The following is a 53537-nucleotide window of genomic DNA, read 5'->3' as shown; positions in this document are numbered from 1 at the left end:
GCCAACCGAACTGCCTTCGATCGCCGTAGTCCCCCTCAGTCCGGCAGCTTCATACATGTAGAGAATCTGGGCGTACTGCATCAACATCGATATCACCAGTCTTCGAGCTTCCCGATTGTCGGCCAGTACTTTCTTCACCTTCGACCACATGAGTGCTTCTTCCGGCCCCCTGGCTGACAGTCGGCCCAAGAGCCGCCAAACCTGGGGATCGTGGGACGAAAGGTCCTCGGCCGGGCAGGCGTGAGCCCCTTGCCGGATCCTGGGCCTGAAGCCTTGAGCGAAGTGGAGAACGCGACGAGCGAACGCCGAGGGGTGATAGAGGCGTTCGCAGAGGTCACGCAGGCCTGCTATTAATTGGCGGCGGCTCATCTGCAAAGGGCTGATGTTGGTGCTCCAAGGTGATGCCGCCACCTCAGAGCCTCCGACCAAGCGGCCAGCCTCTTTCATGCGGGCGTGCAAAGGCGTGGCTTCGGGAGCCACTAAAGCTCCGAGACTGAAGATCGGAATGGGGGAGGCCATCGCGAACCGGTACTGAGTCTCGAAGATATCCAGGCCGTCGGAGTCAAAGCCGACGATCATTCCCCCGCTGACCGCGATTCCGTGCTCAAGGAAACGCCCGATTTCGTTGAGCAGTTCGATGTTCAGGTTCTGGCGTTTCCGACTTTCTCTGAGACTGTCTTCGTTGGGAGTTTCGATGCCGATGAAGACGCTTGTAAGTCCTGCTTCGGCGCACATTCGCAGCAGTTCCTCATCGCGGGCTGCGTCGATCGACACCTGGGTATACAAAGTGAGAGCCTTCCCTTTTCTTGTCTGCCAGTCCCTGATCGCCACCAACAACTCCTTGGCCCGGCTTCGATGAACTGTGAAATTGTCGTCTGCGAGAAAGATGTGACGGTACCCGTGCCCATAGACTTGATCTAATTCCGCCAGGACCTGGGCAACCGGCTTATGGCGCTGTTTCCGTCCCAGATACTGAATAACGTCGCAGAACTCGCATTCAAATGGACACCCGCGCGAGGTTTGGACCGCTCCTAACAAAGCCGCAGAGTTGGGATACAGGCCCCACGCAGGTCTTGGACATAAAGTGAGATCCGGACGCCCTCCCCGGTATTCGTCTTTCCAAGAATCCGCCATAAGATCGCCGAATAGCTCTTGCGAAATGCCCTCTATTTCTCCTCTTACCAGAATGTCGCAGTAGGGGCGCAGTTCCCTGGGGCTGAGGGAAGCGTATGGTCCTCCAATGAGCACGGTGCGTCCCCGATCGCGAAACTGCGAGGCGATCCGCTTCATGGAGGCCGATTGAGTGATCTTTCCTGTGATGGCGACAAAGTCGACATCAGCGTCGTATCGGATCGGCGATAGGTTCTCATCGCATAACTCGACTCTAAGCCCGTCTGGAACCAAGGCTGCCAAAGTCACGGTCGCCAAGTCGGCGATGAGGGTCCGATTGGGCAGGCCTGATGCCGCGAAGACCTCGGCCCCGTAGTAGGTCGGGAAGTCTGACCTCGGATTAATGATGTAGATTGACTTCACCGTCGATATCCTGGAATCGTCTTGAAGCTATGTTTACACTAGACTTTTCTTCGGCTGTTGCCAGAAACTAGACTGTTCACAAGATACCATAATTGAGTATCTTTTGGCAACCATCAAAATAGTTGAGAAAACAGAAGGTCGAGCGGTGGTGAGGGTCAAGGAGTATTCGAATCCCGTTCTTCAACGCGGGAGGCATTTACCATTGCTGCAGCGCTTGGGAGAAGATGCTCAGGAAGGAGTTGGCTTGGAAGCCGTCTAGGGCGCGGTGGTCGATGGTCAGTGTCACATAGGCCATGGGGCGGATGAAGAGGGCGTCGCCGTGTTGGGTTTCTTTGACGACGGGGCGCTTTTCGATCTTTCCAACGCCCAGGATGGCGCTTTGGGGCTGGTTGATGATGGGGGTGGCGATGAGGCTGCCGCTGACGCCGTGGTTGGTGATGGTGAAGGTGCCGTAGCGCATTTCCTCTTCGGTCAGTTTGCCCTTGCGGGCGCGCTCGGTCAGGTCTTGCAGCTTCTGGGCCATGCCGAAGAGGCTGCGCGATTGAGCCTGGCGGATGACGGGGACGACTAATCCGCCCTTGACGGCGGCCGCGATGCCGATATTGCAGTCGGCGAAGATCTCCAGTCCGTCGTCGTGCCAGCGCGAGTTGATCTCGGGGACGGCCTGCAAGGCCTGGACGGCGGCGTCCACGAAATAGGCCGTATAGGTGAGCTTGGCGCCGCGTTTGAGGAAGTCGTCGCGGTTGGCGGCCATGTGCTCGGCCACCCGGGTCAGGTCGGCCTCGAAGACGGCCGTGACGTGGGGGGCCGTCTCTAGCATGCTCTGCACCATGTGGGAGGCGATCTTGCGGCGCATGGTGGTGTGGGGGACGAAGCGGTGCCCCACGCCTTCGTCAGAACGCGAGACCACCACCGGTTCGTCGCCGTCGCCGGCCACGCGTCCGGGCTGCTCGGCGGCGCTGCGGGCTGAAGCGCCTTGCAGATAGCTTTGGGCGTCGGCGAAGGTAACCCGCCCTCCGCGTCCGCTGCCGGGGATGCGGCTGACGTCGAGTCCGTGCTCCTTAACCAGGCGGCGTACGGCGGGACTGAGGCGTTCTTCCTTACTCAGCCTTTGCCGGGCCTCCTCTGCTTGTCCTGCCGAAAAGCCCGCCTCCGGCGTGGAGTCTTGAAGTCCCCAGTGACCTTGCGGCTTTCGCGGCTTAGCGGCGGCGCCATCGCCGGCCTCGGCCTCAGCCTCCAGCGAGATGCGGCCCAGCACCTGGCCGGGCTCGACCGACTCGCCGGCCTTGGCCAGGATCTCCTCCAGGCGTCCCGATTGAGGGGCGGCGACTTCGATGTTGACCTTGTCGGTGCTCAGCTCCAACAGGGGCTCGTCTTTCTCGACTCGATCTCCAACTTCCTTCATCCAGGCCGAGACGGCGGTTTCGGTGCCTTCCTGGCTGTCCTCTGGAACGATGACGTTGACGTGTTGAGGCATAGGAGCATTCTACCGGAGGTTAAAATTCAACCAAATCCACGATCTTCTGGGCGATGGCGTCGACACCCGGGAGGATGGCGGTCATCAGTCCCACGTTGTGGGGGATGGGCAGGTCGGGGACGGCCATGCGTTCAATGGGTGCGTCGAGGCGGAAAAAGGCCTCCTTGGTGAGGACGGCGGCGATTTCGGCTCCGAAACCGGCGGTCTGTCCGTCCTCGTGGACGATGAGGCAGCGCATGGTGCGGCGCACCGATTCCACCACCGCCTCCTGGTCCCAGGGAGAGATGGTGCGCAGGTCGATCAGGTGACAGTCCTTGCCCGACTGTTCCACCGCTTGCATGCAACGCTCCACCATGGCGCCCCAGGTCACGATGGTCAATTGATCTCCCTCGCTCAAATGGGCGGCCTGTCCGAAAGGCAGCAGATATTGGTCGCCGGGGTAGGGACGCCGGGCTACGGGGGCATCGAGCAGGTAGCGGTGCTCGAAGAAGATGGTGGGATTGGGCGAGCGCATGGCGGCCCGCAGCAGTCCCACCGCGTCCTCGGCATTCGAAGGCATGGCCACCTGCCATCCGGGGGCGTGGGCCCAGAGGACCTCGCCCGAGACGCTGTGCCAGGGGTCCCCGCACTTGAAGTAGCCTCCCGGCATTCGCACCACGATGGGCGCGGCGAAGCGGTTGTTGGTCCGCCAGCGCAAGGTGCCGCAGTTGTTGAGCTGCTCGGCGGCGGGATCGGCATACTTGCGGAACTGGATTTCGGCCACCGGCATGAGTCCGGCCAGGGCCATGCCCACCGAGCGTCCGATGATGCCTTCTTCGCTCAGGCTGGTGTCGAAGACGCGCTGGCAGCCGAAGGCCTCCTGCAAGCCCATGGTGGCGGCGTGGACGCCTCCCTTGGGCCCCACGTCCTCGCCGAAGACGAGCAGTTTGGGATTGCTTTCGAGTTCGGCTTGCAGCGTCTTGCGGATGGCGGTGAGCATGTTGATGCGGTTGCCCTCGGGCTGCGGCTCGCTGGAGGAATCTGGAAACTGGTGTCCCTCGGCCGCCAGTCCGCCTTGCTGCGAGGATTCGACGGACCCGTCAGGGGCCTCCTCGGCGAAGAGATAGCGCTTGACGCTCGAAGGTTCGGGTTGAGGACGCTCGAGCGCCTTCTCCAGAGCCTCTTCCACGGCTTCCTCGACCTCGGCTGTCAGCACCTTCCACTCGTCGTCGGAGAGCAGCGAGGGGATCAGCGCCTGCTTGAGCCGCTCCAGCGGGTCGCTCTCACGCTCTTTTTCGACTTCTTCGCTGCTCTTGTAGGCTTGGGTGTCCTGGCCCGAATGTCCGCTCAGGCGGGGGACGGTGAGGCGGATCAGGGCCGGTCCCTCCCCGCCGCGCACCTGTTCGACGGCCTGCTTGATCTTGCCGGCGCAGTCATAAGGGTCGGTGCCGTCGCCTTCCAGCACGGAGAGATTGCCGAAGGACTCCAGATTAGCGGCGATGTTTCCGCCGGGGGTCTGCAAATGGGCCGGAACCGAGATGGCGTAGCCGTTGTCTTCGATGAAGAAAAGCAGCGGCAGCTTGAGCGTCGTGGCCATGGTCAGGCTGGACCAGAAGCCGTTGGTGGCCACCGATCCTTCCCCGCCCAGCACTACCGTGACCGCTCCGTTCCATGCTTCGTCCTCAAGCACGTCGCGGCGGTAGAGGATGGATTGGGCCCATCCGGCGGCGGGCGTGTACTGCGAGCCCACGTCGCCCGACATGGGCAGGACTGTGACCCCCTGCCCGCCCGCGCTGGAGGGTTTGTTGCAGACCACCCCGATGTCGCGTCCGCCGCTGTAGCCTCCGCTGCGCATGAGCGGGCCCGCCATGGCGTCCTCCACTTCCACGCCCAGCGTCAGCAGCAGAGGACGCGAGCGGTAGTAGGCGCTGGCGGCATCGTGGGGATGATCGAGCAGGCTCCCCAGCAGCACCTGGATGAGTTCATGGCCGCGGGCCGAAAACTGGTAGAGCACCTTTTTCTCGGGCACCAGGCGGGTTTCCTCCACCTCGTCGATGCGTCGCGAGGTGAGGATCAGCCGGGCTGCCTGCTTCCAGTTGAAATCGGGGTGCAACTTGCTCATTCGTAGCCCCAGTATCCGTCCAGCATTTCGGTGCCCGTGTTCTTCTCCAGTCCCTCCGAGACCATGCGGAAGGCCTCCACCACGCCGGGGACCAGCAGGGCGCGTCCCGTCTCGTCGTAGACGAAGTGGACGCGGAAGCCGTTGGCCGTGCCCAGTTCGTAGTTGAGCTGGCGGGCCCAGCGGGCCAGTCCCTTGAGGCGCAGGAGCAGAGCCACCAGTCCGCTGCTAGTGAAGTAGGAATAAGGCTCCAGCTCATTGAGGGCCTGACGCAGCGAGTCCTCGTCGGGGTGAACGTGAACCTTGCCGCGCAGGTCTTCCTGATGGCTGAGGGCGGTCACCAAAGTGGCCTGAGGACGCAGGTCGACGAACCCGTTGGCGAAGTGAAACTCGCAAAAACGCTGGAAGTCCTCGTCGCTCGAGATCCCCCGGCCGCGGCCAAGCGCCGTCTCGGCCTTGCGATACTCCTCGCGCAAGTAGCTGATGAGCCCGTAGTCATGAGCCCACACCCTGTCGATAGGCGCCAGGAAGTATCCGGCGGCGATCATGGTCTTGTCCTCTTCCTGGTAAAGGATGGGCGAGCCCAACGAGGGGATGGCCCAAACCGCCCGCAGCACCGCCCTGAGGATGCGCCAGGCCGCCTCGCGCCTCTGATGATGGGGGAAATCGATGCTGCGCAGACCTTCCAGGTCGTGTTCGTCCCGGGCCGTCACCAGGATCTTCAGTTGTTGGGCCAGCTTCAGGGGATCCCAGTCGGCCACGCGGTCCAGCGTCAGCGGACGGCTGTGGGCTTCGAAATAGCCGTTGGGATCGAAATACTCCAGGTCGACGTGCTGCTCGATGGAGGAAAAATCGAGCGTCCTGAGGCGATGGAGCAAGATGAGCAGGCCCAGCAAATGCAATTCGGCCTGATGTTTGGGCGATCCCAGGTCCTGCAGGGCCTTGGCCTGGAGTCCGGTGGTTTGGTTCAAGCGCAGGGGCTGCTGTTGCAGCAAGTCGAAGACCTGGCGCGAGTTGTCGGTCTCTGTGTAGTAGCAGACGTTGTCGACGAAGCGGGGCGCCTGGGGATCGTCTCCGAAGACGGCTGTGCGGGCCAGGGTGAATCCCAACTCGCTGGCCGAGGCGACCCGCATCACCCGGTAGAGGGCGTCGGCGTTGGGGACGCTGAAATAGCCGTTCTCGCCGCTCTTGATCACGTAATCGCAAACCAGCGGCGCGCCCGCGCTGAAGGCCAGCTCACGGTGGCTGGGATTGGAGATTTCTACGTGCTCAGGCGGATAGACGTGGATGGTGCCCCCGTCGTAGTCGGCCTGGGGAATCACCTCGTGGCCGGCCCGCATGGCCTTGGCCAGCTTGCCCCGAGCTGCCGACTGGACGGGAGGCGACTTCTTGTGCAGGATGGCGTCGATTCCGATGGCGGCGGCGGTCACCAGCATGCGGATCCCCCGCTCGGCGTAAAGGTCGGTCAGTTTCTCGGCGAAAACCTGCTTGGTGCGCAGCATTTCCTGCGACCCGCTGTGTGCGAAGCCCAGGCGGATGGTCCGTACGCCCTCCGGGTCTTCGTCGTACATGCCTCCGATGCCGGTGGTGTGGGCCACCAGCACCTCCTCGGCCAGTTGGCGGGAAATGTGTCCCAGATCCTCGGGGAAGACCCGCAGGTAAACTTCCTTCAGATCCGAGAGCAGCTTGCCTTCGGGTATGCCCATGGCGGCGGCGAAGCTTTCCAGATCGCCGAGCTGATAGGTGGCAACGCTGGCCAGGGGAATGGAGACCACCACGCTCTGAAATCTCCGCCCCTCGCGGGGCAGCCCGCGGCGGCCCCGGAAATCCTGCAGGAAGCTGGTGAAGGGATGCGCGCTCTGCGCCTGCAGGGCCTCGGCCAGCACCTGAACGCGCTCTTCGATGGAGGCGTCCGGCTTGACCCCACGGCGCTCCTGGAAGGCCTTGGCGGCGGCCTCCACCTCTTCGGCGCGCTTGCGGGCCGCGTTCTTCATCTCCGGGATGGAGGGGTCGATTGACAGCGTTTCCAGTTCGATAACGGCTCCCGAAGCCATGCGGTAGCCCACTTCCGGTATGCGTTCGGGCTTGCACCCGTAGTCGCGTTCATGAATGCCGAAGAGGCTTTGGGTAAAGTCGCGTATCTCGCGGTGGGTATGTCCAGTCAGCACCAGGTGGGGTGCGGCCTCCTGTTTCCCGTGACGCAACGCTTCCCGATAAAAGTCGAGCACGCCCATAGCCATGGCTCCGCCCACGGCCCCGGTTCCGCCGAAGACGACGTGAACCTGCTCGAAGAAACGCGGGTCCGAGGCCGCCTCGCGCAGGCGCTTGCCGAAACGCACTTGTTTGAAGTGTTTCGTCATATTCGAAGTGGAAATGTATCGTACTCTGTGCTTGCGGGCCAAACTCTGCCGGCCCTGACGAGCGCCTTCAGTAGTATCCGCGACGATGGCGAACCGCCAGTTGAGGCCGTCCGGCCACCTTGACCTGGATGCGCTTGTAGGCCGCCGAGGGAGAGGAGGGAGGCTGGTAGGCCAGCGTGTAGAGGCTGCGCAGTTCCTCGGCTATCTCCTCATAGGCGGGGGAAAGCTGGCCGGCGTTGCTGGGCTGGTAGAGACGTCCTCCCGTCAGTTGAGCCAGCCGCCGCAGTTGACCGCGGGCTTCGCGATAGGCCATTTCGGCGATGACGTTGCCGTAAACCTCCAGAGCCGACCCGTAGAAATCCTGGGTGTCGAGGTGGATGGTGTAGAGAATCGAATCCGATTCCAGCGCCGCCTGGTAGGTTTCCAGGAAGGTGCGGTCGGGGGCGGACTCGAAATCGCCCAGCAGCGAGTCGTCCACTCCGTCGCTGAAAATCACCAGTGCCTTGCGTCCTTCGATCTGACCCAGCCTGCCCAAGGCCTGGTGGACCGCTTCATAGAGGGCGGTGGCTCCTTCGGGACGCAGGCGGCGGACGGCCCGCTTGAGCAGTTCGCGGTCTTGAGTGAATCCCGATATCCATCGCACCTGCTGGCTGAAGGTGGCCACCGCGATGCGGTCGCTGGGGCGCATCTGCTCGATGAACCTGACGGTGGCCTGGCGCAGCAGACGGATATAGTCGGCGGTGGAGCCGCTGACATCCAGCAGCAAGAGCAGGTGAAAGGGCTCCTGGCCGGACATGAAGTTGGTCAGGGGCTGCTCGACTCCGTCCTCCCACAGGCGGAAGTCTTCGGCCTTCAGCCCGGCTTGCAGGGCGCCCGTCTCCTGGTGCCGTACCACGGCGTTGAGCCTGACGCGGTCGACGTTGACGCGGAAAACCCCCTCCTCAGGAACGTCCTGCTGATCGCCCTCAGCACCTTGAGGAGCAGCTTCGGGCTGCGGCGGACGCAGGGCGGGCGGCTGGGAAGCCGGGACGGGCGGAGGCCGGTCCGTGGCAGCAGGGCCAGCTTCGTCGGCGCCGCCCTCGAGCAGGCGGGCTTCGTCACCCTGGCGGATGGAGACGTCGCCGGCGTGGCTGGCGATCTGCAGGGTGGAGGCCCGCTTGGCCCGGCCCAGGCTCCGTTCCAGCTTGCCGAAGGCTGAGGGGTATCCGTCCCAACTCACGGTGCCCCCTGTGGTAACGCTGAGTTGCAAGTCAAGCCCCGACGCCAGATCGCATTCGACCTCACCGTAATCGGTCGACAACTGCACCGTCTCCCCCGGCTGGACGCGGCTGATCAGGCGGATGGTCCCGCTCCTGGAATAGGCCCGCAGCACTTCGGCCTGCAGGTCTTCCAGGATGACCGGGCCGCGCAGCGTTTCCACCTTCACAAGCCCTTTCAGCTCCCGCACATGCACCTGGGCCGAGATGGAGTTGAGGCTGACCTCGAGATCGGCCGGAATGCGGACTTGCAGATCGGTCCAGGCTGCCGGATCTCCCAGGTTGTAGGTGTGCAGCATGATGCGGTGACGATGGCGCACCAGCAGGACTTGCAGGTCCCCCTCGGCCTCTCGAGCTGCATGTTTCAGGTAGCGGACCTCGACCCGGGAGCCGTTGCCCGGACTCACCTGCACCCGTCCCCGGTGGTTGCGGATGATCAGTTGGTCGCCCCGGTTGGCCTCTATGGAAACGCCTTCGTATGGGGCCGGCTCCTGCGCGCCCTGGGCGCTCAAGGGCAGCAGGGCGAGGAGGGCGAGGTATAGGATGGGGGGCAATGGCATGAGACTATTTTAGCGGTTTGTCCTTCTGCCAACGGGTCAGCCGGTCCTTAATCCTTTATGCCCTTTTGAACTTTGGTCTAGATCGCCGCACGGATGCGCCTCCCACCAGTCCTGCAACCGGGCAGACTTCTTGAACCTGGGGGGTGGCTGATTCTTTTCGCAGGTTCTGAGTACCCGGCGGGCTAAGTCGGGCTAAGTCGAGGGGTAGGGGTACCGGCAACCGCTATGAATGGTGGGAGGCGCATCCTTGCGGCGATCCTGAGAATGCTGCCGGTTCGCCGCTCCGCCTCCTACGGTTGCCGCCGTCACGGCCGCTACTCTTCCTTGCGTTGGGCGGCGGCGCCTTCCAGGTAGCGCCGGCCCTTGGTCATGAGACTGACGAACTGTCTCTCGTCTTTGGCCAGCACCGCCGAACGGATGCGTTCGACCGCGTAGAGCAGGGCCGCCAGCGACTCGGTACCGTAGTCGTTAAGCGACTGAATCTCGAAGTACATGTGGGGGTTGTCTTCGGAAACCCGCGAGGCCACCTCGAGTTGCGATTCGAAGGTCGTGCTGGACAGCTTGGCCAGGGTGGGCAGGGCTTCCTGCGACTCGGCCAGGGCGGTGGCGAAGGCGATGTTGAGGGCATGGGAGAGGCCCAGCACGTAAGCGATCAGGCGGTCATGCGATTCCAGGTCGGTGTCGACTTGCACGGCCATGGTCGATTCGAAAAGCCGCCGGGCTTCCCGGGTGGCGCGGGGGACGCCTACGTCCACGAATATCACGTGGCGCCGCGAGAGCAGTTCGGTGTCGGGTCCGAACATGGGGTGGATGGAGGTCACCCTGGCGCCCGCCGCCGCCAGCTTGCGCAGACTCTCCCTGAGCGGACTCTTGAGCGAGCCGATATCGAAGATCAGTCCACGGGGAGGATCTTCGGCCATTTTGGAGAGGATCTCGCTGCTGACCTTCATGGGTGCGGCCAGGACGATGATTTCGTGATCGAGGGGAGACGACGACCACTCCTCGACATGGGGGAAGCCGTCGGGCGATCCGGCCGGGTCGGCGACTTCCACCGAGTACCCCTGGGAGGCCAGGAAGCGGCACATCCAGCGTCCCATCTTGCCGGCTCCCCCCACCACCAGCGCTCTCTGCCCCAGGCCTTCTCCCGACAGGCTGACCCGCTCTTGTTCTTGAGCCGTCAGCGAAGCCTCGATAAGCAACAGGGAGAGCTTTTCGGCGGTCTGCTCCTGCAGGCCCATCTCCAGGGCGATTTGCTTGGCCCGATCCACCACCTCCTTCTCTTGCTTGTAGTCGCGGGTGGGAGCGCCCCGGTCCATTTTGCGCTTGCCGATTTCCAGCGCCAGCTTCTGGCGCTGGGCCACCAGCTTGAGAATGTCGCGGTCGATACGGCCCAGCCGTTCCCTCATTTCTTGCAGAGCATCCATGATGGCCGAAGTATCCGGGAATGGGCGGTCTCCGCGCAAGGCGGCGGCTTCGGCGAGCGGACGAATTCGATATACTTCGCTGCATGTCGGTACGACTCAGATTCGCGCCCAGTCCCACCGGGCATCTTCATGTCGGCAACGTGAGAACCGCGCTCTACAACTGGCTTTACGCACGCCAGAAAAATGGAGACTACATCGTCCGCATAGAGGACACTGACGCCGAAAGGTCGGAGAAGCGTTTTGAAGAGGCGCTGCTGGACGACCTGCAATGGCTGGGGCTGGATTGGGACGAAGGCATCGGCGCCGGAGGAGATGCCGGTCCCTACCGCCAGAGCGAGCGCTACGCCATCTATCAGGAAACGGCTCAGCGCCTCTTGCAGGAGGGACACGCCTACTACTGCTTCGCCACTCCCGAAGAGCTGGAGGAGGACCGGCGCCGCCAAGTCAAGGGCGAGCCGCCCCGCCACATCGGACGCGACCGCAGTCTCGATCCGGAGGAGGCTCGGCGGCGGCTCGAGGACGGTGAGCAGGCCACCGTGCGCTTCAAGGTCAGGGGCGGACGCGTGGGCTTCGTCGACCGCGTTTTCGGTCCCGTCGAAGTCGACTGCTCCACCATCGCCGATTTCGTGCTGCTGCGTTCCGACCGCTCTCCCCAATACAACTTTGCCGTGGTGGTGGACGACGCCCGCATGGGCATCACCCACGTGGTTCGGGGCGAGGGGCATCTGACCAATACCCACAAGCAGATCCTCCTCTACGAGGCCCTCGATCTGGATCCGCCCGAGTTCGCTCATCTGTCTACGATTTTAGGCACCGACGGACATAAGCTCTCCAAGCGTCATGGCGCCACTTCGGTGGACGAGTTTCGCCGCCGCGGCTACCTGCCCGAGGCGCTGGTCAACTACCTGGCGCTTTTAGGCTGGACCCCTCCCGGCGACGGCAACGAGATCCTGCTGCCCGAGGAACTGATCGCTCAGTTCGACCTGGGCAAGGTCCACAAGTCCCCGGCCACCTTCGATCCCGAGAAGCTCAACTGGGTCAACCGCAGCCACCTCAAGAAGCGTCCGCCGCTGGAGGTGGCCGAGCTGATGGCACCCTTTCTGCGCCAGCATGGATGGCTGGGAGAAGTCGAGGAGGGCAGCCGGCAACTGGAGTGGCTGGCCGAGTTGTGGGAGGCCATAGCCAAGTACGTGGACCGCCTCGATCAGGTCCCCGAGCACTGCCGGGTCGTCTTCGACTTCCATCCCAAGCGCGGCCTGGAGCGCCCTGAAGTCCGCGAGGCCTTGCAGGAAGAGGGCGCCTGGGAGGTCATCGAGGCCCTGAACCGGGAGCTGGAGGGGCAAGGCGATATCGACGCGGAGTCCTACAAGGCCGCCGTCAACGCCGTCAAATCCTGGACCGGGGCCAGGGGCAAGAGCCTGTTCCATCCCCTGCGTGTGGCGCTCACCTTGCGCACCTCGGGACTTGCCCTCGACCAGTTGGTGTCGCTGCTGGAAAAAGGAAAGCATCTCAAGCTGGCTCATCCGGTGGTGGGGGTGCGCCAGCGGGTCCGCGCCGTCCTCGAGGCCCGCTCATGATTCTCTGCGGCATCAACCCCGTCAGGGAAGCCTTGGCCTCCCAGGACCAGCGCCTGCAACGCATTCTCATGACCAAGGGCAAGCGCAACCCGCGCCTGGGCGAGATCGTCAAGATGGCCCGCAGCCAGGGAGTCCCCGTCCGTTTCGAGTCGGCCGCCGTCCTCAGGCGGCAGGCCCCCAAGGGAAATCACCAGGACGTGGTGGCCATCCTGGGCGAGGTTGCGCTGGCGGGGCTGGAAGAAATCCTTCAGTCGGACCCCTCTTTGCTGCTGGTGATCGACAACGTGGAGGACCCGCGCAACCTGGGAGCGGTGCTGCGCACGGCCGAAGCGGCGGGCGTCGAAGGAGTATTGCTTCCCGAGCGGCGCAGCTCCTCTCTCACCGCTACCGTAGTCAAAGCCAGCGCGGGGGCCGCCATGCACCTGAAGATCGCCCAGATCGGCAACGTCTCCCAAACGCTGCAGCGTCTCAAGGACGCCGGACTGTGGACGGTGGGGCTTGACGCCGACGGAGAGCACCGGATCGCAGAGGTGGACGCGAGCCTGCCTCTGGCCGTGGTAGTAGGCGGCGAGCATCGGGGCCTGCGTCCGCTGGTGCGCAGACATTGCGATTTGGTGGTCTCCTTGCCCATGAAGGGCCAGGTCAATTCGCTCAACCTGTCGGTGGCCGCCGCCGTGCTGCTTTATCACATCGTGATGGGTCGAGATTCGCGCTGATGCCCGGCTAGCCTCGACATCCCGGCCTCGAATCGACTATCATGACGCAGTGTCTTGGTTCCAGCGCAAGAAGACCCCCCTCAAACCCCCTGCCGAAGAAGACCGCCGTGTGCGCACCGAAGGACTGTTCACCAAGTGCGAGGGATGCCGGCAGGTCATCTGGAAGAAAGAACTGGAATCTTCCCTGCACACCTGTCCCAAGTGCGAACATCACTTCAAGATCGAAGCCCGCCTGCGCCTCGATTTCATGATGGATGACGGCGAATGGGAGGAGTTCGACTCTCATTTGCGTTCCGCCGATCCCCTCGACTTCAAAGACCGCAAAGACTACGAAGAGCGCCTGGAGGCGGCTCGCGAGGCCACCGGACACAATGAGGCGGTGGTCAACGCCGTGGGCGCCCTGGGAGGGCACGAGCTGGTCTGTTCGGTTATGGAGTACCGCTTTATCGGCGGCAGCATGGGTTCGGTGGTGGGAGAGAAGATCACCCGCGCCATCGAACGCGCCCTCAAGACCAAGAAGCCCCTCGTCATCGTCTCTTCCAGCGGCGGCGCCCGCATGATGGAAGGGGCCTTGTCGCTGATGCAGATGGCCAAGATTTCGTCTGCCTTGCAGCGCCTGCACGAAAAGCGCCTTCCCTACATCTCGCTCTTGACCGACCCCACCACCGGCGGTGTGACGGCCAGTTTTGCCATGCTGGGAGATCTCAATATCGCCGAACCCAAAGCGCTGATCGGATTCGCCGGCCCCAGGGTCATCGAGCAGACCATCCGCCAGAAGCTGCCGGAAGGATTTCAGCGCAGCGAATTTCTTCTTGAACACGGCATGCTCGACGCCATCGTCAAGCGTCCCCAGATCAACGACTTCATAGCCGACTGGCTTAAATTCATGAAATAGCTGCCGCCCCGACGGGCGCAGCCTCCAACCCAAGAGAATCGTGAACTACCGCCAATCCCTCGATTACCTGAGCCGCCTGGGCAACGAATTCCATGGCATGGAGTTCGGACTGGGATCGATCCGCTCGGTGATGGAGATCATGGGCAATCCTCACCGCCGCTATCCCAGCCTGCTGATCGCCGGCACCAACGGCAAGGGATCGGTGGCACACTTCCTGGACGCCATTCTGGTGGCGTCGGGAGTGCGCAGCGCTCTCTACACCTCGCCCCAGGTGATCGACCTGGAGGAGCGCTTTTCGCTGGGGGGACGCCGCATCAGCGGCGAGCAACTGGCCCGCAGCATGAGCGCCGTGGCCCAAGCGGTGGAAAAGGGGGCGGGACCCTTGACCCACTTCGAAACCCTGACCGCCCTGGCCTTCGATTTCTTCGCCCGCGGGCAGGCCCGCATCGCCGTCCTCGAAGTGGGGCTGGGCGGACGTCTGGACGCCACCAACATCGTCGACCCCCTGCTCAGCATCATCACCCCCATCGGCTACGACCACCAACGCTGGCTGGGCGAGACCCTCTCTCAGATCGCCGCCGAAAAAGCCGGGATCATGCGTCCGGGACAGCCGGTGCTGCTGGCTCCCCAGCAACCTGAAGCCGAGCAAACTCTGCTGGCAAAGGCCGGCCGATCAGGTTGTCCCGTTTCCCAGCTCGATCCGGGACTTTTCCGTGAAGTCAGCCAGCAGGAGGGATTTTACGCTTTCGACTACCGGGGCTTGAAGCTGAGTCCGGGTCTGCGCGGCGCTCACCAGATGGAAAACGCCGCCCTGGCCGCCGAAGCGGCGCTGCACTTGGCCGCCCAGGGCTATCCGGTGGAAGCCCGTCACATCGAGGAAGGCATCTCCTCGGTGCGCTTGCCGGGACGTATCCAAAAGGTGGGAGAGCGTCCGCCGGTTTATGTCGACGGGGCCCACAATCCCGAAGCTGCCCGTTCCCTGGCGGCCTTCATCGCCCGCCATACCAGCGAGCCCCGCACCCTGCTCTTCAGCATGTTCGCCGACAAGGACATCCACTCGGTGGCCGACATTTTCCGTCCCCTCTTTCAGCGGACCCTGCTCACCACCCTGCCCTCGCCCCGAGGAGCCCGCCTCGACGCCCTCCACAGCGCCTTTCCCACGGCCCTGCCCGTCACCGACCTGGGCCCGGCTCTCCAGGCCGCTTCCGAGCAAGCCTCCACGGTCGTGGTGGCCGGTTCCTTCGCCCTGGCCGGCCTGGCCCTCTCCCACTTGCGCTGAGGCAAGAGGTGCTGCTCATTCGATTTCGTAGAGGAGGGCCCCGCCTTCGACGCTTTGGCCTTCTTCTACCTTGCAGGTCTTGACCACGCCGTCTTTGGGGCTCTTCAGTTCGTTCTGCATCTTCATGGCTTCGATGATGACCAGCCCGTCGCCGGTTTTGACCGAATCGCCCTGTTTTTTGAGCACCTTGACGACCTTGCCGGGCATCTGGCTCTTGAGGATGCCGGCGCCCCGCCCACCCAGGGCCGCGCTTTGCCGGGCCAGGCGGCGGCGCAAGTCGAAGACCTGCACGCTGTAGCTGCGGCCGCGCCAGTCGATGACGACGTCCTGGCCGCGCCGCTGCACCAGCACGTCCTCGATGCGGCTGCCGATCTGCAAGGTCCAGCGCCCGCCGCTTCGCGAAATCAGGCGCACCCTGCGCTCTTTTCCCTCTTGGCCCAAAGTGATGGAGAAGAGGGAATCTTCCTCTTCCGATCGAATCTCGATATCGAGGGGGTCCTGTCCTTGCAGTTGTGCTTGAGCTTTCATGTTCGACGTCTACCAGCGGTTGTTGAAACGGCCGTAATCTCTCCAGGCTCGTGAAGGGGCGGAAGAAGGCGACGCGCCGATCTTGGCGGAGCGGTCGGCGCTGTGCAGGTAGAACTCGATGGCGGCCGCCAGCAAGGGGAGGTCCTGCTCTTCCTGCTCTTCCTTGAGCTCCTCCATCAAGCCGTGGCGGTCGATGAAGTCGGTGCTCAGGTCGCCCTTCAAGAAGTCGGGATGCCGCAGCAGCACCTCGAAGAAGGGCAGATTGGTGCGCAGCCCCCCGATTCGATATTCCTGCAAGGCCCGCACCATGCGCCGGATGGCCTGCTGGCGGTCGGCTCCGTAAGCCACCAGCTTGGAAATCATGGGATCGTACTGGATGGGGATCTCGAAGCCCTCGTAGACTCCGCTGTCGTTGCGGATGCCTGGACCGGCCGGCTCATAGAGGGTGGCGATCTTTCCGGGAGAGGGAAAGAAGTTGTTGAAGGGATCCTCGGCATAGACCCGGCACTCGATGGCGGCGCCCCGCATCTGGATCTCCTGCTGGCTGAAGCGCAACCTCTCTCCCGCTGCCACCCTGATCTGCTCGCTGACCAGGTCGATGCCCGTCACCATCTCGGTGACCGGATGCTCGACTTGCAGGCGGGTATTCATCTCCAGGAAGTAAAAAGGCCTGTGTCCCTTTTCGTCGGGCTCGTCCACCAGCATCTCGACGGTTCCGGCGCTGTAGTAATCGACGGCCTGGGCGGCCCTGAGGGCGGTTTCACCCAGGCGGCGCCGGAAGTCCTCGTCGACGATGGGCGAAGGGCACTCTTCGACCACCTTCTGGTGGCGCCTCTGAATGGAACACTCCCTCTCGCCCAGGTGAATGCGGTTGCCGTGGGTGTCTCCCAAGACCTGGACCTCGATGTGGCGGGGATGGCGCAGGAATCTCTCCAGAAAAACCGTCGGATCGCTGAAGGACGCTTCGGCTTCGCTGCGGGCCTGATCGTAAGCGGAGCGCAATTGGCTGTCGTCCCCGCATACCCGCATGCCCTTGCCTCCGCCTCCTGCCGAGGCCTTGAGCATGACGGGATAACCGATGCCGCGGGCGGTGTCGAGGGCCTGCTCCAAGGTCTGCAGCGCGCCCTCGGTTCCGGGGACCACGGGAACGCCCGCCTCGATCATGGTCTTGCGGCTGGCGATCTTGTCGCCCATTACGCGAATGGAGTGGGCCGAGGGTCCGATGAAGACCACGCCGGCCTGGTCGCAGGCCTTGCGGAAGCGCTCGTTCTCGGAGAGGAATCCGTAGCCCGGATGAATGGCCTCCGCCTCCGATTCCCGCGCCGCCTCGAGAATCTTCTCCTTGACCAGATAGCTTTGAGAGGAGGGGCTGGGGCCGATGTGGAAGGCATGATCGGCCATCTTGACGTGCAGCGCCGAGCGGTCGGCATCGGAAAAGACCGCTACCGTCTCGATCCCCGCATCACGGCAGGCGCGGATGATGCGGACGGCGATCTCTCCTCGGTTGGCGATGAGAATGCGCTTGAACATGAGACTGCCTCAAAGGGGGATGTTGCCGTGCTTCTTGGGCGGATTGTTGTCGCGCTTGGAGGATGCCATCTCCAGGGCCTGAATCAGCTTGGGCCGCGTCTGGGCCGGTTCGATCACTTCATCGATGTAGCCTCTCTCGGCGGCCACGTAAGGGTTGGCGAACTTTTCCCGGTAGTCGTCGGCCAGTTGCTTGGCTTTGGCCTTGGGGTCGTCAGCCTCCTGCACCGTCTTGCGGAAGAGGATGCCCACGGCCCCTTCAGGCCCCATGACGGCGATTTCGGCGGTCGGGAAAGCGTAGTTGATATCGGCCCGCACGTGCTTTGAAGCCATCACGCAGTAGGCTCCGCCATAGGCTTTGCGGGTGATGACGGTCAGCTTGGGAACCGTGGCCTCGGCGAAGGCGTAAAGCAGCTTGGCCCCGTGTTTGATGATGCCTCCGTGCTCCTGGGCGACTCCGGGAAGAAACCCCGGAACGTCTTCGAAGGTGATCAGCGGTATGTTGAAAGCATCGCAGAAACGCACGAAGCGGGCCCCCTTGAGGGAGGAGGCGATGTCCAAGGTCCCGGCCAGCACCGCCGGCTGGTTGGCCACGATGCCCACGGGGCGGCCGCCCAGACGCCCGAATCCCACCACGAGATTGGCGGCGTAACCCGCCTGCACCTCGAAGAAGTAGCCGTCGTCCAGCACACCCCCGATCAGGTCTTTGATGTCGTAGGGCTTGTTGGGATCGTCGGGGATGAGCTTGTTGAGAGCCAGGTCGCCGCGATCGGGCGGGTCTTCGCTCTCTCGGAAGGGCGGATCCTCCATGTTGTTGGAGGGCAGGAAGGAATACAGCTCCCGGATCATGGCCAGGCATTCGCGGTCGTCGGCAGTGGCGAAGTGGGCCACACCGCTGGTTTCGGAATGGGTCGAGGCCCCTCCCAATTCGCTCTTGGTGACCTCTTCATGGGTGACCGTCTTGATCACGTCGGGCCCGGTGATGAACATATAGGAGCGCTTGCGCACCATGAAAATGAAGTCGGTGATGGCGGGAGAATAGACCGCGCCTCCGGCGCAGGGGCCCATGATAGCCGAGATTTGGGGCACCACTCCGCTGGCCAGGGTATTGCGCAAGAAAATGTCGGCATAGCCGGCCAGGCTGACGACGCCTTCTTGAATGCGCGCTCCTCCGCTGTCGTTGAGTCCGATCACCGGCGCGCCCATCTTCATGGCCAGGTCCATGATCTTGCAGATCTTGGCAGCGTAGGTCTCGGACAGGCTGCCTCCGAAGACGGTGAAATCCTGAGCGAAAACGTAAACCAGCCGGCCCTCGATCTTTCCGTAGCCGGTGATGACCCCGTCGCCCGGAATCTTGCGCTTGTCGGTGCCGAAGTCGGAGCAGCGGTGGACCACGAACTTGTCGAGCTCCTCGAAGCTGCCTTCATCGAGCAGAAAGTCGATGCGTTCGCGAGCGGTCAGCTTGCCCCCGGCATGCTGTTTCTCGATGCGCTCCTTACCGCCTCCCAATTCGGCTTCCTGATGGCGTCTACGCAGTTCCGCAAGCTTCTCTTCTCGGCTCATGAGCGACTAGTGTACCGGCTGGTTGGATTTGCGGTGGTCGGCCAGGAACTTCTCCTGTCCGATATCGGTCAGGGGGTGCTTGAGCAGTTGTTCCAGGATCTTGTAGGGGATGGTGGCGATGTCGGCTCCCAGGCGAGCCGCTTCCACCACGTGCCGCGTGTGGCGCACCGAGGCTACCAGCACTTCGGTCTCGAAGGCGTAGTTGTCGTAGATGGTGAGGATCTCGGCCACCGTCTGCATTCCGTCGCCGGATATGTCGTCGATGCGTCCCACGAAAGGACTCACGTAGGCGGCTCCGTTCTTGGCGGCCAGCAGGGCCTGGGAGGGCGAGAAGATGAGGGTGACGTTGACGGGAATGCCTTCCTGGGCCAGCACGCGCAGGGCCTTGACGCCTTCTCTGATCATGGGGACCTTGACCACCACGTTGGGATCGATGCGGGAAAGCTTGCGGCCTTCCTCGATCATGCCTTGAGCGTCGGTTGAGACGCATTCCAGGCTGATGGGTCCTTCCACCAGGTCGCAGATCTCTTCGGCTGCTTCTTCCAGGCTTGCGCCCTCCTTGGCCAGCAGGGAGGGATTGGTGGTCACGCCGTCCACCAGTCCCAGCGAAGCGCCTTCGCGGATTTCGTCGATGTTGGCAGTGTCGAGAAAAATCTTCATAACGGCTCCTTGGCGGCTTCAGGGCGTCCGCACGGTGTTGCTGAATGCGCTTCGGGCTCCCGAGGGATCCACGAAGCGGATACGATAATGACAAGGCTGAGCCCGGCTCCTCTCGGTCACGAAGGTGCGCAGTTGCGGGTCCTGGCGCGAAGGCACCAGGCGGGCTACCGGAACCGCGGCGGACAACCTGAAGTCATCCTCTGCGGGACCGTCCTGTCCGCAGGCCAGCCACACCTCCAAGGCCGAGACTTCGGCTCGGGGGAGCGGAAAAGTCAAGAGGACGCGCCTGGCGTCGGCTTCGATGCGCAAGTCCTGGACGGCCGGCAAAACCCGGGCCGGCGGGAGAGGATCCCCCACCTTGGCGCAGGCTGCCCACAACAGAAGCGCTACAAGCGGACCGCCCGGCCGCATCCACTTTGTCATTTCCATCTTGCGCGGCCTCGTCCGCATCGCCTGTAGCTTAGCAGTTTCCTTCCCTCAGCCAAACTCCCAGCCTTAAAGGATATAGCGCGAGAGGTCTTCGTCCCGAACGATTTCAGCCAACTGCTTGCGCACGTAGCGAGCGTCGATGGTCATTCTCTTGCGCGTCATCTCGGGGGCTTCGAAGGAGATTTCCTCCATCAGGGCCTCCATGATGGTGTAGAGGCGGCGGGCCCCGATGTCTTCGCTGTTTTGGTTGACCTGGTGGGCATAGCGGGCCACGGCCCGCACGGCGTCGTCGCTGAACCTCATGTCCAGACCCTCGGTCGCCATCATGGCCACGTACTGGGTGACCAGGGCGTTGCGGGGCTCGGTGAGGATGCGCACGAAATCTCCTTCGCCCAGGGAGTCCAATTCGACCCGGATGGGGAAGCGCCCCTGCAGTTCGGGGATCAGGTCGGAAGGCTTGGAGACATGAAAGGCTCCGGCGGCGATGAAGAGTATGTGGTCGGTGCGCACCATTCCGTAACGCGTGCTGACGGTAGTGCCTTCCACGATGGGCAAGATGTCGCGCTGCACGCCCTCCCGGCTCACCTCGGGTCCGTGGCCGCTCTCTCGTCCGGCCACCTTGTCGATCTCGTCCAGGAAGACGATGCCCGATTCTTCGGCCTGCTCCATGGCTTCGCGAGTGACCTGCTCCATGTCGATGAGCTTGTTTTCCTCTTCCACGATCAGGTAGTCGTAGGCCTCATCGACGGTCATCTTGCGGATGTGGCCGCGACCGCCGAAAAAACCGGGCAGCATGTCCCGCATGCTGGGGTCCATCTCTTCCCAGCCCTGCCCGGTAAAGATCTCCAGAGGCGGATAAACCCGGTCGAACGCCTCGATCTCGACCATGCGCTGGTCGAGCTTCCCCTCGCGGAGCCGCTTGCGAAGCTTTTCCCGCGTCCTCTCGAAGCGCTGCAATTCCTCTTTCTCGCGGACTTTGGCGATCTCGGCGGCCGCAGCAGAGTCTTCGGATGTCTCCTGGCCCTTGCGCCTGCCTCGCTTATTTGACCGGCCCTCTGTTTCCCTGCGCTTCTTCATGGGCGGCAGCAGCAGGTCGAGCAGCCGCTCCTCGGCGTTGGCTTCGGCCTTGTCTTCGATCTGTCGGGCCTTTTCGGAGCGCACTTTGTCGACGGCGATGTCGACCAGGTCGCGGATGATGGCCTCGACATCGCGTCCGACGTAGCCCACTTCGGTGAACTTGCTGGCCTCGATCTTGATGAAAGGCGAGTTGGCCAGACGGGCCAGGCGGCGGGCGATCTCGGTTTTGCCCACGCCCGTGGAGCCGATCATGATGATGTTGCGGGGCGCCACCTCCTCGGCCAACTCAGGGCTCAGCTTCTGGCGCCGGATGCGGTTGCGCAAGGCGACCGCCACGGCCCTTTTGGCCTTTCGTTGCCCCACCACGTGCTTGTCCAGTTCAGCCACGATTTCGCGCGGCGTCATATCGTTCAAATCGCGGACGGGCTCGATCTCGGGAGCCGTTATTTTGGTGGACATGGGTTTGACGTCCTCAGAGGACTTCGACGGTAATGTTGGAGTTGCTGAAAACGCAGATTTCAGCAGCGATGCTCAGGGCTTCGCGGGCGATGGTTTCGGCCTTCTTGCGGGTATGACGCATCAGGGCTCGGGCCGCCGCTGTTGCGTATGGTCCCCCCGATCCGATGGCCAACACGCCGTCGTCCGGCTCCACCACGTCGCCGTCGCCTGAGAGCAAGAAAGAATGCTTGCGGTCGGCAACCAGCATGAGCGCCTCCAACTGGCGCAGGACCTTGTCGGTGCGCCACTCCTTGGCCAGTTCCACCGAGGCTCTCTGCAAGTTGCCGTTGAACTCGTCCAACTTGGTCTCGAATCGTGTCAGGAGGGAGAAGGCGTCCGCGGTCGCCCCCGCGAACCCGGTCAAAACGGTGCCGTTGCGCAGACGGCGGATTTTGACCGCCGAGCGCTTGAGGACGGTGTCGCCGAAGCTGACCTGGCCGTCCCCGGCCATGGCCACCTGATCACCCCGCCTGACGACCACCACCGTGGTGGATCGTATTCCTAGCATCGTCAGAGTATAGTATAGAGCCGCCTATGTCGTACGTAAGCTGCCTGCAATGCTCGCGCTGCCAGGAGGAGTTCTCCCACCGGGAACTTCACAATCTCTGTCGCCGGTGCTCCTCCCCCCTGTTGGTGCGCTATCGACTGGACGAGGCCGCCCATGATGTCAGCAAGACGTCGCTGCTCGACCGTCCGCCCGACATGTGGCGTTACCTCGAAGTCCTGCCTGTCGACCATGACGAAGACATCGTCTCCTTGGGTGAAGGCATGACCCCCCTGCTGCCGCTGCGCCGCTTGGGCGCCGAGCTAGGGCTGAACAAGCTTTTCATGAAGGACGAAGGGGTCAATCCCACCGGATCGTTCAAGGCCCGCGGACTCTCCGCCGCCGTCACCATGGCTCGCAAGCTGGGGGCCGGAAAGCTGTGCATCCCGACGGCCGGAAACGCGGGCGGAGCTCTGGCGGCCTACGCGGCCCGGGCCGGCATCCCGGCCTTCATCTTCATGCCCGCCGACACGCCTTCCGCCAATGTGGTGGAGGCCCGAATGACCGGCGCACATGTGGAACACGTTGAGGGCGTCATCACCGATGCCGGAGCCGTCATCGCCCGGCGCAAGGACGAGGAAGGCTGGTTCGACGTTTCCACCCTCAAAGAGCCCTACCGCATCGAGGGCAAAAAGACCATGGGATACGAGTTGGCCGAGCAGTTCAATTGGAAGCTTCCCGACGTCATCTTCTATCCCACCGGCGGAGGCACCGGTCTGATCGGGATGTGGAAGGCTTTCGAGGAGATGGAACGCATGGGTTGGATCGATTCCCGTCGCCCCCGCATGGTGAGCGTTCAGGCCGAGGGCTGCGCCCCTATTGTCAAGGCCTTCCACGAGGGCGCTGAAGAGGCGCCGGCATGGCCCAACCCTCACACCATTTCCTCCGGACTGCGGGTGCCCAAGGCCATCGGAGACTTTCTGATGCTGCGGGCGCTGCGGGAAAGCAACGGCAACGCAGTGGCCGTTTCCGATGAAGACACCTACCGGGCGGTGCGGGAAGTGGGCCGTCTGGAGGGGGTTTTCCTGTGTCCCGAAGGAGCCGCCTGTTTCGTGGCTCTGCAACGGCTGGTGGAGCAGGAGTGGATGGGCACCGACGAGACGGTTGTGGTCTTCAATACCGGCAGCGGAACGAAATACGTCGACACTTTTATGCAATTCGAGAAGGAACATCGCCCCGCCGGTTGAGGACAAAAGTAACTTTTGTGAAATGACGGCATCTTTAGAAAAGACAGGCAGAAGCTGGACGGCAGCTAAGACTCTCTCCTCCTTAAGAGTCCATAACGGACCCTGAAGAGCCGTCCAGCTTCTTTTTTTGTCTCAGGCTGAGACAAAAAACCCTCCATAGCTTCAGCGAAGGAGGGTCGCTGCACCTCTTTCTCTCTGCCAACACGAAAAACGGGTGAAACAAGCCCCAGGCGCTCAAGCCGACTTCTTGCCGGGCGGCGGGGGCGCGGGGATCATGCGGGCGCTCACGATACGCCGGTAATTGTCAAAACAGCGAGGACACTTGAAGAGGTGATCGATGGTATCGATCACGTCCAGATCGGGGAGCTGTTTATGAGCCAGCGCACGCAGCTTCATCAAGGGCACATGCCTCACTGCCCGCCGAGGCGGGTAGGTAATCGTGAAGAGCATCTTGCTGACAACCGGCAAGCTCATCGCCGAAGCATCATAGCAGAGACTCCCCTTGAAAGTCCAAGGGCCGGAGCCTTTTCCGGGCCGGGGCGGAGCTCCTCTGCTTCATCTTTTCATTACCCGCCGGCAAGGCTCTTTGCCGCCGCGTCCCCGCTGGATGCTAAGATGCCCCGGTGGGCGACAAAAAGCACAGCGACGCGCAGGCCAAAAGAGAAATCGACGACCTTCGTTACAAGATCGAACGCCACAACTACCGCTATTACGTCCTCAACGATCCCGAGATCTCGGACCTGGAGTTCGATAAGCTGTTTCGCCGTTTGCAGGAGCTTGAAGAGCAGTATCCTCAGTTCGACTCTCCCCAGTCGCCGACCAAGCGCGTGGGAGGCGAACCCCAGGAAGGCTTCAGCAAGGTCGAACATCGGGTGCCCATGCTGTCCTTGGGCAACGCTTTCGACGCCCGCGAACTGGAGGACTTCCATCGCCGCGTGTGCAAGGGACTGGAGCGCGACGACGTCGAATACGTGAGCGAGTTGAAGATCGACGGGGTGGCGGTCTCTCTCAGCTATGAGCAGGGCCGGCTGGCCTACGGGGCCACGCGGGGAAACGGCCAGGTGGGCGAAGACATCACCGCCAACCTGCGCACCATCAAGACCATTCCCCTGCGCCTCAGGGAGGAGGATCTGGCGGCGCCCTCGCTGGTGGAAGTTCGGGGCGAAGTGTACTTGCCGCTTTCAGCTTTCGAAGAGATCAACCGCAGGCGGGCCGAAGAGGAACAGAACCTCTTCGCCAATCCCCGCAACATGGCGGCTGGTTCGCTGCGTCAACTCGATCCCAGGATTACGGCTTCGCGGCCCTTGGCCTTCTTCCCCTACTCGGTGGGCTACAGTCAGGGCATCGAGTTCGAGACCCAGTGGGAAGTTCTCAGCGACTTCGGAAAGTGGGGATTCAACGTCAATCCCAACATCGCCCTGCAGACAGGCATCGAGGAGGTGGTCGATTACTACCGGCGGTGGCTGGAGAAACGCAATTCGCTCGACTACGAAATCGACGGCATCGTCGTCAAGGTCAACCGCCTGGACTTCCAGGACCAGCTCGGCAAGGTCTCGCGCGAGCCCCGCTGGGCCATCGCCGGCAAGTTCCCGGGACAGGAGGCCACCACCAAGCTGCTCAAGATCGAGATCAACGTGGGACGCACCGGCACCCTCAACCCCTATGCGCTGCTTGAACCTGTTCAGGTGGGCGGCGTAACCATCCGCCAAGCCACCCTGCATAACGAAGAGGACATCCGCCGCAAAGACATCAGGGAAGGCGACACCGTCATCATCAAGCGGGCGGGAGACGTCATCCCCCAGGTGGTCAAGCCGGTTGAAGGCAAACGCAGCGGCCAGGAAAAAGAGTTTTCCTATCCCACTCATTGTCCGGCCTGCGGGTCTGAGGTGGTGCGCGAAGGCCCCATGGCCTATTGCACCAACCGGCAGTGTCCGGCCCAACGGCTGGAATCGCTTAAGCACTTCGTCAGCCGGGGAGCCATGGACATCCGCGGCCTGGGCGGGAAGACTATCGAGAAGTTTGTTCAGGAAGGCCTGGTCAAGTCCCCTGCCGATCTCTACCGGCTGAAGGACAAAGATGAGCAGATCCTGGCTCTGGAGGGCTTTAAGGACAAGTCGGTGGAGAACCTCCTGCAGAGCCTGGAGCAGAGCAAGCAGCGCCCTTTCTTTCGCGTCCTCTTTGCCTTGGGAATACGGCATGTGGGGGAGACCGTGGCCGAGCAACTGGCCCAGTCCTTCGGAGACCTGGACAGTTTGATGGGGGCCTCCCAGGAAGAGATCGAAGAGGTGGAGGGCATCGGCCCCGAGATCGCCAAGAGCGTCCACAGCTACTTTCAGGTGGAGGAGAACCGCCAACTGGTCGAAGAGCTGCGCCGCGCCGGACTGAGCATGGAGGCCGAAAAGCTGCAGCGGGGCAACGCGCTGGAAGGCATGAAGTTCGTTCTCACAGGGACCCTCCCCACCTTGACCCGCAAAGAAGCCGGCGACCTCATCAAAAAGCACGGAGGCAAGGTCACCTCTTCAGTGTCTTCCAAGACCGACTACCTGCTGGCGGGGGCAGACCCCGGCTCCAAGTACGATAAAGCCCGCCAACTCGAGATCGCCATCCTCTCCGAAGATGACCTGCGCGCCCTGCTGGACTAGGGCCGCCAGGCGGCCAGCAAGTTCACACACGCGTCAAGTTTCAGCGACCGCGGTGAAGGCCTAATTGCTCTCGGCGGTATGAGGCTGCTCGCAATCACCAGCCGTCAGGCTCAGCCAACGAGCAGTCGCCAGACCTGGGCTACCAGGAAGGTGACCACCAGCCCCATGGCCACCGGCAGCAGGGAAGCTATGGCCGTCCATTTGGCGCTGCCGGTTTCTTTGTAGATGGTGTAGATGGTGGTACTGCAAGGGTTGTGGATAAGGCTGAAGAGCATCAGGTTGATGGCCGTCAGCAGCGTCCAGCCTCCGCTTTCGAGGATGGCCCTGGTGTCGGCCGGGTCGCCCTCGAACATCACTCCCGCCCCCTCTCCGTAGCTGCTCAGGTCGCCCGTGGAGAGCACCGTCAGCATGAGCAAGGTGGGTATCACGATTTCATTGGCGGGGATGGCCACTACGTAGGCCAGCAGGATGACGCCGTTGAGCCCCAGCAGCATGCCCATGGGAGAAAGATATTCGATGAGGTGAGCGGCCACGCTCTGGGAACCGATGTTGATGTTGGAGGTCAGCCAGATGGCGGCTCCGGCGGGCAAGGCGAAGACGATGGCCCTCCAGAGGACGAAGATGGTGCGGTCGATGAGGGAGGTGTAGATGGTCTGCAAGATGCGTGGCGGACGGTAGGGCGGCAGTTCCAGATTGAAGGTCGACACCTCGCCCTTGAGCACGGTGCGCGAGAGGCCCCAGGAGACGGCGAAGCTGAGGAAGATTCCCAGCAGAGCGACGGCCACCACCGCCAGCGCCGAAACCAGTCCGGCGTAGACGGCCGGCACCAGCGATCCGATGAAGAGGGTGGCGATGAGGATCTGGGTGGGCCAGCGTCCGTTGCAGAGGGAAAAATTGTTGGTGATGATGGCGATCAGGCGTTCCCGCGGACTGTCGATGATGCGGGTGGAAATGACCCCGGCAGCGTTGCAGCCGAATCCCATGGCCGTGCTCAGAGCCTGTTTTCCGTGGGCTCCCGCCTTGCGGTAGAAGTTATCGAGGTTGAAGGCCACCCGCGGCAGGTAGCCCAAGTCCTCCAGCAGGGTAAAGAGAGGAAAGAAGATGGCCATGGGAGGCAGCATCACGGCGATCACCCAGGCGGTTCCCAGGTACATTCCGTCGATCAGCAGTCCGTCCAGAAACCAGGGCAGTCCGACGGCCTGGGAGAGGCTCTTGAGCCAGGCGTGGCCATTGTCCACCAGCAGTGTGGCCAGCATGCCGGAGGGCACGTTGGCGCCTGCGATGGTCAGCCAGAAGACCACCACCAGCATCAGCAGCATGAGCGGAAATCCCCAAATGCGGCTGGTGACCAGATCGTCTACGGTGCGCTCCCAATCGAAGCGGGGCTTTTCATGAGGCGCCGTCACGGCCCGGTCGGCGATGTTGGCGGCATCGGTGTAGATGGCCTCCATCAGGTTGTCCTGAAACTGAGCTCCCACTTTCCAACGCAAGCTCTCAGCGCGCTTGAGAAGCTGGGCAGCCTTTGGGTTGCTCATTGTGCCGCCTCCAAACGCAGGCCTGTTCCGCCGGCCGGTTGGGGAGCCTCCTGCTGGCTGGCCACCAGGCTTTCCAGTTCGCCGTTTTCTACCGCTTCAATGATGCGCTCGTCGCCGTCCAGCAGGCGCAGGGCGATCCAACGGGAGTTGGGGATGCCCGGAAACTGCTCCTCGATCTGCTGCGACAGTTCGGCGATGGCCTGGCGCAGTTCGCCCGCTCCGCTCTCGATGCGGTGGGGCTTGCAGATCACTTCCCCGGTGGCGACTTGGGAGATGGCCTGCAGCAACTCCGGCAGCCCTTCCTTGTAGCGGGCCGCCGTAGGTACCACGGGCACGCCCAGGTCGCGGGCCAGGCGGCGCTCGTCGATCTCGAGCTTGAGGCGGCGGGCCTCGTCCATCAGGTTCAAGCAGACGACGGCGCGGTTGGTGATCTCCAGCACCTGCAACACCAGATTGAGGTTGCGCTCCAGGCGGGTGGCGTCGACCACGATGACGGTGACGTCGGGTTGCCCGAAGAGGATGAAGTCGCGGGCGATCTCTTCATCGTAGCTGGTGGAGAGCAGCGAATAGGTGCCCGGCAGATCGACCATCTTATAGCGGTGGCCGCCGCTTTCAAAGCCGCCCTCGGCGCGGGTCACCGTCTTTCCGGGCCAGTTCCCGGTGTGCTGGCGCAGTCCGGTCAAGGCATTGAACACGGTGCTCTTTCCGGTGTTGGGATTGCCGGCCAAGGCCACAACGAAGTCCCAGTCCTCCATGTCGACGCCCAGCCTGCGCAGATTGCTCAGGTTGTGGGCGGGACAGGCCGCGCAGGCCGAAGAGGCGCTCTTGTCGACGGGCCGGAGGCGCTCGGGGGTCTGCTTATCGTTCATGACGCCTCCTTCTGGGCCTGCGGCTCTTCGACTTGCCCCACATGAATGTAGCCGGCTTGGTGGCGGCGCAGCGCAATGGTCGCTCCGCGTACCCGGTAGGCCGTGGGGTCGCCGGAGGGGCTGCGGCGCTCGACTTCAATCAGGGTGCCGGGCAGAATGCCCAAGTCCATGAAACGGCGCCTCTCCAACCCGCGGCAAGAGGGCGATACGCTGACCACGCGGGCCCGTTGGCCCGGTTGGAGTTCGCTCAGCCGTCCGCTGGCCTCTTCCGGCTGGGCCGACTCGTCCTGAGGCGCCGCCACCACCGAGATGTTCTCGGCCAGAATGGGAGCCAATACGTGCTCTTCGCCGTCGGCGCGAAAACGGATGCGCCGGTCGTCGCGGTCCAGCAACCGCACGGTCATGCCCGGATGAAGCCCTTCGGCCACCAGTTGGGCATAGACGGTGGCCGGCTCGTCCTCGAGGTGGACGATGCGCACCGGCCGCTCGCTCTCGATTGCCGTCAGCGGACGTCCGCCATGCGACACCATGGGACCTTCGGCGCTGGGAATGGGATCGCCGTGGGGGTCGTGAGTAGGGTTGCCCAATTGCCTGAAGAGGCGGTCGGTCTGCTGGCGTGAAAGGCGATGCTCTTCGACCTCGGCCCTCTGATGCCACTCGGCCTCTTGATAGCCCGTCCTGTCCGCCAAATAGCGCTCCCAAAGACGGTGAGTGCGGATGACGTGAAGGGCGATCTGGCGTCCTCGGCGGGTCAGGCCGTAGTCGCCTCCCTGCACGGCCAAAAGGCCCTGCTCCTTCATTTCGCTCAAGACCTCTCCGGCCTCGTCGAGAGAAATCTGGGCCGCTCCCGCCACGCTCTCCAGGGTGGCCTTGAGACCTTGATTCTCGTACTTTTGGATGTGCTTGAGGACGTCCTCGATGCGGATGCGGCGACGCGCCTCCTGCGAGTCGCGCAGGCGGAAGTAGAGCCCTTTGCCGGGCCAGAACAGAAAAGCGGCCAATAGCGCCAGCGAAGCCGCAGTAAACAGTGCCGTCAGTGGATCGGTCATGATGCGCAACACCCCAAGGCGAGACAGGACACAAAGGTAATTGTAGCATCGCGGCGGGGCAGTTGTCGAGCTTCCTAATTAGATTTTTAGCCTAGACTAAAAACGCTCATTGGTGGCGGGACAGTCCCTTGGCGCCGATATCGCGACGGCAGTACATGTTCTCGAAGCGGATCTTGTTGACGCCTTCGTAGGCCCGCAGGATAGCCGATTCCAGGTCATGGCCCAGAGCCGTGACTCCCAACACGCGTCCGCCGCTGCTGACGACGTCTCCGTCCTGGTTGCGTCTTGTGCCGGCGTGGAAGACCAGGGTATGGCGACTCTCGGCGGCCATATCCAGTCCGCTGATCTTCATTCCCTTGGGGTAGCTTCCGGGATATCCCTTGGCGGCCAGCACCACGCATACGCAGGCTTTCCGGTCCCATTCCAGCGTGAGGCCCGAGAGGTCACCCTGGGCAACGGCCTGGTAGATTTCCAGCAGGTCGCTCTTGAGGCGGGGCAGCACGGCCTGGGTCTCAGGGTCGCCGAAGCGTACGTTGAACTCAAGCACCTTGGGTCCCGTGGGCGTCAGCATCAGTCCGGCGTAGAGGACTCCCTGGAAGGTGCGTCCCTCCATGGCCATGCCCAACACAGCGGGTTTCATAACGGTTTCCATAACCCGCTCTTTCAGTTCATCGCCGAGAATGCCGTCCTCGGAGTAAGCTCCCATGCCGCCGGTGTTGGGACCCTTGTCATGATCATAGGCGGCTTTATGGTCCTGCGAAGGCACCATGGGCAGCAGATGGCGGCCGTCGGTAAAGACCATGAAAGAGGCCTCCTCCCCGGCCAGGAACTCTTCGATGACGACCTGGTCGCCGGCGGCCCCGAAAGCCCTTTGGCGCATGATGAACTCTACGGCCTCCAAGGCTTCGTCCCGGCCGGCACAAATAATGACGCCCTTGCCGGCGGCGAGTCCGCTGGCCTTGACCACCAGGGGAAACCCGAATTCCCCCGAGCGGACGGCTTGAGCGGCCGCTTCGGCCTCTTGGAAGAGCCGATAGCGGGCGGTCGGAATTCCGTGGCGTTGCATGAAGTCCTTGGCGAAGGCTTTGCTGCCTTCCAACTCGGCGGCCGCCGCGCCGGGGCCGGCAACATCCAGGCCGGCGTCGCGGAAGCGGTCGGCGATGCCCTCGACCAGCGGGGCCTCGGGCCCGACCACGGTGAGGTCGATGCGCTGCTGCTCGGCAAACTCCAGCAGGCCTTCCAAGTCGTCGGCCTGGAGGGAGACGTTCTCAGCCACGCCCGCCGTCCCGGGATTACCTGGCGCGCAGTAGAGCTTGCTCAAGCGCGGACTCTGCGACAGCTTCCAAGCCAGCGTATGTTCGCGTCCTCCCGATCCCACCACCAATACCTTCACGAGTCACCACCTCTTTCTGCCGCGGGCCAGTGCAGTGCGTCAGAAGTTTTGAGCCACCCTGTCGCGTTATCCCACGCTTTCAGCGTTCGGACCTTTGCCGTCTGAAACCCAGGGTGGCGCCGCCGTCTCGCTAGCGCTCGCCGCGGCTGACCCTGGGCTGGCGAATCGCTCGCCTTCAGCGAGCCCGGACTTGACTTCTAACACAGTCCCTTGGGCTGGCGAATCGCTCGCCTTCAGCGAGCCCGGACTTGACTTCTAACACAGTCGCTGGGCTGGCGTTTCTGTCCCTGTCAGGGACTAGAACGGAGGGTCATGCTGCATCCTAACTTCATTCGGATCAACCTCGGTACCCGGGGTTGCGCCCTGGGCTGGCGAATTGCACCCTTGCGCGGGATCCTTCGAACTTCGCATGTCGCACCTCGAACGTGGCGAGACTCTGGATCAAAGCTTTTTCACGCGCTGCGTTAGGAAGAGGACTTCTTGCTTTCCTTGGAAGCTTTGCCCTCGCCCTTGCTTTCCGTCTTGCTCTCGGTTTTGCCCTCGCTTTTTGACTTGGTGTCCTTTCCCTTCGAGTCTTTGTCCTTGGAGTCTTTATCTTCCTTCTTGGGCTCCTTGCCCTTGCTGGAGTAGTCGGTGATATACCAGCCCTCTCCCTTGAACCGAATCGCCGGGGCTGACAGCAACTTGGTCATGGTCCCTCCGCATTGGGGGCACTCCTGAGGGGGCGGGTCAGAGACTCTTTGAATGACTTCCAGCGTCTGATGACAATCCTTGCACTGAAATTCGTACAAAGGCATCGATATTCCTCCTATGACGACATCAGGCCGAGGCCCTGAAACCGTCCAATCTAAGCCGCTGCCGCTCCAATGTCAATCGCGCGCCCACTTTGTGTAGACTCTTGTCATGGCCTGCTTGCTCTATTCCTACGCTCATCCTGACGACGAAAGTTTCCTGGTGGCCGGAACCTCCTGCCGCTATGCTGCCGAAGGGGTCTCCATCGTGCTGGCCACGGCCACCCTGGGGCAGAAGGGGAAAGTGGGCGAACCCGCCATCTGCACCCGCCAAGAACTGCCCGAGGTACGGCGGGGCGAGTTGGAAGAGGCCTGCGCTTTACTCGACATCGGGCATTTGGAGGTCTTCGGCTACCAGGACAAGCACCTGAGCGAGGCGCCCGCCGAGGAGATGCGGGAGCGGCTCACCCGCCTGATCAGGCGTTGGCGGCCCGAGGTGGTCTGCACTTTCGATCCCCACGGACTCAACCAGCACCCCGATCACGTGGCCATCAGCCGCTTTACTTCCGATGCCGTTGCCGCCGCCGCCGATCTCCGTTACCGCATCGACCTGGGCGCCCCTCATCAGGTGCAGCGCTTGCTCTGGACCCCTTTCGAGGCCCCTTGGGACTTTCCCGCCCCCGAACCGCCATGGCCCCGACGCCCCGGCGCCGATTTCATCCTCGACATCCGTCCCCACTCCCAGCGTAAGGCGGCAGCCCTCAAGGCCCATCGCACCCAGTGGCCTTCCATCCAGCGCTGTTTCTTTCCCCAGGACGAAGATGGCACGCGTCTTCAGAGCGAGGTCTTCCGTCAAGCCTGGGGACCCGAGATCGGAGAGCGTCCCTGCGATGACCTCTTCGCCGGCATCCGTTAGCTCGCCTGAGGGCGCCGGCGGCGGGAAGCGGTACAATGAAAGGCTATGTCGGAGGCGGTGCAGACACGTAGATCTACCCTTGAGCCGCAGGAAACGGCTCAGCCAGAGCCTGAGGAATCGCGGATCAGCGCCATGGGCGAAGTGGCGCGGGAGATCTTCGGGGACGACCCGGCGGCCGTCCGCCGCTGGGTCGAGTACTGGTCACAAAGCCGCAAGCGCAATCAGGCGCTGCTCGACGCTTTTGCTCCTTTGGCCCTGCTCGACTTCCAGGGCAAGAGGGTGCTCGACATCGGGTGCGGTGCGGGGGGGATGGCCGAACTGATCGGCCCCCGATGCCGTCTCTATGCCGGCGGCGACTACCATCACCACGTGCTCAAGTTTTCGCCCCAGGTCGACAACAGCTCCTTCATGCAGTGCAGCGGACTGGATTTGCCTTTCGCTTGCGGCAGCTTCGACTTCATCTTCGCCTTCGACGTCATCGAGCACCTGCCGGGCGGTCCCCGCTGGCACCTGCGCTTCCTGCAGGAGATGCGGCGCGTACTCAGTCCCACCGGGATGCTGCTTTTGACCACGCCCAACCTGCTCTATCCGCGCGAGGGCCACACCGGACTCTATTTCCCGCAGTACCTGCCTTTGGCCTTGGCCGACCGCTACATCGCCTGGCGCAATCCCGCCTTTTTGAGGGAGCACCATTCCTTCGCCGAAATCCAACTGCTGACTCCCGGCCGCTTGCGCCGCTGCCTGAAGCAAAGCGGACTGGCCTTTCTGCACGACCTGCCCTGCGGACTGGACCGCAGCGATTACCGCAAGCTCTTTCCTTGGCGCGGGTGGCTCACCCGGCTGGGGCTGGGCTGGTATCCGCATGCCGAGTTCTGGGGACTGATCGTGCGCCGCGAGATGCGTGCCAAGCTGCGCACCAAGCTGCGTCATCAGTGGTACTACGAGCAGCACCAGCCTTCCGGCCAGGAGGAGCGCGATTTCGGTCCCATCATCGACTTCGAGCAAGGAGGGGGCTCGCGTCAGATCGGAGCGGGCTGGTATTGGCACGAACGCGACAAGAAAGGGTTCCGCTGGACTTCCAAGTCAGCCACCTGCTTTCTACAGAGCCCCGGCGGACTGCCCTATCTGCAAGTGCACGGTTACTCGCCCCGCAGCAACCGGCTGGAGGCTGTCGTCGACGGGACCCTGGTGGGAGTCCATCTCATCGATGAAGGCGAAGAGTTCCGGCTTCAATACCTGATGCCCGAGGAAGAGGCGCAGCTCAGAGAAGTCGAGATCCGCTGCAGCCGCACCTTCCGGTCCCAGGACGATCAGGACGACCGCGATTTGGGCGTCATGATCTTCTCTCTCGGCATGGCCGGGCAGTTGCAGTCCTAGCTGGAGACGGCCCTGCTCATAGCGAGCAGCCTCGAACCGCCGAGAGCAAACAGGCCCTCAGCGCGGTCGCTGAACCTTGATTCGTGTGTCAACTTGTTGGCCACCTAGTGGCCCGAGTCTGCAGCCGGGCTGTCCACGATGGTGAAGGTAGCCGACCGCTGGACCGTGGTGGCCGCGATGCGGTCGGTGATGGAAACGGTGAGGCGGTAGTGGCCCGCTTTCAGCGGCTGAGTGGAGAGCATCGATCCGGCGAAGAAGCGGTCGGAGTAGCGGTGCAAAAGGCGCTCCAGGTTGCTGAAAGGCAGCGGTATCTCCTCTCCTTCGCGCTCGACTTTCAGGTCCATCTGCAGCCAAGGCTCAAGCGTCTGCTGGTCGGCCGCGACGTTGTAAACCTCGAAGTAAAAACCCAGCGGCGCGCCTCGCCGGTAGGTGCCGTTGCGGCTGGGGTAGACCTTGACCGAAGAGAGTACGAAGGGATCGGAGATGAATTCCTGGTCGCCGGCCGGCCCCACATGATCAGCCAGGATGAGGGGAGACATTTCCAACTCGGGCTCGGATGGGGGCTGAGGAATGTGAATGCCGGTTTCCAGCAGTCCCACCTTCTCGCTGTTGATGTCCTTGACCACGGAGACCAGCTTGTAGCGGCCCGGCTTGAGGGGCAGGTTGCGCTGAAAGACCGAGTAGCCGCGCCGGGCGTCCTCGACCAGGTTGAGATTGACCACTTCGTCGAAGGCGTAGACGGTCCTCTGGTCGAGCCCTTCCACTCGCCCGTAAACATTGAGGCGGGCCCGTTCCAGGGCTCCTTCGACGCTGGACTTGGGAGCGAACTCCTGAGTCGGGAAGAAGTAGGTGGCCGGGGCCAGGTAGTCCTGCGAGGTGATGCGGATGCGGTCGATGCGCACCTGGAAATCGAGCTGGTTGTAGGAGACGCGGCTGTCCACCATGCGCTCCAGATCGGTGAAGCGGATGTCGGGCGCCGCCTGGATCATGGTGTATCGGCGCAGGCGTTCGAAGAGGTCGTCGTTGCGCGTGAAGATGCGCAGCGGATCGCCCGTGCGCCGGGCCGCCTCGTTGGCCATGGTGCGGGTGCCGATGCGCTCCGACTTGGTGCCGCCGCCCAGCCGTTCCGACTCGGTCAATCCCAGGCCGGGAATCCACAAGGTGGCGTCCTTGTCCATGGCGTCGCGGGCCAGTTCGTAGTGTCCGCTCATGGTGCGGTCGACGAACTCGATGGTCACCCCGTCGCCCACGCCGTCCAAGTTGCGGTAATACCAGGACTGCCAGGCATAGGTAGCCGTCACGCCTCCGCCTTCGCTGGCGGGACGGTAGTACTGCTCGCCCTGGTCATGGTGTTCGATGCTGTCGGGCTCGCCGTGGATGATGTAGACGCGTCCCCGGTCAGATTTCCATCCCGGGACTCCCACTGAAAAGTGATCGTTGGCGTAGGCGATGCGGCGGTAGTGCTCCTCCTTGAACTCGTTGAAGGCGGTGGCAGGATCGCTGTCGCGCCGCAACCAGAACTGTTCCACGAAACGCTCTTTTTCGTCCTCGGTAGTGAGATTCTCGAAGACGGCCCGTTCTTCGTCTGTGATGATGTAGGCCACGTCTTGCTCGAGCCACTTGCGGTAATAATCCTCGGCTTCTTCCCGGCGGCGCTCCTGGGCCGGCAAGGCCAAGCTGAAAAGGGTGATTAGAAGAAGAATTCTGGTCATCATTGGCGTCATATCGGTAGACCTTATTCTACGGTTTCCGGGGCGGAGGCTGTTGGAGATCCGCCGAGTCTTCCGCTTGCGGGCGCAGCACCTCGTCTTCGCGCTTGCGCTTTTCGCGGAAGAGTTGGATGTGACGGCGGGCCTCTTCGTCTTGTCCTAAGCGCGAATAGGCCCGGCTGAGCTGAAAGTTGACGTCGGCGCGCTGGGGCAGCAGGCGTTCCGCTTCACGCAGCGACTCGATGGCCGCCTGATAACGCCCCTCCCTGAGAAGCACCTTGCCCAGCCCCAGGTGAGAAGGTCCGTGGGTGGGTTTTTTGTCGAGGGCCGAGCGGAAGAACTTCTCCGCCGAAGGATAGGCCTCCCTCTCTAAGTCCAGCGCTCCCTGGTAATAGTCGGTTTCCCAGGAATCGGGCTCGATGAGGCGCGCCCGCTCGATGGTTTCCTGGGCCTCCCGGAAGCGGGTCAGCAGAATCTGTCCATAGGCCAGCGCCCGCAGTCCGGCCGGGTCTCGGGGGCGCAGCCGGGCGTGGTGCTGGAGGTGCTCCAGCGCCTCGGCCAGATCGGGAGTTTGCAGCAGAGCTTTTCCAAGTTGAAAGAGGACGCGCGGCTCCTCGGGATTCATGAGCAGCAGCAAGCGCAAGGTGTGGATGCCGTCGCCCGTCCGTCCGCACTCCAGCGAAACCAGGGCCGACTCGTAGAGGACGTCGGGGGAATGAGGCGCTCTCTGCAAAGCCTTCTCGATGGCATCGATGCCTTCGGGGCAGCGGCCCAGCTTGAGCTCGATAGCGGTCAGGGTGCGCAGGTAGCGCACCGAGTCGGGCCGCTTCTCCAGCGCCTGCAGGCACAGCGAGCGGGCCTCCTGCAGGCGTCCTGCATCGAGTTGGGCACGCAGGCGTCCCCACAGCGCCTCATCGGCCTGACCCTCCCCGGCCTGCCAGGTCGGCCCCGCCGTTGCCGCCGCGGCCGCAACGGGTGCAAGCCACAAGGACGACATCAAAAGTGCGGTCCATATCACCCGCGTCTTCATGGCTGTTCCTCGCTGTCGGGCGGCGGGTCCAACTGGCGGACGGATTGCAGGCGTGCCTCCTCTTCCAGCTTCTTGAGCTGCCGGTAACGCCTCAGTGCCTCCTGGGCCTCGTCCTTGCGTCCGGCCAGGGAATAGGCGCGGGAAAGCTGATAGTGGACGTAGGAGGCATCGGGACTGAGGCGCGAGGCCGTTTCGAGATTCATGGTGGCTTGCGGCAGCTTCCCCTCCTTGAGTTGCATCTTTCCCAGTTGGTAGTAGGGCTGGGCGTAGTCGGGATCGGCCGCAATGGCCTGCTCCAGCAGGGGCGGCGCTTCCGAGGCGCGTCCCAGGGCGTCGAGCAGGAAGGCCTTGTGGTAGAGGGCCTTGGCGTGCCGGGGAGTTTTCTCCAGTTGGCGGCTGAAAGCCTCCAGCGCTTCATCCATCTTGCTCTGACGCAGCAAGGCCATGCCTTCGAAGTAGTGGACCTCGGCGATCGAGGGATTGAGGCGGCGTGCCTGCAGAAAAGACTCCCGAGCCTCCTGAAAACGTCCCTCCACCGCCGACACCCGTCCCTTGAGCAAGTGCAGGTCGGCCACCTCGGGATGGAGTCCGATGAGAAAGCCGACCGCCTGGCTGGCGGCGGCGCTGTCCTTGGACTCCACCAGTTGCAGGGCCGCCTGGGCCAGCATTCCTTTGGCGGCATCGCGTTGCGGATTGCGCCTGAGGTCGGCGATCAAGGGCTCCACCGCGCATTCCGGCTGATCGGCCTTCATGCAGGCCAGTGCCCAGTTGAAGTAGAGATCGGCGTTGCCGTCGTCCCAGCCTGAGGCCAACTCCAGAAAGCGGGCGGCTTGAGCGAATTCCTGGCGCTGCGCGTAGAGGCGGGCCAGCAGTTGGTAGGCGCTTGAAGCGGCGCGTGCGTAGAAGGCGGCGGTTCGGTCCTGCTGCGGGTCGGACTCCACGGCTTGTGACTGCAAGTCGACCAGCATCAGGGAGGTTTCGCCGTGGGAGGCCAAGGCGGCCTGCAATTGGCGGGAGGGGTTATCGCCTTCCTCCGCCTCAGGTGGCGCCGCATCGGCAATTCGCTCGCCCGAAGAACCTTTCATCTGCTCTTCCACCGCTTCCGCCTCCCAGTCGAAACGCTCGCGTTTGAGGCGGCGCGAAGCCTCGATGTGGACTTGGGCTTCCTCCCGCTGTCCGCTGCGCAAGAGGGCCTGCCCCAGTGAAAAATGAGCGTTGGCGACACGGAAACGATCAGCCTCGGGATCGGGCGTGAGCCTGATGGCCTGACGCAGGTGATCGACGGCCTGCTCATAGCGGTTCAGCTTGAGCAGCGTCTGTCCCAGGAAAAGGTGCGGATCGGGACGCTGCGGCTCCAGCCGGCAAGCCCGCTCCAGCAGCGGCAGCGCCTCCTCATGGCGCTGATCGGAGGCCAGCACCACTCCGCTGAAAAAGATGGAGGGGTAATGGTCGGGCGAATGCTCCAGTTCAACCTGAAAGTGCCGCAGCGCCTCGCCGAAGGCCTCGCGGTGATGGCGCATGAGCAGGGTCAGTCCCAGATAGTAATGAGCGCGGGGGAAATTCCCATCCTGCTCGATGGCGCCGCGAAATTGGCGGATGGCCTCCTCCAAATAGCCTGTTTCGCGCAGGGCGCGTCCGCGCAAAACCTTGAAGCGGGGCGAGGAACCCACCCTCTCCTCCATCTCGGCGAAGACCTTCTGGGCCTCCTCGGGACGCTGCTGCTTGAGATAGGCCAGAGCCAGGGTGTAGGCCACGCTCATGTCGCCCGGACCCAGCGAATAGGCGTCGCGCAGTTCTGACGAGGCTCCCTGATAGTCTCCCTGCATGAAGAGGATCTTGCCCAGCAGGTGGTGAGGGTCGGGATTGAGGGGATTAAGGCGCAGCAACTGCCTGAGCGTCCGGCGTCCCTCCTCGTAGCGTCCGCTGCGCAAGTAGACGATGCCCAGGCCCATCAGCGACTCGGCGGCGAAGGCCGAGGCGCGGGCGGCCTCCAGATAAGCCTTCTCAGCCTTTTCCCAGCGGCGCTGGGACTGGTAAAGAGCGCCCAACTGGTCGAGCGAGGCGGAGACGATGAAGCGGGCGTCGCTTTCGGCCGCTTCGATTTCCCCCAGGCGCAGAGCCTCCTGAGCGCGACCAAAGACCTGCTCGATGACTTCCGACGGCTTTTGCTGGGCCGCAAGCAGGAGGACGAGATTGGCCAGGATGCACAAACCCGTCAGCGCCAGGCCCGGCCGGCGCGCTTTCCTGCGCCTGCGCGCTGTCTCGAAATGATCGACTCTGGTAGTCATGGCGTCAGCTTAAAGGCGGTCTTCAGTCCGCCCACCGAGAGGGTGAAGCTGCCCGGTTCCAGGTGCTTCTTGCCGCGGGCGTCGGGAAATGCCAGATCGCGCCCGGGCACGATGGTGAAGCGCAAGGTCCGCGACTGGCCGGGTTGGAGTTCGATTTTCTCAAAGTGCTTCAATTCCCGCACCGGACGCGTAATGCTGCCCACTTCATCGGTGACGAACCACAGCACGCTCTCCTGTCCCGTCCGCTCACCGGCGTTGCGCACCGTGACCCGGGCTTCGATCTCCTGCCCGGGGGAGTGGCTCTCCCCATCGATCTCCAGGCCGGAATACTCGAAGCGGGTGTAGCTGAGTCCGTGCCCGAAGGGAAAGAGCGCGCTGGACTTGTCGGTTGCCTTGTGATTATAGGGCACCGTGTGGGTGGGATAGGCGGGATAGGAGAGAGGCAGCCGGCCCGAAGGGTTGAAGCGGCCGGAAAGAACGTCGGCGATGGCCTCGGCCCCTTCGAATCCCGGCAGTCCGGCCATGAGCATGGCGGGAAGGCTCTGGGCGTAATGGGGCGGAACCACCCGCGGACGGCCTTGCACCAGCAGCAAAACGACCTTGCTTGAGGCGCCGGCGGCGGCGCCAACAAGCTCCAATTGCCCGGAATCGAGGGTGAGGTCGTTGATCTGTCCGGTCACTTCGGCATAAGGCTCTTCACCTACAGCCACGATGACGGCATCGGCCGAGGCGGCAGCCTCTTCGAACTTCCTGCGGGCTTGGCTGCCCGGCTCGCCGATGTCCTCCATCAGGGTGACCCGGGACGCGCCGAAGCGCCTGGCCAGCGCCTCATGGATGGTGAGCATGTCTCGGGGGTACTCTTCAGGCTTGCCGCCCGTCCAGCGCAGCGTCCAGCCTCCCCCGAGATTGCGCTTGGAGTTGGCGGCCGGTCCTGTGACCAGCAGATGGGCCGCGTCCTCGGCCAGCGGCAGCAACCCCTCGTTCTTGAGCAGGACGATCGACTCGCGGGCCGCCTGTAAGGCTTCACGGCGGTGTTGGGCGGCTCCGATCAAGTCGCCGCGCGGCTGAGCCGGGTAAGGATGCTCGAAGAGCCCTAGTTCAAACTTGAGACGCAGGACTCGCCGCACTGAGGTATCGACCCGCTCTTCCGATATGACGCCCTCGCGCACCAGTGCCTGCAGGTGATCGCTGAAGGCATAGGTGTAGGGGGTCATGGCCATGTCGATGCCCGCCTCCACCGCCATTTGGGTGGCTTGGCGTTCGTCTTCCGCCACCTTGTGGAAGTTGACCAGCTTGATGATGTCTTCCCAGTCGGTGAGCGCCACCCCTTCAAACCCCAGCTCCTGGCGCAGCAAACCGGTCAGGATGGGCTTGGAGGCATGTACGGGAATGCCGTTGATCTCGCCGCTGTTGATCATGACCGTGCGCACGCCCGCGTCGATGGCGGCCTTGAAGGGAGGCAGCAGGTATTCGCGGATGCTCTGCCAGGAGATGTCCACCGGAGTCCGGTCGTAACCCGAGTCGGGAACCGAATAGCCCAGGAAATGCTTGGCGCAGGCAGCCCTCAGATGGCCGTCGCCAGTCTCGCTCGAGGCCTCGCGCAGTCCTTCGATAAAGGCCGTTCCCATGCGGGAGGCCAGCAGCGCGTCTGCTCCGAATGTCTCGTAGACTCGCGGCCAGGCGGGTTGACGGGCCAGTCCCAGGACAGGTGCGAAGATCCAGTGGTGGCCCAGGCCCTGAGTTTCTACGACCGTGATCTTGGCCATCCGGCGGACCAGTTCGGTGTTGAAGGTGGCCGCCAGATTGAAGGGTTGGGGGAAGATGGTGGCTCCGCTGAGGTAATTGGCCCCGTGGATATGGTCCATCCCGTAAATGATGGGAATGCCCAAGCGCGACTCCCGCATGTTGATGCGCTGAAGCTGGTCGCTGTACTCATGCCATTGAGAGGCGGGCACCGCGATGCCGTTGAGGAACGATCCCACGTGGTAGCGGCGTATGGCCTGGCTGACCAGGTCGGGATCGATCTGTACCGCCTCCTGGCCGCTGCCGTTGATGGCGCTGAAGTTGATCTGAGTCATCTGGCCGACTTTTTCGGCCAGCGTCATGCGCCCCAAGAGGTCTTCCACCCTCTCCTCTGGAGGGGCCGAAGCGTCCTTGTAGAGAGGCTCTTGCGGGGGACTTGCCGGGACGGCTGTCGCCCATGCCGAAAAGAAGGCCAAGAGAAGAAAGGTCAAGCGGATTCTCATCATGTTTAACTCGCGGAATTGAGGATGCGGGTCGGCATCTGCCCGGGATCGAGCACGTAATGGTGCAGTTGGTCCCAGGCCAGCCTGAGAGAGGATTGAATGCAGCCCAGCAGGTAAACGTCCGAACCCAGGCTCGACAGGGCCAAGCGGGGCAGATTGGGGATCATCTCGGACATCACGCCCCGGACGGCATCGATGAAATGGTCGCCGGCTCCTACGATTCCACCGCCGAAGACCACCAGGGTGGGGTCGACGATGCTGCACAAGTTGGCCACCGAGGTGCCTATGTAAGCGGAGAGTTCCTGCACCAGGCGCTGAGCTTCGGGCCGTCCCGAGCGGGCCGCTTCGAAAACCGCGGCGGGATTGAGGTGTCCTTCGCTGCCTGCCTCGTCCACGGCTTGCAGGAGCAGGCGGGCGTCCTGCGATCGGGATTGGCGGCTGAGGCGCTCGCCCAGTTGATTGCGCAATCCCCGGTAGTGGTGATGATCGATGTTGAGGCGCCCGATTTCGCCGGCATGCCAGTGACCGCCGCGGTGCAGCTTGCCGTCGATGATGATGCCGGCCCCAACCTGGCAAGGATCGGAAAAGATGTTGGCCGAGATGAAGGCGAAGTCCGATTCGCCTTGAGCGCAGCCCTTCCAGTGTTCGCCCTGGACGGCCGAGTTGAGGTCGTTCTCGACAGCCACCGGCGCCTCCAGCTGTACGCTCAGGCGCTGGGCCAATTCGATGTCGCGCCAGCCCTCCAGATAGTTCATGGTCAGGTCGATGGCGCGTCCTTGTGTGGAATCGGTGATGCCGGGAGCCGCCACGGTGACGCCCATCAGCAACTCTAAAGGCAGTCCGGCCTCCTCCAGCAACTGCCTGACGCTGTCGGCTTGAGCTGCAATATGGGCATCGGGTCCGGCCGCCGGGTCAATGCCCACTCGGGAGCGGGCCAGGATTTTTCCGTTCAGGTCGGCCACGGCCAGACATAATTGAAAAGGTTGGAATTCCAGGCCCGCCACGCAGCCCAGCTCATCGTTGATTTCAAGCAGACGAGGTTTGCGGCCCGGCCCGCTGGCTCGAACCGGCTGACGGCGCTCGCGCAGCAAATGCAGTTCGCGAAGCGTGTCGACCAAGGCTGAAACCGTGGGCGGAGACAACTCCGAAATCTTGGCCAGTTCGGCCCGCGAAAGCGGTCCTTTGTCGCGAACGGCCTCCAGAATCTGCCAACTGTTCAGGGATCGCATCTTGGAAAGATCGATCTTGCTGGCATAGCGTCCGCGCTGCTTGGAGTACTTGCGTGATTGACTCGACATCAGATGTTTTTTCCCCCAACGGTCAGTTTCCAGTTGACAGACGATTATGGGCTGTGGTAATCCTTTGCGTCAAGTTATTTTTTAAGAGTCCTAATTAAAGGCGGCGCTAAGGGGCGCGGGGACCTTGCAGGCCCCTTGTCCTTTCCGGCGCCTTGCACTGGGGCAATAAATTAGGAGTCTTAACAATTGTTAGCAGCAAGAAAGCGCAATTGCTTCATGCAGTCAATTGCAGCAACACACGGGGGTAAACACATGCGTCCACAGCAAAGGGTTTTCTGCATCCCAGCCCTTTTGGCCACGCTTTTCCTCCTGTTCTCCGTATCGTTGCAGGCCCAGACAGCGGGTACTATCAGCGGCACGGTCAAGGACAGTTCGGACGCGGTCATTCCGGGAGCCGAGGTGAAAATCGTCAACCAGGACACGGGAACCTCCCGCACCGTGATTTCCGACGACACCGGCTTTTACACGTTTTTGCGGGTGGAGGTCGGCACCTACCGGCTGACGGCCACGCTGGAAGGTTTCAAGTCGTTCGTGGCCAAGAGTATCAAGGTCGACGTGCGCGCCAACCGGGTCGTCAACTGCCGTTTGGAGTTGGGCGAGATGAGCGAGGAGGTGACGGTCAGCAGTTCTCCCGCTCAAGTCGAGCTGCGCAGCGGCTCGGTGAGCAACCTCATCACGGGCGAGCAGGTCACCGAGCTTCCCCTCAACAACCGCAGTTTCGTGCAGTTGGCCACCCTGGTTCCGGGGGCGGCGGTGGGTCAGGGCGCGGCGGTCTCCAACACCGGACTGTTGGCGGGTGTCGACATCTCCTTCTCGGGCAGTCCGGGCAACGCCAACATGTGGCTGGTGGACGGAACCAACAACGTCGACATCGGCTCGGGACGCACCATCCTGACCTACCCCTCGGTCGACTCGATTGCCGAGTTCAAGATCCAGCGCAACAGCTACGAGGCCGACCTGGGCGCTTCTTCCGGAGCCCAGGTCAACGTGGTGACCAAGAGCGGTACCAATCAGTTCCATGGTTCCGCTTACTATTTTCACCGCAACGACAATCTCAACGCCACCGAACTATTTCTCAACTCGGCCGGCGCGGAGAAGCAAAGCCTGGTCTACAACAACTTCGGCTATTCGCTTGGCGGACCCATCGTCAAGGACCGCCTCTTCTTTTTCTGGTCGCAGGAGTGGCGCAAGGACCGCCGGGGCGTTCCTCGTCGAGCCCGCGTTCCCACTTTGGCGGAACGGCAGGGCGATTTCTCCGGTCCCAGCAGCCGTGACCCGTTGCCCATCAATCCCTTCACCGGTCAGTTCTTCCCCAACCACCAGATCCCCCAGGAATTGCTGAGTCCGGCGGGACAGGCGTTGCTGGCGCTCTACCCGGCGCCCACGCTGTCAACCGACGACCCCCGCTTCAACGGCGCCAACTGGGTGGCCGCACCCAGTTCGCCCATCGACACCCGGCAAGAGCAGGTGCGCCTCGACTTCACTCTCAACAGCACGCACAGCTTTATGGGCCGCTTCACCAAAGACAGTTGGACCAACTCCTCCCCCAGCTTTCAGGAAGGCGGACTGTGGGGCGACGACCCCTTCCCTGCGGTCGACTCCCAGTGGGACCAGCCGGCCCGCAGCCTGACCACCCAGTGGACTTCAACTTTCGGAGCCGCCACGGTCAACCAGATGAGCTTCTCCTGGTCGGGCAACGAGATCGACATCGTCAGGGGCAGCGGCGACTCCATCAACGCAGCCATCAACTCGGCCATTCCCGAGGTTTTTCCCGGACCCGAAAACCATGCTCACACGACGGTTTGGGGTGGAGTCCTGGGCAACGACCTGTGGCATCAGGCGCCCTGGACCAACCGTCAGGACCTGCTGGTCTGGAAAGACGACTTCTCCAAGGTCGTCGGCGACCACAGCATGCGTTTCGGCGTCTTGGTTTCCTATAACAAGAAGGAAGAAGACACCAACGCCAACGGCGCTTCCTTCGCTCCCCAGTTTTGGACCGACGGGGGGCGGGCTATTCCGGCCGCCTGGAACGGGATTGAAGGCTCAACCGACACCACCGGCAACGCCGTGGCCGACTTCATCCTGCGCGGCACCGTTTTCGGTCAAGGCATCGAGAATTCGGCCAACCCCCGCGCCAACATCCGCTGGCGCGATTACGAGTTCTACTTCGCCGACACCTGGCGCGTCCATCCCCGCTTCACTCTCAACTACGGGGTGCGCTACTCGATTCTGCCCAACGCCTTCGCCGACGATGACCGCATCGCCAATTTCATTCCCACTCTGGTGGATCCGGCCGAAGGAGCCACCTCCACCAACGGATTGATCTTTCCAGGCGACGTCCGCGGACTCGACGTCGACGAACGGGCGCTGGTTCAGAACCACTATCTGGACATCGCGCCGCGTGTAGGATTCGCCTGGGATCCCACCGGACAGGGCCGCTGGGCCATCCGTGCCGGAGCCGGCGTCTTCTTCAACCGCGAAGCCTTGGGCGACCTGCTCACGCTGGCCATCAATCCTCCCTTCAATACCTCGCGGGGCTTCAATACGGGTCGTCCCCTCGACTCGATTCCGGAGAATGCCGGGACCTTCGGCGGCGAGGGCGTGGCCCAGAACGGCAAAGACCCGCGCGCCAAGACTCCGGGCAGTTATCAGTGGAACCTGACCATCGAGCGCGAGTTATGGCGGGATACCAAGTTCGAGGTGGCCTACGTAGGCAACCGCGGACATAATATTCCCACCCGCATCTTCAGCAACCAGGTGCCGGTTGAGGACCGCACCGAATTCGCCGTTCAGACCTTGAACAACAACGCCGATGCGGCCAATCAACTGCGGCCCTTCAACTTTCTGGTGGGCGGCGGATCGGGCCCGGTCATCTTCGCCCGCTTCGCGGACAGTTGGTATCACAGCTTTCAGGCCTACCTGGTCAAGCGCTTCTCCGACAGCTTCTCCTACCAGCTCTCTTACACCTACTCCAAGCTGTTGGCCACCAGCTACAACCTCAACGAGGTGCGCAGCAACACGGTGTCCGACCTGACCAACATCGGCTATGACAAGGGACTGGCTCAGTTCGACCGTCCCCACCTCTTCACGGCCAACTTCATCTACCGGACTCCTTCTCTGAGCGGGTCCAACGGGTTCGTGCGCAACGTCCTGGGCGACTGGGAACTGGCCACCATCGTCACGGCCAACTCAGGACGGGCCGAGTCGGTCACGTGCTGCACCGACTTCACCGGAACCGAGTCCAACCGTCCCGACTTGGTGGGCAACCCCGAGGGTCCCAAGACCATCGAGCAGTACTTCAACACGTCCGCCTTCGCTCCGCCTTCCCGAGTGGGACGCCTGGGACTCTCGCCCCGCTCCCAATACCGGGGCCCCGGCATCCATAACTGGGACGTTTCCTTCATCAAAAACGTCTATGGGCTGCCCTGGTTCAACAACGAAGGCGCCCAGTTGCAGTTCCGGGCCGAGTTCTTCAACTTCTTCAACCACACTAACCCGCAATTCATCGACAACAACTTCAGCATCACCGACGAACAAATCGATGAAAACGGCAATCTGCTCAGTTTTGAGCAGTCCAATCCCAGCTTCGGGGAAGTCACCCGCGTAAGGCCTCCGCGCGAGATTCAGTTCGGTCTGAAGCTGATCTGGTAGCCGTCCCCGCGACGGCTGTCAACGGCAGGGTGGCCTCCCTGCCGCCTGAGCGGAACGCTCCCCGGCGCCATCGGACGCGACGCCGGGGAGGTTCCCTTTTCCGTGTCTAGAGCGTTAGAATAGGGGATACTTTGAGCACAGCCCCGTCTCTCCGAGTCTCCCTCTCCAATCTCATTGCAAAGATGACCTTGCGCGAGAAGGTCGGCCAGATGACCCAGGTTTCCCTGGAATCCCTGGCGTCCTCCCGTGAGCGTCAGGGCTCCCAGTTCCGCTTCGACCGCCAGGCTCTGCAGAGGGCCGTGGGCGAATACGCCGTGGGGTCGGTGCTCAACGTGGCCGACCAGGCTCTCTCAGCTTCCCGCTGGCGTGAAGTCATCGGCGAAATCCAGGAAACTGCCAGCCAGGGCACGCGCCTGGGCATCCCCGTGCTGTTCGGGATCGATTCGGTGCACGGAGCCAACTACACCCGGGAGGCCACTCTTTTTCCTCACAACCTGGGATTGGCGGCTTGCTGGAATCCTGATTTGGTGCGGCGCTGTTCTTCCATCGCCGCCCGCCAGACGCTGGCTTCGGGCATCCCTTGGAGCTTTGCTCCCGTACTCGACGTGGGACGTCAGCCGCTGTGGTCGCGCATGGTCGAGACTTACGGCGAAGACGTGCTCTTGGCGACGCGGCTGGGTGTGGCCGCCGTGGCCGGTTTGCAGTCGGGGGGACGCCTGGCGGGTTGTGCCAAGCACTTTGTCGGCTACAGCATGCCCGCCACCGGCAAGGACCGGACGCCCGCCTACATTCCCAAACATGTCTTACGCGAGTACTTCCTTCCCCCCTTTCAGGCCGCCATCGGGGCCGGCGTGGCCACCATCATGGTCAACAGCGGGGAGATCAGCGGCACGCCCGCCCACGCCTGCAAATGGCTGCTCAACGACCTGCTGCGCCATGAGATGGGCTTCAAGGGCGTGGTGGTGACCGACTGGATGGACGTGATGCGCCTGCACACCATCCATCGCGTGGCCCCTACTTTGAAGGAAGCCGTGCGGCTGGCGGTTGAAGCCGGAATCGACATCAGCATGACGCCTCATCGCCTCGATTTCTGCGATCTTCTCATCGAACTGGTGGAGGAGGAGGCCATCTCGCAGGAACGCATCGACCAGTCGGTGCGCCGCATCCTGATGCTCAAGCACGGTCTGGGACTGTTCGACAATTCCGTTGCCGGATCTCTGCAGGATCTGCACCAGGAGGGCGACCGCAAGACAGCCCTGGAGGCGGCCCGCGAGTCGGCCGTGCTGCTGCGCAATTGGGGCGTCCTGCCGCTGGACGCCGAGACCCGGGTGCTCCTGACCGGGCCGGGCGCCGATTCCCTGCCGGCCCTTTTCGGTCCCTGGTCCTACACCTGGCAAGGCCGGGAGGAGACCGCCTTTCCTGCCGGACTGAAGACCTTGCGCCAAGCCATGGCCGAGTCGATCGAAGAGCGCTTGATCTATCGTCCTGGCTGCGGATTCCGGGGCGCGCCTCAAATCGAGCAGGCCTTGCAGGGGCTTGAACAAGCCGACGTGGCCGTCTGCTGCCTGGCCGAACGGTCCGCTGTGGAAAAGCCGGGGGACATCGAAGACCTGTCGTTTCCGCGTCCCCAGTTGCAGTTGGCCGAGGCGCTGCTGAATAGCGGCAAGCCCGTCATCCTGCTGGTGACGGCGGGTCGTCCCCGCCTCTTTACCGAGGTCGCCGAGCGGGCCCAAGCCGTCCTTTGGGCCGGCTACCCCGGCTCAGCCGGCGCTCAAGCTCTGGTCGAGATACTGCTGGGCCAGGTCTCCCCCTCGGGACGCCTGCCCTTCACCTATCCGCGTTCCAGCGGCTCGCTCTTCACCTACGATCACAAGAACTCCGAGAAAGAAGACATCCATCTGGGGATGAAGGCCTTCAACCCGCTTTTTCAGTTCGGCCAAGGGCTGACCTATACCGATTTCGAGTACTCCAATCTGAGCCTCGACCGAGACAAGATGAAAAGCGGAGAAGAAGTGCGGGTCAGTGTCGATGTGAAGAACGTCGGCGGCCGCGCCGGAACCGAGGTGGTGCAACTCTACGTCAGCGATTTGTATGCCTCGCTGACGCCTCCCTGCATGCGGCTCAGGGACTTTCGCAAGCTCCCTTTGGATGCGGGAGAGCAAGAAACGCTGACCTTTCGCCTGACCCACGACGATTTGGCCTTCGTACACCGCGACGGCAACCGCCGCGCCGAGGCCGGCGACTTCGAAGTCCGAATCGGCCCCCTCTCGGAGCGCTTTCGGCTGATTTAACGAATTTGAAGTAAGAGGCGAGTCTCAATCGGCCCGGCCGTTTGGAGCCGGGTTGACGGGGTCTTGAAAAATGGTGGAGGCGGTGGGAATCGAACCCACGTCCGAAAGCCTTCGCCGGCAGAATCTACATGCTTGTCCGGTCTCGTTCATTACGTGCGGACGGCGTTTGAAACCGGCAAACGAACCTTCCGAACGCCCTCTCAGTAAAGTTCTCGACGGCTCCCTGAGAGAGAGCGAAACCGCCGAAAATCCCGCTAAGTGACGTCCTATCCCGACTCGCGGGCTAGCCGGGTAGGACGGCTGCGGTGGTTATTACGCAGCGAGAGCCATTTGATCGTTGGCAATTGTACGTTTTTCCGCTTTTGACGAGGTTGCGGAGCCTCGGCATGCATCTGACGCCTCAACTGCTTCCGTCGAAGCCAAGTCGCCCCCACTTTTCAAAGAACGCCCCCGGGCAGCGTTTCTCGCCCTGGGGTCGATCTACTAAGATGCACCATCTGCCCTGTTCGTTGCAAGCCAATAGCGAGTAAAGCGAGACGGTCATTCCTCGTTTTGCCAGCGGGGGATGAGGTCGAGGGCGGCTTCCGAGTCGAGGTCTCGGCAGAGGGACTCGAGGGGCTTGCGGCGGGCGCCTCGCCATTCGAGGTCGTGCAGCGATTCCTGTATGGGGGCGTCGTAGCGAAGGGTAGCCAGTCTCTTGTAAAGTAGCGCCTGAGGGCGGCGCTCGGCCAGGTTTTCGGCCAAGGAAGAGGCGCCGCGGACGGTCACTTCCCAGTCTTCGGCGCGCTCGGGGATATCCTCCAGGTGCAAGTAGCGGCTCAGCACCGCGGCCGCCGATTTGGCGCCCCAGCGGGGAATGCCGGGAATGCCGTCGGCGCTGTCCCCCACCAGCGCCAGGTAGTCGGGGATGCTCTCCGGGCCCACTCCGAACTTGTCGCGCACCCCCTCTTCGTCGATCAGCAGGCCGCGTCGCCGGTCAAGGCAGACGATACGGGTCCCCTCCACGCATTGAGCCAGGTCTTTGTCGGTGGAGCAGAGAAGAATCCGGTCCACCGCCTCTTCTTGGACGTAGCGCCGGGCCGCTGAGGCCATCAGGTCGTCGGCTTCCAACTCGACTCCTGGCCAAACCACCAGTCCCAGGGCGCGGCAGGCTTGCTCGGCCAGTTCGAACTGGCTCCTCAAGTCGGGGTCGATGCCCTCGCCGGTCTTGTAGCCCTCAAAGAGCTGGTTGCGGAAAGACTCGATCACGTGATCGAAGGCGCAGCCGACATGGGTGGCGCCTTCTTCGCGCAGCATCTTGGCCAGCGAGCGGATCAATCCCACCGTGGCCCCAACCTCGCGTCCTTGCGGGTCGCTGCGCTTGGGAGCGCCGTAGTAGTGGCGAAAGAGCTCATAGGTTGCGTCCACCAGGTGCACCTGCATGGCGGCCATTGTAGCCTGCCTGGCCGGGCGGCCTTCCAAAGCTGCCCGCAAGGCGCTAAGATCAGGCCTCATGACCCGCAAACTGAACCGCTACAGCTCCCGTCTTACTCAGCCCAAGTCCCAGGGCGGATCTCAGGCCATGCTCTACGGCACGGGATTGACGCCCCAAGACATGGACAAGCCTCAGGTCGGCATTGCCTCCATGTGGTACGAGGGCAACACCTGCAACATGCATCTCAACGACCTGGCCGCAGAGGTCAAGAAAGGCGTGGTCGAGGCCGGGATGGTGGGGATGCGCTTCAATACCATCGGCGTCAGCGACGGCATCTCCATGGGCACCGACGGCATGAGCTTCTCGCTGCAGTCGCGCGACTTGATCGCCGATTCCATCGAGACGGTCATGTCGGCCCATTGGTACGACGCCAACATCTCCATTCCGGGCTGCGACAAGAACATGCCGGGTTGCCTGATGGCCATGGCCCGGCTCAACCGTCCGGCGCTGATGATCTACGGGGGCACCATCAAGCCCGGCTGTCTGGACGATGAGGCTATCGACATCGTCTCGGCCTACCAGAGTTACGGAGAGTACCTGTCGGGGACAATGTCGGACGAGCAGCGCCGACGGGTGGTGGCAGAGGCTTGTCCGGGCGCCGGGGCCTGCGGAGGCATGTACACGGCCAACACCATGGCATCAGCCATCGAGGCTCTGGGGATGTCGTTGCCCTACAGTTCTTCCACGCCCGCCGAGGACGGGGGAAAGGTCAGGGAATGCCGCGAAGCCGGAAGCGCCCTGCGCCTCCTGCTTGAAGAGGACATCAAGCCCCGCGACATTCTCACCCGAGCGGCTTTCGAAAACGCCATCGCCGTGGTGGTGGCCTTGGGAGGGTCGACCAATGCCGTTCTCCATCTGCTCGCCATGGCGCAGGCCGCCCAGGTGGATCTGGAACTCGACGACTTCCAGCGCATCAGCGACCGCGTGCCCTTCCTGGCCGACCTCAAGCCCAGCGGACGCTATGTCATGGAAGACCTGCACAAGGCCGGGGGGACGCCGGGCCTCATGAAGTATCTGTTGGAGAAGGGGATGCTGGACGGCGATTGCCTCACCGTCACCGGCCGCACGGTGGCCGAGAACCTCGATCCGCTGCCCGGTCTCAGTCCGGGACAAAAAGTGGTTCGGGCGGTGGAAACGCCCTTGAAGGCAACCGGCCACATCCAGATTCTCTACGGCAACCTGGCGCCTCATGGCGCGGTGGCCAAGATCACCGGCAAGGAGGGCGAAGTCTTCGAAGGAGAGGCGGTCTGTTTCGACCGCGAAGAGGCCATGATCGAGGCCTTGGAAGAGAAGCGCATCAAGGCCGGACAAGTCATCGTCATCCGCTACGAAGGACCCAAAGGCGGTCCGGGGATGCCCGAGATGCTCAAGCCGACCGCGGCGCTGATGGGGGCGGGATTTGGCAAGGACGTGGCTCTGCTCACCGATGGCCGTTTCTCAGGCGGATCGCACGGGTTCATCGTGGGGCACATCACTCCCGAGGCCCAGGAAGGCGGTCCGCTGGCGTTGCTCAAGGACGGCGACCGCGTCCGCATCGACGCCAGACAGCGGACTCTGGAAGCGGCCCTCGAGGAGGCCCAATGGGAGCGCCGCCGCCAGGCCTGGACCATGCCTCCCTTCCGGGCCAGCCGCGGAACCCTGGCCAAGTACATCCGCCTGGTGCAGTCCGCCTCCCGAGGCTGCATCACAGACGAGTAGCTCTCAGGGTGATTTCCAGTCCAGCCCCGGAAATCGAGCGAAATCCCGGTCAAGAGTTATCCATTGGCGCCCGTGTTCAATGGCGAGAGCCGCATGCCCACGCATCCGGCACGAGATTTCCTTTGCCGTTCGCCTCCAGGCAAAGGCGACGGAAAATCTCCCAATGCTGCTGTCCAGGATGGAGAGCGATGCTGTGGGGCTGGCGGATGAGTGCTTCGCAGTATTCGAGAGCTTCCTGAGGAGCGCTGGGGTCGTTGAATATCCTTCCATGAGTAACGATCCGTACGACACCGCTAAGAACGTGAGAGGAAAGGCCGAAACGAGAATCTCCGCCGACGACGGCTTCCAGCCATTGCCTGCAAAGTTCGTGCTCAGGAGCGTCAGGACGAAATGCATTTGACGAGAACGCTGACGTCAGCTAGGACCATTCCTGGCTCTCCTCAAGCAGATCGAGCAGCGCCGCGTTGGAATGAAGATCCACTCCCGGCCGGAGACCTCCCTGACGTCTCGAAACGGGCAGCGGGGGGCGTTGCTCATCGTCGCTGGAGGGCTCGGCGAGGACCCCGGACCGGCTAACGGTATTCAACGACCGTCGCGGTATTGATTGCGGGGGACTCCAGGCGGGTGGTCTTGCCGTCGGGCCAGATGACCTCGAGCCACTCGGCGGAGTCGTTTTGGCCCAGGCCGAAGTGGACGCGCAGATCGTGCTGGGATAGGTAGCTGCCCCCTGAACGGACTTCCCTCAGTTGCACCTTGCCGCCGGCCTTGAGCCGGACCCGGGCGTTGAGTCCGTAGCGGTTGTAGTGCGGTCCCCGCAACTCGACCCTCAGCCAGTTGCCGGAGTTGCCTCCGTCATTGCGCAGCAGCATGGGGGGGCCGTCCAGGTCGTTGACCACGATGTCGAGGTCGCCGTCGTTGTCCAGATCGCCGTAAGCCGCTCCCCGGCTGGCGCGCTTGGCGGTCAGCACGGGCATCTCCCGGCTGACGTCCTGAAAGCGTCCATCCCCCTGGTTGAGGTAGAGCAGCTTGGGCTGAGCGTAATCGAGCCCGATGCCGGCGCTCTCGACCTGGGGATAGACATGCCCGTTGACGGCGAACAGGTCGAGGTCGCCGTCGTTGTCGAGATCGAAGAAAAAAGCGCCCCAGCCGACCAGGGGAAAGCTGGCCTCCGCCGTGCGGCTGGCGTAGGAGTAATCGGTGACCAGCCAGTCGCCGTCGTTGCGGTAGAGGACGTTGTATTCGTTGGAGAAATTGGTGGCGAAGAGGTCGAAGCGCTGGTCGCCGTTGAAGTCGCCGATGGCCACGCCCATGCAGGCTTGCTCGCTGCCGTCCTCGCCCACCGCGCTGCCCGAGAGGAAGCCATAGTCTTCGAAGGTGCCGTCGCCCCGGTTGCGGTAGAGGTAGTTGGGACGTCCGTCGTTGGCCACGAAGAGGTCCAGCTTGCCGTCCTGATCGAAATCGGTCCACGCCACGCCCAGGCCGTAGTATCCGTCGGCATCGTCCAGTCCGGCCTGCTTCGAAACCTCGCTGAAGGTGCCGTCCCCTTCGTTGCGGAAAAGCGAATCGCCTGCTCCCGGCAACCCGCGGGGACCGCACTGCACGGGGATTCCCTGATACTGGCAGAGAGCGCCTTTGCCGAATTCGGGCAGGCTATCGAGAGAGAAGTCGACGTAATTGGCCACGAAGAGGTCAAGATCGCCGTCGCCGTCATAGTCGCCGAAGGCGCATCCCGACGACCAGCGCTGGTCGTCGACCCTGGCCTGGCGGGTGACTTCCCTGAAGGTGCCGTCGCCCTGGTTGCGATAGAGCTTGTTTCCGCCCAGCGCGGTCACGTAGAGGTCCATGCGGCCGTCGCCGTCGTAGTCGCCGGCACAGCCTCCCATCCCCCATCCGGGATGATCGACGCCCGCCGAGGCGGGAACCTTCTCGAACTTCAGACCTCCCAGATTGCGGTAGAGATGGCTGGGAGCCGAGGTCGGATCGACATTGTCGACGGTCAGCGAGTTGACGAAGTAGAGGTCCTGCAGTCCATCGCCGTCGAAGTCGAAGACCACCACCCCTCCGCTCATCGATTCCACGATGTATTTTTTCTCGGGCGCCGAAACGTGCTCGAAAGTAATGCCGCTCTGCCCTGTCACGTCCACCAGCCGTA

General features: G+C 62.9%; 36 protein-coding genes, 1 other RNA gene and 1 pseudogene. 12 read left to right on the top strand and 26 right to left on the bottom strand.

The genetic code is table 11. The features are described from left to right. From VLU25_03690 to VLU25_03665, 6 genes are all read right to left on the bottom strand, one after another. Positions 1–1533 (bottom strand): radical SAM protein (locus tag VLU25_03690; protein ID HSR67021.1); only part of this gene is annotated, 1533 nt, incomplete at its 3' end. A gap of 196 nt (positions 1534–1729) precedes the next feature. Next, positions 1730–3010, bottom strand: a complete 1281-nt coding sequence (locus VLU25_03685; GenBank protein ID HSR67020.1) for a 2-oxo acid dehydrogenase subunit E2 — start codon at positions 3008–3010, stop codon at positions 1730–1732. A 19-nt stretch (positions 3011–3029) separates the two neighbouring features. Further along, positions 3030–5111, bottom strand: a complete 2082-nt coding sequence (locus tag VLU25_03680; GenBank protein ID HSR67019.1) for a thiamine pyrophosphate-dependent enzyme — start codon at positions 5109–5111, stop codon at positions 3030–3032. Then, positions 5108–7468, bottom strand: coding sequence for a hypothetical protein (locus VLU25_03675; protein HSR67018.1), 2361 nt, complete (start codon positions 7466–7468; stop codon positions 5108–5110). The genes VLU25_03680 and VLU25_03675 overlap by 4 nt, the downstream gene beginning before the upstream one ends. A gap of 67 nt (positions 7469–7535) precedes the next feature. Continuing rightward, positions 7536–9284: a VWA domain-containing protein gene (locus VLU25_03670; protein ID HSR67017.1), complete on the bottom strand. Its 1749-nt coding sequence runs from the start codon at positions 9282–9284 to the stop codon at positions 7536–7538. A gap of 314 nt (positions 9285–9598) precedes the next feature. Further along, positions 9599–10708 carry a bifunctional chorismate mutase/prephenate dehydrogenase gene (locus VLU25_03665; protein HSR67016.1) on the bottom strand — a complete coding sequence of 370 codons (1110 nt, stop codon included), beginning with the start codon at positions 10706–10708 and terminating at the stop codon, positions 9599–9601. An 83-nt stretch (positions 10709–10791) separates the two neighbouring features. On the opposite strand from VLU25_03665, the gene gltX reads away from it, so the two are divergent. The 4 genes from gltX to VLU25_03645 are packed head-to-tail and all read left to right on the top strand — an operon-like array spanning position 10792 to position 15175. Next, positions 10792–12285 carry a glutamate--tRNA ligase gene (gene gltX, locus VLU25_03660; GenBank protein HSR67015.1) on the top strand — a complete coding sequence of 498 codons (1494 nt, stop codon included), beginning with the start codon at positions 10792–10794 and terminating at the stop codon, positions 12283–12285. Further along, the gene (rlmB, locus tag VLU25_03655; protein ID HSR67014.1) at positions 12282–13001 is read left to right on the top strand and encodes a 23S rRNA (guanosine(2251)-2'-O)-methyltransferase RlmB; all 720 of its coding nucleotides are present in this window, start codon (positions 12282–12284) and stop codon (positions 12999–13001) included. The genes gltX and rlmB overlap by 4 nt, the downstream gene beginning before the upstream one ends. Positions 13002–13050: 49 nt before the next feature. Next, entirely contained in the window at positions 13051–13896 is an 846-nt protein-coding gene (accD, locus tag VLU25_03650; GenBank protein ID HSR67013.1) for an acetyl-CoA carboxylase, carboxyltransferase subunit beta, read from the top strand. Positions 13897–13936: 40 nt separating this feature from the next. Continuing rightward, the gene (locus VLU25_03645) at positions 13937–15175 is read left to right on the top strand and encodes a folylpolyglutamate synthase/dihydrofolate synthase family protein (GenBank protein HSR67012.1); all 1239 of its coding nucleotides are present in this window, start codon (positions 13937–13939) and stop codon (positions 15173–15175) included. Between the two features lie 15 nt (positions 15176–15190). Here VLU25_03645 and VLU25_03640 read toward each other — a convergent pair whose 3' ends face one another. The 7 genes from VLU25_03640 to hslV form a co-directional block, all read right to left on the bottom strand. Further along, the gene (locus VLU25_03640; GenBank protein ID HSR67011.1) at positions 15191–15703 is read right to left on the bottom strand and encodes a biotin/lipoyl-containing protein; all 513 of its coding nucleotides are present in this window, start codon (positions 15701–15703) and stop codon (positions 15191–15193) included. A 9-nt stretch (positions 15704–15712) separates the two neighbouring features. Continuing rightward, a complete protein-coding gene (accC, locus tag VLU25_03635) occupies positions 15713–17233 on the bottom strand; it encodes an acetyl-CoA carboxylase biotin carboxylase subunit (GenBank protein ID HSR67010.1) in 1521 nt (506 codons plus the stop codon). 9 nt (positions 17234–17242) lie between these two features. Continuing rightward, positions 17243–18793: an acyl-CoA carboxylase subunit beta gene (locus VLU25_03630; GenBank protein ID HSR67009.1), complete on the bottom strand. Its 1551-nt coding sequence runs from the start codon at positions 18791–18793 to the stop codon at positions 17243–17245. 6 nt (positions 18794–18799) lie between these two features. Continuing rightward, entirely contained in the window at positions 18800–19453 is a 654-nt protein-coding gene (fsa, locus tag VLU25_03625; GenBank protein HSR67008.1) for a fructose-6-phosphate aldolase, read from the bottom strand. Positions 19454–19471: 18 nt separating this feature from the next. Continuing rightward, positions 19472–19882, bottom strand: a complete 411-nt coding sequence (locus VLU25_03620) for a hypothetical protein (GenBank protein ID HSR67007.1) — start codon at positions 19880–19882, stop codon at positions 19472–19474. Between the two features lie 66 nt (positions 19883–19948). Continuing rightward, complete coding sequence (gene hslU, locus VLU25_03615; GenBank protein HSR67006.1) at positions 19949–21418, bottom strand: ATP-dependent protease ATPase subunit HslU; 1470 nt, start codon at positions 21416–21418, stop codon at positions 19949–19951. Positions 21419–21431: 13 nt separating this feature from the next. Beyond that, the gene (hslV, locus tag VLU25_03610; GenBank protein ID HSR67005.1) at positions 21432–21965 is read right to left on the bottom strand and encodes an ATP-dependent protease subunit HslV; all 534 of its coding nucleotides are present in this window, start codon (positions 21963–21965) and stop codon (positions 21432–21434) included. Between the two features lie 26 nt (positions 21966–21991). Here hslV and VLU25_03605 point away from each other — a divergent pair, with 26 nt between their 5' ends. Continuing rightward, positions 21992–23188, top strand: coding sequence for a threonine synthase (locus VLU25_03605; GenBank protein ID HSR67004.1), 1197 nt, complete (start codon positions 21992–21994; stop codon positions 23186–23188). Positions 23189–23422: 234 nt separating this feature from the next. Here VLU25_03605 and VLU25_03600 read toward each other — a convergent pair whose 3' ends face one another. Further along, the gene (locus tag VLU25_03600; protein ID HSR67003.1) at positions 23423–23662 is read right to left on the bottom strand and encodes a hypothetical protein; all 240 of its coding nucleotides are present in this window, start codon (positions 23660–23662) and stop codon (positions 23423–23425) included. Positions 23663–23811: 149 nt separating this feature from the next. Here VLU25_03600 and ligA point away from each other — a divergent pair, with 149 nt between their 5' ends. Then, positions 23812–25830, top strand: a complete 2019-nt coding sequence (gene ligA, locus VLU25_03595) for an NAD-dependent DNA ligase LigA (protein HSR67002.1) — start codon at positions 23812–23814, stop codon at positions 25828–25830. A gap of 110 nt (positions 25831–25940) precedes the next feature. On the opposite strand, the pseudogene feoB reads toward ligA, so the two are convergent. The 4 genes and pseudogenes from feoB to VLU25_03575 form a co-directional block, all read right to left on the bottom strand. After that, positions 25941–28175, bottom strand: a pseudogene (feoB, locus tag VLU25_03590) (ferrous iron transport protein B). A gap of 55 nt (positions 28176–28230) precedes the next feature. Then, the gene (locus VLU25_03585; GenBank protein ID HSR67001.1) at positions 28231–29283 is read right to left on the bottom strand and encodes a metal-dependent transcriptional regulator; all 1053 of its coding nucleotides are present in this window, start codon (positions 29281–29283) and stop codon (positions 28231–28233) included. Between the two features lie 106 nt (positions 29284–29389). Continuing rightward, positions 29390–30676, bottom strand: a complete 1287-nt coding sequence (purD, locus tag VLU25_03580) for a phosphoribosylamine--glycine ligase (protein ID HSR67000.1) — start codon at positions 30674–30676, stop codon at positions 29390–29392. A 464-nt stretch (positions 30677–31140) separates the two neighbouring features. Then, positions 31141–31473, bottom strand: coding sequence for a zinc ribbon domain-containing protein (locus VLU25_03575; protein HSR66999.1), 333 nt, complete (start codon positions 31471–31473; stop codon positions 31141–31143). A 106-nt stretch (positions 31474–31579) separates the two neighbouring features. Between VLU25_03575 and VLU25_03570 the strand changes: the two genes are divergently transcribed. Together VLU25_03570 and VLU25_03565 are read left to right on the top strand one after the other, a co-directional pair. Continuing rightward, the gene (locus VLU25_03570) at positions 31580–32323 is read left to right on the top strand and encodes a PIG-L deacetylase family protein (GenBank protein HSR66998.1); all 744 of its coding nucleotides are present in this window, start codon (positions 31580–31582) and stop codon (positions 32321–32323) included. Positions 32324–32368: 45 nt separating this feature from the next. After that, positions 32369–33700 carry a class I SAM-dependent methyltransferase gene (locus VLU25_03565; GenBank protein ID HSR66997.1) on the top strand — a complete coding sequence of 444 codons (1332 nt, stop codon included), beginning with the start codon at positions 32369–32371 and terminating at the stop codon, positions 33698–33700. Between the two features lie 104 nt (positions 33701–33804). Here the strand turns inward: VLU25_03565 and VLU25_03560 are convergent, their stop codons facing one another. The 5 genes from VLU25_03560 to VLU25_03540 are packed head-to-tail and all read right to left on the bottom strand — an operon-like array spanning position 33805 to position 42271. After that, on the bottom strand, positions 33805–35415 hold the full coding sequence (locus tag VLU25_03560; protein ID HSR66996.1) for a GWxTD domain-containing protein: 1611 nt from the start codon (positions 35413–35415) through the stop codon (positions 33805–33807). A 25-nt stretch (positions 35416–35440) separates the two neighbouring features. After that, the gene (locus VLU25_03555) at positions 35441–36439 is read right to left on the bottom strand and encodes a tetratricopeptide repeat protein (GenBank protein HSR66995.1); all 999 of its coding nucleotides are present in this window, start codon (positions 36437–36439) and stop codon (positions 35441–35443) included. Further along, entirely contained in the window at positions 36436–38727 is a 2292-nt protein-coding gene (locus VLU25_03550; protein HSR66994.1) for a tetratricopeptide repeat protein, read from the bottom strand. Before VLU25_03550 ends, VLU25_03555 begins: the two co-directional genes overlap by 4 nt. Continuing rightward, positions 38724–40976 (bottom strand): glycoside hydrolase family 3 N-terminal domain-containing protein, encoded by a 2253-nt coding sequence (locus VLU25_03545; GenBank protein HSR66993.1) that lies wholly within the window; start codon positions 40974–40976, stop codon positions 38724–38726. Before VLU25_03545 ends, VLU25_03550 begins: the two co-directional genes overlap by 4 nt. 2 nt (positions 40977–40978) lie before the next feature. Beyond that, on the bottom strand, positions 40979–42271 hold the full coding sequence (locus VLU25_03540) for an ROK family transcriptional regulator (protein HSR66992.1): 1293 nt from the start codon (positions 42269–42271) through the stop codon (positions 40979–40981). Positions 42272–42523: 252 nt separating this feature from the next. Between VLU25_03540 and VLU25_03535 the strand changes: the two genes are divergently transcribed. Together VLU25_03535 and VLU25_03530 are read left to right on the top strand one after the other, a co-directional pair. Next, the gene (locus tag VLU25_03535) at positions 42524–45922 is read left to right on the top strand and encodes a carboxypeptidase-like regulatory domain-containing protein (protein ID HSR66991.1); all 3399 of its coding nucleotides are present in this window, start codon (positions 42524–42526) and stop codon (positions 45920–45922) included. A 182-nt stretch (positions 45923–46104) separates the two neighbouring features. Next, a complete protein-coding gene (locus VLU25_03530) occupies positions 46105–48213 on the top strand; it encodes a glycoside hydrolase family 3 N-terminal domain-containing protein (GenBank protein HSR66990.1) in 2109 nt (702 codons plus the stop codon). 71 nt (positions 48214–48284) lie between these two features. Here the strand turns inward: VLU25_03530 and ssrA are convergent. Next, positions 48285–48645, bottom strand: a transfer-messenger RNA (tmRNA) gene (gene ssrA / locus VLU25_03525). A 108-nt stretch (positions 48646–48753) separates the two neighbouring features. Continuing rightward, positions 48754–49635 carry a 5'-3' exonuclease H3TH domain-containing protein gene (locus VLU25_03520; GenBank protein HSR66989.1) on the bottom strand — a complete coding sequence of 294 codons (882 nt, stop codon included), beginning with the start codon at positions 49633–49635 and terminating at the stop codon, positions 48754–48756. A gap of 70 nt (positions 49636–49705) precedes the next feature. On the opposite strand from VLU25_03520, the gene ilvD reads away from it, so the two are divergent. Both ilvD and VLU25_03510 read left to right on the top strand, forming a co-directional pair. Beyond that, positions 49706–51385 carry a dihydroxy-acid dehydratase gene (ilvD, locus tag VLU25_03515; GenBank protein HSR66988.1) on the top strand — a complete coding sequence of 560 codons (1680 nt, stop codon included), beginning with the start codon at positions 49706–49708 and terminating at the stop codon, positions 51383–51385. Positions 51386–51548: 163 nt separating this feature from the next. Further along, a complete protein-coding gene (locus VLU25_03510) occupies positions 51549–51785 on the top strand; it encodes a hypothetical protein (protein HSR66987.1) in 237 nt (78 codons plus the stop codon). 172 nt (positions 51786–51957) lie between these two features. Here VLU25_03510 and VLU25_03505 read toward each other — a convergent pair. Then, on the bottom strand, positions 51958–53537 hold a 1580-nt coding region (locus tag VLU25_03505), incomplete at its 5' end, for a CRTAC1 family protein (protein HSR66986.1).

The organism is Acidobacteriota bacterium (genome assembly GCA_035471785.1).
Lineage (GTDB): Bacteria > Acidobacteriota > UBA6911 > RPQK01 > DATIPO01 > JANQFM01.
This window is presented reverse-complemented; position numbering and strand designations above follow the sequence as displayed.

What these genes read in the sequence shown, in the direction of transcription:
- VLU25_03555 (HSR66995.1), bottom strand. Translation starts at nt 36,439, where the DNA reads ATGAAGACGCGGGTGATATGGACCGCACTTTTGATGTCGTCCTTGTGG.
- VLU25_03685 (HSR67020.1), bottom strand. Translation starts at nt 3,010, where the DNA reads ATGCCTCAACACGTCAACGTCATCGTTCCAGAGGACAGCCAGGAAGGC.
- VLU25_03670 (HSR67017.1), bottom strand. Translation starts at nt 9,284, where the DNA reads ATGCCATTGCCCCCCATCCTATACCTCGCCCTCCTCGCCCTGCTGCCC.
- hslU (HSR67006.1), bottom strand. Translation starts at nt 21,418, where the DNA reads ATGTCCACCAAAATAACGGCTCCCGAGATCGAGCCCGTCCGCGATTTG.
- rlmB (HSR67014.1), top strand. Translation starts at nt 12,282, where the DNA reads ATGATTCTCTGCGGCATCAACCCCGTCAGGGAAGCCTTGGCCTCCCAG.
- VLU25_03585 (HSR67001.1), bottom strand. Translation starts at nt 29,283, where the DNA reads ATGACCGATCCACTGACGGCACTGTTTACTGCGGCTTCGCTGGCGCTA.
- gltX (HSR67015.1), top strand. Translation starts at nt 10,792, where the DNA reads ATGTCGGTACGACTCAGATTCGCGCCCAGTCCCACCGGGCATCTTCAT.
- VLU25_03640 (HSR67011.1), bottom strand. Translation starts at nt 15,703, where the DNA reads ATGAAAGCTCAAGCACAACTGCAAGGACAGGACCCCCTCGATATCGAG.
- VLU25_03535 (HSR66991.1), top strand. Translation starts at nt 42,524, where the DNA reads ATGCGTCCACAGCAAAGGGTTTTCTGCATCCCAGCCCTTTTGGCCACG.
- VLU25_03565 (HSR66997.1), top strand. Translation starts at nt 32,369, where the DNA reads ATGTCGGAGGCGGTGCAGACACGTAGATCTACCCTTGAGCCGCAGGAA.
- VLU25_03570 (HSR66998.1), top strand. Translation starts at nt 31,580, where the DNA reads ATGGCCTGCTTGCTCTATTCCTACGCTCATCCTGACGACGAAAGTTTC.
- fsa (HSR67008.1), bottom strand. Translation starts at nt 19,453, where the DNA reads ATGAAGATTTTTCTCGACACTGCCAACATCGACGAAATCCGCGAAGGC.
- VLU25_03575 (HSR66999.1), bottom strand. Translation starts at nt 31,473, where the DNA reads ATGCCTTTGTACGAATTTCAGTGCAAGGATTGTCATCAGACGCTGGAA.
- VLU25_03665 (HSR67016.1), bottom strand. Translation starts at nt 10,708, where the DNA reads ATGGATGCTCTGCAAGAAATGAGGGAACGGCTGGGCCGTATCGACCGC.
- hslV (HSR67005.1), bottom strand. Translation starts at nt 21,965, where the DNA reads ATGCTAGGAATACGATCCACCACGGTGGTGGTCGTCAGGCGGGGTGAT.
- VLU25_03600 (HSR67003.1), bottom strand. Translation starts at nt 23,662, where the DNA reads ATGAGCTTGCCGGTTGTCAGCAAGATGCTCTTCACGATTACCTACCCG.
- VLU25_03550 (HSR66994.1), bottom strand. Translation starts at nt 38,727, where the DNA reads ATGACTACCAGAGTCGATCATTTCGAGACAGCGCGCAGGCGCAGGAAA.
- VLU25_03560 (HSR66996.1), bottom strand. Translation starts at nt 35,415, where the DNA reads ATGATGACCAGAATTCTTCTTCTAATCACCCTTTTCAGCTTGGCCTTG.
- accC (HSR67010.1), bottom strand. Translation starts at nt 17,233, where the DNA reads ATGTTCAAGCGCATTCTCATCGCCAACCGAGGAGAGATCGCCGTCCGC.
- VLU25_03520 (HSR66989.1), bottom strand. Translation starts at nt 49,635, where the DNA reads ATGCAGGTGCACCTGGTGGACGCAACCTATGAGCTCTTTCGCCACTAC.
- VLU25_03620 (HSR67007.1), bottom strand. Translation starts at nt 19,882, where the DNA reads ATGGAAATGACAAAGTGGATGCGGCCGGGCGGTCCGCTTGTAGCGCTT.
- VLU25_03680 (HSR67019.1), bottom strand. Translation starts at nt 5,111, where the DNA reads ATGAGCAAGTTGCACCCCGATTTCAACTGGAAGCAGGCAGCCCGGCTG.
- VLU25_03540 (HSR66992.1), bottom strand. Translation starts at nt 42,271, where the DNA reads ATGTCGAGTCAATCACGCAAGTACTCCAAGCAGCGCGGACGCTATGCC.
- VLU25_03530 (HSR66990.1), top strand. Translation starts at nt 46,105, where the DNA reads ATGACCTTGCGCGAGAAGGTCGGCCAGATGACCCAGGTTTCCCTGGAA.
- VLU25_03675 (HSR67018.1), bottom strand. Translation starts at nt 7,468, where the DNA reads ATGACGAAACACTTCAAACAAGTGCGTTTCGGCAAGCGCCTGCGCGAG.
- VLU25_03605 (HSR67004.1), top strand. Translation starts at nt 21,992, where the DNA reads ATGTCGTACGTAAGCTGCCTGCAATGCTCGCGCTGCCAGGAGGAGTTC.
- ilvD (HSR66988.1), top strand. Translation starts at nt 49,706, where the DNA reads ATGACCCGCAAACTGAACCGCTACAGCTCCCGTCTTACTCAGCCCAAG.
- VLU25_03630 (HSR67009.1), bottom strand. Translation starts at nt 18,793, where the DNA reads ATGAGCCGAGAAGAGAAGCTTGCGGAACTGCGTAGACGCCATCAGGAA.
- VLU25_03545 (HSR66993.1), bottom strand. Translation starts at nt 40,976, where the DNA reads ATGATGAGAATCCGCTTGACCTTTCTTCTCTTGGCCTTCTTTTCGGCA.
- VLU25_03510 (HSR66987.1), top strand. Translation starts at nt 51,549, where the DNA reads ATGCTGCTGTCCAGGATGGAGAGCGATGCTGTGGGGCTGGCGGATGAG.